General features: G+C 47.6%; 59 protein-coding genes and 2 pseudogenes (2 of these 61 running past the window's edge). 56 read left to right on the plus strand and 5 right to left on the minus strand.

The features are described from left to right. The 10 genes from NST07_RS15305 to NST07_RS15350 form a co-directional block, all read left to right on the plus strand. Positions 1-2591: the 3' portion of a CHASE3 domain-containing protein gene (locus NST07_RS15305; RefSeq protein WP_342481830.1), read on the plus strand. Its footprint begins 157 nt before the window's first position; 2591 of the gene's 2748 nt are visible here — the last part of the coding sequence; the start codon falls outside the window, past its left edge; it ends in the stop codon at positions 2589-2591. 211 nt (positions 2592-2802) lie between these two features. Beyond that, entirely contained in the window at positions 2803-3669 is an 867-nt protein-coding gene (locus NST07_RS15310; protein WP_342481831.1) for a PRD domain-containing protein, read from the plus strand. A gap of 22 nt (positions 3670-3691) precedes the next feature. After that, positions 3692-4210 (plus strand): PTS glucose transporter subunit IIA, encoded by a 519-nt coding sequence (locus NST07_RS15315; protein ID WP_342481832.1) that lies wholly within the window; start codon positions 3692-3694, stop codon positions 4208-4210. Between the two features lie 34 nt (positions 4211-4244). Then, positions 4245-5699: an N-acetylglucosamine-specific PTS transporter subunit IIBC gene (nagE, locus tag NST07_RS15320; RefSeq protein WP_342481833.1), complete on the plus strand. Its 1455-nt coding sequence runs from the start codon at positions 4245-4247 to the stop codon at positions 5697-5699. 113 nt (positions 5700-5812) lie between these two features. Then, positions 5813-6034: a hypothetical protein gene (locus NST07_RS15325; RefSeq protein ID WP_342481834.1), complete on the plus strand. Its 222-nt coding sequence runs from the start codon at positions 5813-5815 to the stop codon at positions 6032-6034. A 345-nt stretch (positions 6035-6379) separates the two neighbouring features. After that, positions 6380-7426, plus strand: coding sequence for a hypothetical protein (locus NST07_RS15330; RefSeq protein WP_342481835.1), 1047 nt, complete (start codon positions 6380-6382; stop codon positions 7424-7426). Positions 7427-7701: 275 nt separating this feature from the next. Continuing rightward, positions 7702-8226, plus strand: a complete 525-nt coding sequence (locus tag NST07_RS15335; protein WP_341092836.1) for a sigma-70 family RNA polymerase sigma factor — start codon at positions 7702-7704, stop codon at positions 8224-8226. 52 nt (positions 8227-8278) lie between these two features. Continuing rightward, positions 8279-9400, plus strand: a complete 1122-nt coding sequence (locus tag NST07_RS15340) for a hypothetical protein (RefSeq protein ID WP_342481836.1) — start codon at positions 8279-8281, stop codon at positions 9398-9400. Further along, entirely contained in the window at positions 9397-10386 is a 990-nt protein-coding gene (locus NST07_RS15345) for an ABC transporter ATP-binding protein (protein ID WP_341092838.1), read from the plus strand. Before NST07_RS15340 ends, NST07_RS15345 begins: the two co-directional genes overlap by 4 nt. After that, positions 10383-11270: an ABC transporter permease subunit gene (locus NST07_RS15350; RefSeq protein ID WP_342481837.1), complete on the plus strand. Its 888-nt coding sequence runs from the start codon at positions 10383-10385 to the stop codon at positions 11268-11270. Before NST07_RS15345 ends, NST07_RS15350 begins: the two co-directional genes overlap by 4 nt. A 95-nt stretch (positions 11271-11365) precedes the next feature. Here the strand turns inward: NST07_RS15350 and NST07_RS15355 are convergent, their stop codons facing one another. Further along, positions 11366-11692 carry a helix-turn-helix domain-containing protein gene (locus NST07_RS15355; protein ID WP_038591312.1) on the minus strand — a complete coding sequence of 109 codons (327 nt, stop codon included), beginning with the start codon at positions 11690-11692 and terminating at the stop codon, positions 11366-11368. Between the two features lie 166 nt (positions 11693-11858). Between NST07_RS15355 and NST07_RS15360 the strand changes: the two genes are divergently transcribed. From NST07_RS15360 to NST07_RS15410, 11 genes are all read left to right on the plus strand, one after another. Then, a complete protein-coding gene (locus tag NST07_RS15360; RefSeq protein WP_342481838.1) occupies positions 11859-12641 on the plus strand; it encodes a GTP cyclohydrolase II in 783 nt (260 codons plus the stop codon). A 165-nt stretch (positions 12642-12806) separates the two neighbouring features. Continuing rightward, positions 12807-13871, plus strand: a complete 1065-nt coding sequence (locus tag NST07_RS15365) for an ABC transporter ATP-binding protein (protein ID WP_340898532.1) — start codon at positions 12807-12809, stop codon at positions 13869-13871. Between the two features lie 70 nt (positions 13872-13941). Then, complete coding sequence (locus tag NST07_RS15370) at positions 13942-14736, plus strand: ABC-2 family transporter protein (RefSeq protein ID WP_341097659.1); 795 nt, start codon at positions 13942-13944, stop codon at positions 14734-14736. A gap of 49 nt (positions 14737-14785) precedes the next feature. After that, the gene (locus NST07_RS15375; protein WP_341097660.1) at positions 14786-15529 is read left to right on the plus strand and encodes an ABC-2 family transporter protein; all 744 of its coding nucleotides are present in this window, start codon (positions 14786-14788) and stop codon (positions 15527-15529) included. A gap of 182 nt (positions 15530-15711) precedes the next feature. Next, on the plus strand, positions 15712-16455 hold the full coding sequence (locus NST07_RS15380; protein ID WP_341092841.1) for an AzlC family ABC transporter permease: 744 nt from the start codon (positions 15712-15714) through the stop codon (positions 16453-16455). Then, a complete protein-coding gene (locus NST07_RS15385; RefSeq protein WP_341092842.1) occupies positions 16452-16766 on the plus strand; it encodes an AzlD domain-containing protein in 315 nt (104 codons plus the stop codon). Before NST07_RS15380 ends, NST07_RS15385 begins: the two co-directional genes overlap by 4 nt. A 29-nt stretch (positions 16767-16795) precedes the next feature. Continuing rightward, positions 16796-18325, plus strand: a complete 1530-nt coding sequence (locus NST07_RS15390) for a PLP-dependent aminotransferase family protein (RefSeq protein WP_342481839.1) — start codon at positions 16796-16798, stop codon at positions 18323-18325. Positions 18326-18407: 82 nt separating this feature from the next. Next, positions 18408-19376: an ROK family protein gene (locus NST07_RS15395; RefSeq protein ID WP_341378457.1), complete on the plus strand. Its 969-nt coding sequence runs from the start codon at positions 18408-18410 to the stop codon at positions 19374-19376. A 72-nt stretch (positions 19377-19448) separates the two neighbouring features. Further along, positions 19449-19601: a hypothetical protein gene (locus tag NST07_RS15400; protein ID WP_341092848.1), complete on the plus strand. Its 153-nt coding sequence runs from the start codon at positions 19449-19451 to the stop codon at positions 19599-19601. Between the two features lie 49 nt (positions 19602-19650). Next, positions 19651-20163 (plus strand): GNAT family N-acetyltransferase, encoded by a 513-nt coding sequence (locus NST07_RS15405; RefSeq protein WP_341092849.1) that lies wholly within the window; start codon positions 19651-19653, stop codon positions 20161-20163. A 71-nt stretch (positions 20164-20234) separates the two neighbouring features. Then, entirely contained in the window at positions 20235-20771 is a 537-nt protein-coding gene (locus NST07_RS15410) for a hypothetical protein (RefSeq protein ID WP_341092850.1), read from the plus strand. Between the two features lie 135 nt (positions 20772-20906). Here the strand turns inward: NST07_RS15410 and NST07_RS15415 are convergent, their stop codons facing one another. Next, positions 20907-21347 carry a DUF4395 domain-containing protein gene (locus NST07_RS15415; RefSeq protein ID WP_341092851.1) on the minus strand — a complete coding sequence of 147 codons (441 nt, stop codon included), beginning with the start codon at positions 21345-21347 and terminating at the stop codon, positions 20907-20909. Positions 21348-21737: 390 nt separating this feature from the next. Here NST07_RS15415 and NST07_RS15420 point away from each other — a divergent pair, with 390 nt between their 5' ends. From NST07_RS15420 to NST07_RS15510, 19 genes and pseudogenes are all read left to right on the plus strand, one after another. Next, on the plus strand, positions 21738-22397 hold the full coding sequence (locus NST07_RS15420) for a response regulator transcription factor (protein WP_342481840.1): 660 nt from the start codon (positions 21738-21740) through the stop codon (positions 22395-22397). Positions 22398-22399: 2 nt separating this feature from the next. After that, the gene (locus NST07_RS15425) at positions 22400-23770 is read left to right on the plus strand and encodes a HAMP domain-containing sensor histidine kinase (protein WP_342481841.1); all 1371 of its coding nucleotides are present in this window, start codon (positions 22400-22402) and stop codon (positions 23768-23770) included. Between the two features lie 60 nt (positions 23771-23830). Further along, complete coding sequence (locus tag NST07_RS15430; RefSeq protein ID WP_341092854.1) at positions 23831-24913, plus strand: hypothetical protein; 1083 nt, start codon at positions 23831-23833, stop codon at positions 24911-24913. A gap of 573 nt (positions 24914-25486) precedes the next feature. Next, the gene (locus NST07_RS15435; protein WP_341378461.1) at positions 25487-26299 is read left to right on the plus strand and encodes an aminoglycoside adenylyltransferase domain-containing protein; all 813 of its coding nucleotides are present in this window, start codon (positions 25487-25489) and stop codon (positions 26297-26299) included. 257 nt (positions 26300-26556) lie between these two features. Continuing rightward, a complete protein-coding gene (locus tag NST07_RS15440; RefSeq protein WP_341378462.1) occupies positions 26557-27012 on the plus strand; it encodes a GNAT family N-acetyltransferase in 456 nt (151 codons plus the stop codon). A 288-nt stretch (positions 27013-27300) separates the two neighbouring features. Further along, entirely contained in the window at positions 27301-27918 is a 618-nt protein-coding gene (locus NST07_RS15445; protein WP_341378463.1) for an RNA-guided endonuclease TnpB family protein, read from the plus strand. After that, complete coding sequence (locus NST07_RS15450) at positions 27834-28295, plus strand: transposase (protein ID WP_342481952.1); 462 nt, start codon at positions 27834-27836, stop codon at positions 28293-28295. The genes NST07_RS15445 and NST07_RS15450 overlap by 85 nt, the downstream gene beginning before the upstream one ends. Positions 28296-28444: 149 nt before the next feature. Then, a complete protein-coding gene (locus NST07_RS15455; RefSeq protein WP_341092857.1) occupies positions 28445-29101 on the plus strand; it encodes a phosphoribulokinase in 657 nt (218 codons plus the stop codon). A gap of 7 nt (positions 29102-29108) precedes the next feature. Beyond that, complete coding sequence (locus NST07_RS15460; RefSeq protein WP_342481842.1) at positions 29109-29477, plus strand: hypothetical protein; 369 nt, start codon at positions 29109-29111, stop codon at positions 29475-29477. Positions 29478-29509: 32 nt separating this feature from the next. Next, positions 29510-29584, plus strand: a pseudogene (locus NST07_RS15465) (chemotaxis protein); the annotation flags it as partial. A 213-nt stretch (positions 29585-29797) separates the two neighbouring features. Continuing rightward, positions 29798-30577, plus strand: coding sequence for a CPBP family intramembrane glutamic endopeptidase (locus tag NST07_RS15470; protein ID WP_341092860.1), 780 nt, complete (start codon positions 29798-29800; stop codon positions 30575-30577). A 31-nt stretch (positions 30578-30608) separates the two neighbouring features. After that, complete coding sequence (locus NST07_RS15475) at positions 30609-31769, plus strand: sensor histidine kinase (RefSeq protein WP_341092861.1); 1161 nt, start codon at positions 30609-30611, stop codon at positions 31767-31769. Continuing rightward, positions 31769-32425: a response regulator transcription factor gene (locus tag NST07_RS15480; protein ID WP_342481843.1), complete on the plus strand. Its 657-nt coding sequence runs from the start codon at positions 31769-31771 to the stop codon at positions 32423-32425. Before NST07_RS15475 ends, NST07_RS15480 begins: the two co-directional genes overlap by 1 nt. 116 nt (positions 32426-32541) lie before the next feature. Next, on the plus strand, positions 32542-33111 hold the full coding sequence (locus tag NST07_RS15485) for a TetR/AcrR family transcriptional regulator (RefSeq protein ID WP_341092863.1): 570 nt from the start codon (positions 32542-32544) through the stop codon (positions 33109-33111). 61 nt (positions 33112-33172) lie between these two features. Further along, positions 33173-34627, plus strand: a complete 1455-nt coding sequence (locus tag NST07_RS15490; RefSeq protein ID WP_341380367.1) for a DHA2 family efflux MFS transporter permease subunit — start codon at positions 33173-33175, stop codon at positions 34625-34627. A 164-nt stretch (positions 34628-34791) separates the two neighbouring features. Further along, on the plus strand, positions 34792-35124 hold the full coding sequence (locus tag NST07_RS15495; protein WP_341092864.1) for a PadR family transcriptional regulator: 333 nt from the start codon (positions 34792-34794) through the stop codon (positions 35122-35124). Further along, positions 35124-36461 carry an FtsW/RodA/SpoVE family cell cycle protein gene (locus tag NST07_RS15500; protein WP_342481844.1) on the plus strand — a complete coding sequence of 446 codons (1338 nt, stop codon included), beginning with the start codon at positions 35124-35126 and terminating at the stop codon, positions 36459-36461. Before NST07_RS15495 ends, NST07_RS15500 begins: the two co-directional genes overlap by 1 nt. Further along, the gene (locus NST07_RS15505) at positions 36458-37399 is read left to right on the plus strand and encodes a hypothetical protein (RefSeq protein WP_341092868.1); all 942 of its coding nucleotides are present in this window, start codon (positions 36458-36460) and stop codon (positions 37397-37399) included. The genes NST07_RS15500 and NST07_RS15505 overlap by 4 nt, the downstream gene beginning before the upstream one ends. 26 nt (positions 37400-37425) lie before the next feature. After that, complete coding sequence (locus NST07_RS15510; protein WP_341092869.1) at positions 37426-38196, plus strand: M15 family metallopeptidase; 771 nt, start codon at positions 37426-37428, stop codon at positions 38194-38196. A gap of 38 nt (positions 38197-38234) precedes the next feature. Here the strand turns inward: NST07_RS15510 and NST07_RS15515 are convergent, their stop codons facing one another. Continuing rightward, entirely contained in the window at positions 38235-39137 is a 903-nt protein-coding gene (locus NST07_RS15515; protein WP_341092871.1) for a DMT family transporter, read from the minus strand. Between the two features lie 126 nt (positions 39138-39263). On the opposite strand from NST07_RS15515, the gene NST07_RS15520 reads away from it, so the two are divergent. The 3 genes from NST07_RS15520 to NST07_RS15530 all read left to right on the plus strand — a co-directional run bounded on the left by NST07_RS15520 (position 39264) and on the right by NST07_RS15530 (position 41816). Further along, positions 39264-40142 carry a LysR family transcriptional regulator gene (locus NST07_RS15520; RefSeq protein WP_341092872.1) on the plus strand — a complete coding sequence of 293 codons (879 nt, stop codon included), beginning with the start codon at positions 39264-39266 and terminating at the stop codon, positions 40140-40142. Positions 40143-40275: 133 nt separating this feature from the next. Continuing rightward, positions 40276-40638 (plus strand): hypothetical protein, encoded by a 363-nt coding sequence (locus NST07_RS15525; RefSeq protein WP_342481845.1) that lies wholly within the window; start codon positions 40276-40278, stop codon positions 40636-40638. Positions 40639-40655: 17 nt separating this feature from the next. After that, a complete protein-coding gene (locus NST07_RS15530; protein WP_341092875.1) occupies positions 40656-41816 on the plus strand; it encodes a Gfo/Idh/MocA family oxidoreductase in 1161 nt (386 codons plus the stop codon). Between the two features lie 36 nt (positions 41817-41852). Here NST07_RS15530 and NST07_RS15535 read toward each other — a convergent pair whose 3' ends face one another. After that, positions 41853-42740, minus strand: a complete 888-nt coding sequence (locus NST07_RS15535; protein WP_341092876.1) for an AraC family transcriptional regulator — start codon at positions 42738-42740, stop codon at positions 41853-41855. Positions 42741-42865: 125 nt separating this feature from the next. On the opposite strand from NST07_RS15535, the gene NST07_RS15540 reads away from it, so the two are divergent. Further along, positions 42866-43753, plus strand: a complete 888-nt coding sequence (locus NST07_RS15540; protein WP_342481846.1) for a sugar phosphate isomerase/epimerase — start codon at positions 42866-42868, stop codon at positions 43751-43753. A 22-nt stretch (positions 43754-43775) separates the two neighbouring features. Further along, complete coding sequence (locus tag NST07_RS15545; RefSeq protein WP_341092878.1) at positions 43776-44822, plus strand: Gfo/Idh/MocA family oxidoreductase; 1047 nt, start codon at positions 43776-43778, stop codon at positions 44820-44822. 150 nt (positions 44823-44972) lie between these two features. On the opposite strand, the gene NST07_RS15550 is transcribed toward NST07_RS15545, so the two are convergent. Beyond that, entirely contained in the window at positions 44973-45179 is a 207-nt protein-coding gene (locus tag NST07_RS15550; RefSeq protein WP_341092879.1) for a DUF1657 domain-containing protein, read from the minus strand. A gap of 207 nt (positions 45180-45386) precedes the next feature. Between NST07_RS15550 and NST07_RS15555 the strand changes: the two genes are divergently transcribed. From NST07_RS15555 to NST07_RS15605, 11 genes and pseudogenes are all read left to right on the plus strand, one after another. Then, positions 45387-46247 carry a DUF421 domain-containing protein gene (locus tag NST07_RS15555; protein ID WP_341092880.1) on the plus strand — a complete coding sequence of 287 codons (861 nt, stop codon included), beginning with the start codon at positions 45387-45389 and terminating at the stop codon, positions 46245-46247. Between the two features lie 1047 nt (positions 46248-47294). After that, positions 47295-48467 (plus strand): annotated as a pseudogene (locus tag NST07_RS15560) (right-handed parallel beta-helix repeat-containing protein); the annotation flags it as partial. A gap of 122 nt (positions 48468-48589) precedes the next feature. Continuing rightward, positions 48590-49573, plus strand: a complete 984-nt coding sequence (locus NST07_RS15565) for an aldo/keto reductase (protein WP_341092881.1) — start codon at positions 48590-48592, stop codon at positions 49571-49573. 145 nt (positions 49574-49718) lie between these two features. Then, complete coding sequence (locus NST07_RS15570) at positions 49719-51167, plus strand: spore germination protein (RefSeq protein WP_341092883.1); 1449 nt, start codon at positions 49719-49721, stop codon at positions 51165-51167. Further along, complete coding sequence (locus NST07_RS15575; RefSeq protein ID WP_341092884.1) at positions 51164-52324, plus strand: Ger(x)C family spore germination protein; 1161 nt, start codon at positions 51164-51166, stop codon at positions 52322-52324. The genes NST07_RS15570 and NST07_RS15575 overlap by 4 nt, the downstream gene beginning before the upstream one ends. Positions 52325-52345: 21 nt before the next feature. Then, the gene (locus NST07_RS15580; protein ID WP_341092886.1) at positions 52346-53437 is read left to right on the plus strand and encodes a GerAB/ArcD/ProY family transporter; all 1092 of its coding nucleotides are present in this window, start codon (positions 52346-52348) and stop codon (positions 53435-53437) included. A 94-nt stretch (positions 53438-53531) separates the two neighbouring features. Further along, positions 53532-54509, plus strand: a complete 978-nt coding sequence (locus tag NST07_RS15585) for an AAA family ATPase (RefSeq protein ID WP_341092888.1) — start codon at positions 53532-53534, stop codon at positions 54507-54509. A 3-nt stretch (positions 54510-54512) separates the two neighbouring features. After that, on the plus strand, positions 54513-55601 hold the full coding sequence (locus tag NST07_RS15590) for a DUF58 domain-containing protein (protein WP_341092889.1): 1089 nt from the start codon (positions 54513-54515) through the stop codon (positions 55599-55601). After that, the gene (locus NST07_RS15595; protein WP_341092890.1) at positions 55598-56923 is read left to right on the plus strand and encodes a hypothetical protein; all 1326 of its coding nucleotides are present in this window, start codon (positions 55598-55600) and stop codon (positions 56921-56923) included. The genes NST07_RS15590 and NST07_RS15595 overlap by 4 nt, the downstream gene beginning before the upstream one ends. A gap of 246 nt (positions 56924-57169) precedes the next feature. Then, positions 57170-57577: a MerR family transcriptional regulator gene (locus NST07_RS15600; protein WP_341092892.1), complete on the plus strand. Its 408-nt coding sequence runs from the start codon at positions 57170-57172 to the stop codon at positions 57575-57577. 88 nt (positions 57578-57665) lie between these two features. Next, positions 57666-57671: the start of an alpha/beta hydrolase gene (locus NST07_RS15605; protein ID WP_341092894.1), read on the plus strand. Its footprint extends 918 nt past the window's final position; 6 of the gene's 924 nt are visible here — the first part of the coding sequence; the start codon lies at positions 57666-57668; its stop codon lies beyond the right edge, outside the window.

The raw sequence follows: 57671 nt of genomic DNA on the forward strand, positions 1-57671 counted from the left end.
AAGTGCACGAGCTTACATATCAAATTGAAAAAAATGTCTTGGATATGGAGACCGGACAAAGGGGATATGCGCTCACCGGAGACAATTCCTACCTGGTTCCATTTAATAGCGGCCTTGCAGCTTGGCAGATCAATCTTGCCAAGCTGAATGGTCTGATTGCAGACAATCCGGACCAGCTGCGGAATTTAGGCGTTATTAAAGAAAATATTCAATTATGGATTGATCTGGCCGGACAGCCAGTAATAGATCTAAAGCGGAATGGTGATGATCAAGCCATAGCTAAGTTTTTTCGTAATGATACCGGCAAATCGGTTATTGACTCGATCCGCTCGCAGTCCGACTATTTCCGGGATAACGAGCGGAAGCTAACCAATGAACGGATTTCGAATTTGAAGGAGAGCAATAGCAGACTTCTGATAACCATGTATATTCTATGGACACTGGTTGCGCTGCTAACGCTCTTGATTACGTATTTAATCTCTGCAAGTATTGTTAATCCGCTGCAGCATGTGATCCGGGCGATTAATGGGATCGCTGGAGGCGGCAGTATGTCTGAGCGGATAAAGGTAAAGACCATGGATGAAATCTATGATCTTGGTGAAGCTACAAATAGTCTGCTGGATACTGTGCAGCTGGAACAGTGGAGCAGTGAGCAGCAGACTGCCATGTCCGTAATTCTGCAGGAAGCTACAGATATTTATTTGTTATGCAGGTCTTTTATGAATAAACTGGCAACAACCCTTGAGATGCAATACGGTGCCATTTATGTTATGGATCATAAGGAACGTTATAAATGTATGTATTCCTATGCCGGTGCGGAGAAAACAGAATTCCCGTTTGCAGAAGATTCGATCTTACCCGGTGTGGGTCTTGTGGGACAATGTGCAGTAGATAAACGTATTAAAATAGTTGAAGATTTGCCGGAGAATTATATCAGCATTAATTCTGCCCTGGGCAGAACGGCTCCCCGCTTCGCAGTCATTGCACCGATTATATTTGAGAATAAAACTGTGGCTGTTTTAGAAGTAGCCTCATTGACCCAATGGGCATCGTATCACCATGAGCTTTTGTCCAAGCTTCTGGACATGATGGCGGTTTCTGTGAATTCAGTGATGACCCGTATGGAAATCCAGAAGCTCTATCATGATTCTCAGGTTATGAATGAAGAGCTGCAAGTTCAATCGGAAGAATTGCAGGTGCAATCTGAGGAATTGCAGGTGCAGACCGAAGAATTGCAAAATCAAACGAATGAATTGCTCACGGTCAACCGGGAACTGGAGAATCAGAAGGCCGTTGCAGAGAATGCCGCAGTGGAACTGGAAAGATATAATGAGCAGCTGGAGTTAAGCTCCCGCTATAAATCGGAATTTCTGGCGAATATGTCGCATGAGCTGCGTACTCCGCTGAATAGTATGCTTATCCTATCCCAACTGCTGGCCGAGAACCGCAATAACAACTTAAACGAGGAAGAACAAGGCTATGCTTCGGTCATTCACAATTCCGGCACTGATTTGCTGGTCATGATCAACGATATTCTCGATCTGTCCAAGGTTGAAGCCGGCAAAATGATGGTGGAAATGGATGCGGTCAATCTTACGGAGCTGCCTACATTGCTAAAGGGGTATTTTGGTAAAACCGCCGAACAACAGAGATTGGAGTTTTCTGTGAACATCGGTGGAGAGGTACCAGATCTTTTTTATACCGACGAAATGCGGCTGCATCAAATTCTGCGCAATCTGCTCTCCAATGCCTTTAAGTTTACGGAGGAAGGTTCCGTGCAAGTTGACATTACCAGGGTTGAAGCCTATTCTGACCCGCAGTATAACCCAACTGAGCCAGTTTTGGCTTTCTCCGTCAAGGATACGGGAATCGGGATTTCGGAAGAGCATCGTGAGCTGATTTTTGAAGCTTTCATGCAGGCAGACGGTTCAACTGTACGCAAATTTGGGGGAACCGGATTAGGTCTGTCAATCTCCCTGCAGCTGGCCAGATTACTGGGCGGGTATATTTCACTGCAGAGCGAGCTTGGGCAAGGCAGTACCTTTACACTATTTCTTCCTTGCCGTTGCCTTGAAGCTGACATGGAGGATGGACTTCAGCCGCCGGGCTCCTGGTCAACCGTTGCGGCGGCACGGGAGCGTGAAGTCACTCAAAAGCCTGAGAAGGCCACTATAACTGTGGACACAAGTTTGTTTGAGAAACAATATGAGATGCTTCAAGGCAGGACTGTGCTGATTGTTGATGATGATCTTCGTAATATTTATGCCCTTAAGCAAGGGCTGGAGCCTTATCAGATGAATATCCTGACGGCACAGTCAGGCTTTGAGTGTTTACAGATTGTCAGGGAACAGGCAAATGTGGATATCGTACTGCTCGATATTATGATGCCGAATCTGGATGGTTATGATACTCTGTCTATCATCCGTGAAGAACTCCTGCTTCCGGATCTGCCGATTATTGCAATTTCAGCTAAAACTATGAAAGAGGACCGTGAGAAGTGCCTGGCGGCGGGCGCAACTGATTTCATAAGTAAACCCGTAGTAATGAAAGACGTGATTACCCGAATGTGCCGATGGATTACAGTTGAATAAGCTTAGGCTTATGAGTTTGCTTGACTTTTGAAAAATTACCATTGACGGCGATATGAACTATGATTTATGATAGGCTCATAAATGATCATTTATATGTAGTTGGCGTGTTACCGTAAAGGGCATGAGCCAAGGATTGTCTTCATTCATTTGAGACGGTTCTTGGCTTTTTTTGTTGCCTGTAGCTTGAATATTAGGGGGAGGAGGGGAGAACTTGTCACGGGAAATCGAACAATTTCAAGTGCAGCGTGTGATTGGGAATAACGTTGTAATGGTCCAGGGAGAAAAGAATGGCAAGGAGTATGTCATTATTGGCAAAGGCATCGGCTTTGCGGTGAAGGATGCCGGTGTGATTGAAAGCAACGATCACCGGATCGAAAAGCTGTTTCGCCTGGAAGACCGGGAAGAATGGAGCCAGTATCAAATACTGCTTGAGGACATTGATCCTAAAATAATGAAAATCACCGATGAGATTATCGGAGATATCACCTGTCAGTTTCCCGGCAAGTTAAACGACAAGATTTATTTGGCGCTCCCGAGTCACATCCAGTTTACCATCTACCGTCTGAGGGGCGGGATGGATATTATTAATCCTTTTTTACAGGAAACCAAAATGACTTTCCCGAAGGAATTTGAGATCGCTTACAAAGCGGCAGAAAAAATCAGTGAAGAGTTTAAAATACAGATTCCTGAGGATGAAGTAGGGTTCCTCACCTATCATGTATACTCTGCTGTGAGCAATGTTCCGGTTGGACAGCTGGTGAAAGCCTCCAATATCGTGAATGAATTGATTGAGATGATCCGGGAGGAACGGAAAATTACCTTTGAGCACGGCAGTATGAACCATGTCCGGCTGATGATTCATCTGCGTTTTTCACTGGAACGGATACTGCAGGGATCCTTAATAGATAATCCCTTCGTGAAGCACATTAAGAAGGAGTATAAAGCGGAATATAAGCTGGCGCAGAAGCTCGGGAAAGTAATGCAAAGTAAACTTGAGGCAGAAGTTCCGGAAGAGGAAATATGCTTCCTGGCGATGCACTTGCACCGGCTATTCCAAACTTTAGAGAAGAACAAATAGCAGCTTGTGAGGAGTGGCGCGGATGTTTTCCAAATGGAAATCCAAAAAAGAAGAGCAGCATACTGGACAGTTCATAGAAATTACAGCACCTATCAGCGGGCAGGCGGTTCCACTGAGCCAGGTTCCCGATGATACCTTTGCCGGCGGACACATGGGCAGCGGAATTGCAATTGAACCTGCTGAGGGGAGGCTGAAGGCTCCGTTTGACGGTAAGATTGCCCATATCGTGAAATCCAATCACGCATTGATTCTTGAGCATCCGTCCGGATTACAGCTGCTGCTACATATCGGAATCGACACGGTCAGCCTGAAAGGCAACGGATTTGTCAGCCATGTTGCTACCGGAGACAGCGTAAAGGCAGGGCAGACCTTGATTGAATTTGATCTTAAGGCTATACAGGCGGCAGGACTTGCAACAATCTCGCCGGTAATCGTAACGAGTATGGAGGAACATCTACCGGAAGTAAAGTGCCTCTATGGTGCAGTCACAGCGGGTACGAATATCGTTCTACGGGTGGCTTCAAAGCACTGGCATACTTGAGCAGAACCAATCATGAAACCAAGGGGATGATATTATGTTAGCTTTTTTACAAAAGTTAGGTAAGTCTCTGATGCTTCCGGTCGCAACATTGCCGGCAGCAGGGATTCTGCAAGGGTTAGCTTTGATTAATTACGAAAAAGATTGGCATCTGGGGGCTAATGTAGGCGGATTCCTAAATCAATATGTTGCTCCATTCCTGAATGCCGGTGCGGGCGCCATATTCAGCAATCTCGCTTTAATATTTGCCATCGGTGTGGCTATAGGATTCGCCGGAGACGCTGTAGCGGCATTGTCTGCACTTATTTCATATCTGGTTCTCACCAAAGTTCTGGAAATAGTACCCTTGCAGTTCTCATTTATCAACGACAACGTTGTGCTGAATATGGGAGTGCTCGGAGGGATCTTCGCCGGTGCATGGGCGGCCTTCCTCTATAAAAAGTACCACAATATCAAGATGCCGGACTGGCTGGGATTCTTCGCAGGCAAACGTTTTGTTCCGATCGTGACTGCCGGTTCCATGATGGTGCTTGCCATATTCGTAGGTATGATCTGGAGTCCAATACAGGATGTAATCAGCGATTTCGGGAACTGGGTTGTGGGTCTCGGCGCGGTGGGCGCATTTATCTTCGGTACAGCCAACCGCTTGCTGATCCCTATCGGATTACACCATGTACTCAACACCATTGCTTGGTTTCAAATTGGTGACTTTACCAATGCAGCCGGTGAATTGGTACACGGGGACTTGACACGTTTCTTCGCCGGAGACAAAACCGCAGGGATGTTCATGACCGGGTTCTTCCCGATTATGATGTTCGCTCTGCCTGGTGCAGCCTTTGCTTTTATCCATACTGCAAAACCGGAGAAACGGAAACTGGTTGCCTCTATCTTTATTGGTTCAGCGATTGCTTCCTTTTTAACAGGTATTACTGAACCGCTTGAGTTTTCCTTCATGTTCGTTGCTCCGCTCTTATATCTGGTGCATGCCATTTTGACAGGATTATCAATGGCCCTGATGTACATCCTTGATGTTAAGATGGGCTTCGGGTTCTCTGCCGGTTTGATTGATTCCTTGCTGCACCTGAAGCTTACTACTAATGCATGGATGCTAATCCCGGTAGGACTTGCGTTCTTCGCCTTCTATTATGTGCTCTTCCGCTTCATTATTGTGAAATTTAAGCTGAAGACGCCTGGACGGGAAGATGAAACCGAGGATGAAATTGTAGAAGTGTCCGTTGGCGGGGCTTCTGCAGCGGTTTCTTCCCAAGCCGCAAAAATTCTGGAAAACATCGGCGGACCGTCTAACATCCGGAATATTGATGCCTGCATTACACGGCTGCGGTTGATCGTAAACGACGATAAGGCGGTAAAAGATGCTGCACTTAAACAGCTTGGCGCTTCCGGGGTCATGAGACTTGGTCAAGGTGCGGTACAAATCGTATTTGGACCAAAATCGGAACAGATTAAGGATGATATAAAGAAGCTGATGTAATAAATATCATGTGCGGGCATCTCTGATGTCCGCATTTTTTATGCTGCACCTCTTGCATTTTACATAATGCCGAGTATTATACTTGGTATAATATAATTAAGGAGTCGGTACACATGTCAGTGGATGATTATGAGCGGGAAAGAGCGGAGAATGTCCGGGAACTCTGGAACCGGTTTGATCATATAAACCTGATGCTGTTGGAATTGTTCAACAAGTTGAGGGAACACGAGGATGCTGAGAACAGTAACCGGTGGAAAGAGAAGATTTGGGAGCTCAAGATGGAGCGGATTACACTGGCTAAGCAAATTCAGGAGAGATATATTAAGATCAGATAACAGATGAATTGATACCTTCACGCATCATCGTTATACACATGGTCATCATTTCATCGCAGTCATGCATTTTCTTCACCTGTCCATATCCATGTCCATCATGTTCATTTCAGTCATCTTCTCCATGCACATCTCATAGTGTTCAAGGGGGGGATATCCTCTACTGATTACTTTCATGTGATGATGATTGTGAAAAATATTACAATCAATATGCTGTATTGGCGCATACCAATGATAGGTTAAATGCTTCTTTTGCAAACTATGGTGCATCGTCGTTTGAAGGTATTTGTTAGCTAATTTTAAGACAAATGCCTAATTTTATTATTTTAAGTGTGAAGGATGGTTTCAATGGGTCTGAAAAAAATGTCAGCGATGATATATATAATTACATCTATTCTTACTTCGTGCAGTTCTGAAAATTCAAAGATTATAAAAATACCGATGCTGGTGTATAAACAAAATGACTCTGTTAAGAAAGAGGCGATTTTAGGGTCCTGGGATATCAATCAATCCAAGATAAATTTAGACAAAAGTATGTATACATTTACTTCAGGACTCGGAGAACCTCTAATTTGGTACGAAAAAACTTTATTTTTACAAAAAAATGTAAGTATACTCAACAAATTCGACGTAAACTATAAATTGGAGTTTGGTGACATTATTTCCACAGGGACTAAACAGTCTTACTTTTTTAATGATTTTACTTGCTTAGGTGAAATTTCTGATGAAAAGTTTGAATATATCCTAAATTTTAATAATAAAGAATATAAAGTTGACTTAAAGAATAATGACAATTTTAAAAATAAAAGCGTCTTCCTGGCAAATGGAGAAACATTAAAAAATGGAAAGATCATTCGATTGGTGTTTTCTGCCTTTTACCAGGATAAGCAAGAAAGTGAAATAATACTCTTAGATTATGTTCTCAATAAAGATGAATTTAAAGTGAAGAGTTTTTCCATTGATAAATTACCTTCCGGCGATAATACAATTTCCCCAAGCGATTCGATTCTTGATGAAAATAAACTTTATATTTATAAAAATAAAAAAATAGGTTTTATTGATTTAGAGAAAGAGGAGTTTATTGAGTTAAGTAAAATTTCAGAAGATATACATTCATTTATGACTGCGAAATTTAAAAATCCACATGTCGAGCGGAAAGTTGTGCCCGTTGGGAAAATTGAAGACACTTTAATCTTTATAGATACCACACTATATATCGATGATAAAACATCAGGCATGCTAGTATATGCTTATTCGCAGGAAGACCCGATTGGTAAAATTTTAATTGAAGGACAGACAATACATCTTTTTGATAAAAATAATATTGAAGTTTCTTCAAGTAAGTTTCCCTACATCCCTATTAATGGACGAAGTTTTTCCTTTCCAAATTCATAGTTAATCAGATCGGAACAAGCGAGTGGTGGATCAAGTCTAGTGAATGAGGAGCCGCAGGGTGGGAGCACGTTTACTTTCTCGAATTACTATATTTTTCTAGTCTAACCAACACTTTTTTATGTGGGTGGTTACTAGAAGATACCGGCAGTCCCTTTTTTTATAAAAAAGGGGCTGCTTTTTTTGTTTATGGTAAGATGTTTTTGACGTTCTCTGATACAAAAAAGCTCCAGGCTTCGTCTTACTTATAGCTGCAGCTGATAAGGAGGATTAAAACAATGGATATTCCGGAATCTGATATATTCAAAGCTCTATTTTATGAACACTATCCTGTGGTACGGCGCAAACTTGCTGCTTTGGTACGTGATGAGACGGCAGCGGACGATTTAGCCCAGGATGTATTTTTAAGACTTTACCGCAATCCGCCGGATGACCCCGGAGCGCTCGGTGCCTGGCTGCATAGAGTGCTTACCCGGATCGGATATGATTATTTGAATAAAGTAGCCAGAGAACGGCGGCTGCAAAATAAGCAGGAGCTCCTCTTCGATATTGGGGCCTCGCCTCCTACAGGTGAAGAGGTGGTGCTCGCCAAGCTGGACCAGGAGGATGTCAGGACCTGGCTGGAAAGCCTGCCGGACAGAGACAGACAGGCGCTGTTGCTGAGGTATTCGGGTTACAGCTACGCAGAGATCGCCGGAGAACTCGGTGTAAAGCCGCCGGTTGTCGGAACACTGCTAAGCAGGGCCACAACGAAGCTAAGGCAGCACGCGGTAGAGACGCTCCCACAGACGACTAGACCGTGAGGACAGCGGCGTTTGGAATTTTGCTTCATATATTACTTAGGAGGAACGAACAATGACTAATCCTATAAAACATGAATCAGATCAGCTGAACATGGATGAAGCTTGGGCCAGGCTGCAAGATAGCATTGCGCAGGAACCGGTAAATCCGGTATGGGCAGCATGGGGCCAACAATCAACGACAAACAATGATCCCTTAATAAATGCTGCTTCTACAGCAGGTACAGCCGGCAGTAGGGATGCAATGACGCAGATAACAGGGCAGGCTGATTCTGCTACGGAAGGCAAGAAAACGGGAAGACGGACCCGGCGGCCTCAGATGAACCGCCGGCGGAAGTGGGCGGCAACAGCGGCCAGTGTAGCTATCTTCGCTGCTATTCTCGCCACTCCGGTAGGAAGCACGGCTATGGCAGCAATCCTGAACCAATTCCGGATGCAGGAACCAACAGTTGTGAATGAAAGCGATCTGCGGAATATCTTCAATCAGATTGCCGAGGGGGGAACTGTCGGCGAAGCTGCCAGTAAATTCGGAGCGGTCTCGAGTTCGTCCGGAACCATCGATGGAGCGGTGCCTATTAATGATTTGCAGAAAACGCTGGGGTACAGCGCAGTCAGCGGGGAAGGCTTTGACCAAGTCAAGTCTGCTTGGATTAGTCCTTCCCAGGAGATGACCCTTATGCTGAACGTCGACGCAGTTAACGAAGCGTTGCTGCGCCTGGGATCAGATCAATTGCTACCGGAATCTATAGATGGCAAGCCGATAACTCTGGCTATTCCTGAGATCGTCCGCTACGATTTATCCACGGACAATCAGCATTGGGCGAGCTTTACTCAGATGAATACGCCAGTAGTGACGGTAGATCCGTCTATCGACATAGAAGAAGCCGTAAAGGCTGTCCTTGACTTTCCGCTTCTCCCGGATCATCTGAAATCCAGTTTGCAGCAAAGCCGGATTCTATCTGGCGACATTCCATTGCCGCTGATTAAGGGGCAGTTCTCAGAAGAAATCACTATTGACGGGACACCGGTTATTTTTAATAAAAACGAATATAGCAGTGGAGCGCAATATAGTGCGACTTGGGTGAAGAACGGCCAGTTGTTTGAATTCTCCGGAGGAGAAGTGTATTCGGACAAAGATAAGTTTATGACGAAACTGCAGGAGCTGATCACATCATGAGCATTCCCGCAATAGAAGCCAACTCGTTGACCAAAGAATACAGCAACGGGCGTGGTTGCCGGGATGTAACGATTCGTGTGGGGAAAGGGGAAGCCTTTGGCTTCCTCGGCCCCAACGGTGCCGGGAAAAGCACCTTTGTGAAGATGCTGGTTGGACTTATCCATCCTACAGGCGGAAGCGCCTCTTTGTTAGGACATAAAATTGGTACGATGGAAGCCAAGATGAAGATCGGTTATCTGCCGGAGCTGTACCGCTATCAGGAATGGCTGACCGGGGAAGAGGTCGTGCGGCTCCATGCCAGATTATGCCGGATTGATAAAACTGTGGCCGATCAAAGAATTCCTCAGCTGCTTAATGAGGTGGGGATTGGACAACGCGGACGGGACAGGGTCAAGCATTACTCCAAGGGCATGCAGCAGCGGCTGGGACTGGCTTGCGCGCTGGTGAACGAGCCGGAGATCGTTTTCCTGGATGAACCTTCATCTGCGCTCGACCCGATTGGACGCATGGAAGTCAGGGGTATTCTGGAGCGCTTGAAGGAGCGCGGGATCACTATTTTTCTCAACTCTCATCTGCTTGAGGATGTTGAGGTGCTGTGCGACCGGATGGCACTGCTGAATAACGGTCTTATCCTGCGGCACGGCACAGTGTCAGAAATATTAAATAAGCGAACGAGCTGGCATTTTAAAGTGGGCGGCTTTTCGCCTTTTTTGCTGTCCTGGCTGAATGATTTTACCGGACTGTCCATCAACATCTCTTCGGGTGAAGACAAGCAGGAACGGGACTCCTTGCAGGGAACGGCTCCTGACAGTGGAATTGTATGGCTGGAAGCAGAGCTGGAAAGTGAAGAGCAGGTGGGCTGGCTGAATGCGGTTTTTATAGAACAGGGTTTGACTTTATATGAAGTGAAACGTAAAAAAGAGCGTCTGGAGGAATGGTTTATGGATGCGGTATCCGGACTGAGTCACAGGGGGGAGCGGGAATGAGAATTATACTCGGGATGACCTGGAAGGAAATGCTCCGCAAAAGGGTGATGATGCTGACCCTGGTGATGACAGTGATCTTCCTGTTTGCTTTCTGGTTTGTGGCCGGCACTATCGGAGGAGATCGACGTTTTGGCGGCGGGTCCGGGATCATGAATGGCAGTATTCTTATTGAACGGTTTACGAATGGGGCATTTATACTGACGTTAGGGTTTTTCTTCGGATCGTTTGTCATCGCTTTTCTGGCGATCTTCAGCTCCTTCTCGGCCATTGCCGGGGAAGCGGAGCAGGGAGTGATGCAGGCGATGCTGCCCAGACCGATTCCACGCTGGAAATGGTATCTCGGCCGCTGGCTTGGCTATGTCACGCTGGGGTTACTCTACGCACTGATACTTTTCGCGGCTATTCTATTCATTACGAATGCCCATGCCGCAATACCTAGAGATATGGCAGCCTTGGTTAAAGCCTTCCTGATTTTTGCTTCAAGTGTTCCGCTGTTGATCACATTGTCGATGCTGGGCTCGGGATTTTTTTCCGCGCTCGGGAACGGGGTATTTATGACGATGCTTTACGGTGCGGGCTTTCTGGGAGGCATGATTGATAAGGTGAGCTCATCGCTGGGCCTGGAAGGCGATGCGCTTCATATGCTAAACAATATGACAGGCTTCATGTCAATGCTCATGCCGGTTGATGGTTTGCAGCGCAAAATGACGGCAGTGCTGTTCAGTCTGGACGATCTTGGCGGTATGGTCTCGTTCAGTGGCAGCGCTTTTTCACTTCTTAATTTGAACTCAGTTCCCTCGAATTCATTTGTGGTCTACGCTGCGGTTTATACTGCTGCTCTTTTCACAATCGGCTTGCTGCGGTTTCAGCGGAAAGATTTATAAATACGGTGTTCCAGAAAATATGAACAACAATAAGCGCCCTTTTTATTCCGGCTGCCGGAACAAAAAAGGGCGCTATTGATGCTGCGGACCCCATATCATTTGGTTGCGCCGATCTCAATCCACTCTGTAGACCAGTTGCTGATTTCTCCAAGAATAGGAGCCAGGGCAGTGCCTTTGTCCGTCAGCGAATATTCAATGCGTACAGGCATTTCAGGATAAACTGTACGCGTGATAATGCCCTCATTTTCCATTTCCTTCAAGCGGTCAGACAAAACCTTTCCGCTGAGATTGGACAAGCAGCTCTCGATTTCACCAAACCGGCGAGGGCCATTCATTAATACAAATACGATCAGTGCAACCCAACGTTTGCTAAGCACATCTACTGCTTTTTCAAAGCGTGGACACATCTCGAAGTCATTCATTAAGATCACCTCTGCATTCATTATATCATAAACTTACAATAAGTAATCATAATTATTTAAATATATATTATAACTTGACGAAGTTATATTACAATGATAAACTAACTTACAAATAGTTACTCGAAGTTAAAATTAAAAATATTTAAAACTTTAGGACGGTGCACTTATGATTAAACTTGATATCCTTTCTATATTGCAGAATAAGATCAAACGGATAACGATGGATGATTCCACTAATATACTGGTCGGACCGATTACGCTGCCGGTGAATCTCGATGGAGAAACAGTCACTTTTAAATGGTACAGCTGGTTGAAATCGGATGACGTTGAATTGCAGGGCGGGGATTCTATAGAAGCAACTGAATTATTGATTTCCCGTTTGTCTTCCATGAATCTTGCTGATAGTCAGCAGTCCAGTGTACTCGTTTACGGTGATTTCGAAGACTCGGACGAAGCTTTGATCCGCATGCACAGCATCTGCCATACCGGCGATATTTTCGGCAGCAAACGCTGTGATTGCGGCTTCCAGCTGCGCCAGTCGATGAAGATGATTGCCCAGCACGGCTCCGGTGCATTGTTCTACCTGGCCAATCATGAAGGACGAGGCATTGGTCTGTTCAGCAAGGCAATGGCCTATATTCTTCAGGAAGAAGGTTATGATACTGTGGAAGCCAATCTGGAGCTTGGCTTTGCCGATGATTCCAGAGACTATAAGGATGCCATCAGCGTACTGCAGCATCTGCGCAGCAAACCGGTGACACTGATTACGAACAACCCTAAGAAGATGGACGCCTTGAAGGCTGCCGGCATGAACACGGTGAAAAGAATTCCGCTATGGGGTGACGTTTCCGTATTCAATGAGAAGTACCTGCGCACAAAGGTAACGCGGTCCGGCCACTTGGAAGCTGTGAAAAGTAACGATTTCTTTGAAGGCAGAGTCGCCAAATAATGCTGTTATCCAGCTACATTCCTGATTTCCCCGCAGAAACGGATGCCGTTTGTAAATGGACGGTATAACCGTTTCTGCTTATTTTATGATAAACGGGTAGTGCTTTTGTAATCCGTGCATTATAATGGGGTACTGAACCCAATCTTTAGCTTAGCGAGGTACAATATGAACGCCATTCAAGTGCAGGACTTACGCAAAACGTTTAAAGTCCAAAAGAACCGCGAGGGCCTCAAAGGGGCCTTCGCTGATTTGTTTAAGAGGGAATACTCCGAAGTGACGGCAGTGAAGGACATTTCGTTCACGATTCCTCAAGGTGAAATCTGCGGATATATCGGTGAGAACGGTGCAGGCAAATCGACCACGATTAAAATGCTCACCGGCATTCTCGTTCCGACCGCTGGCAGCCTGACTGTAGGCGGGTTTGTTCCGTATGCTGAACGTGAGAAATTTGTGCAGAACATCGGGGTAGTCTTCGGGCAGCGCAGCCAGTTGTGGTGGGATATCGGCGTGATCGAGTCTTTTCAGCTGCTGCGCAAGGTATACCGGGTCTCCGAACAAGATTTCAAAAAGCGGCTCGATGAGCTAGTGGAGCGTCTGGAGCTGCAGGATCTGCTGAACCGGCCGGTCCGCAAGCTTAGTCTCGGCCAGCGGATGCGCTGCGAGCTTGTGGCAGCATTGCTCCATAACCCCTCGATTCTGTTCCTGGATGAACCGACCATTGGTCTCGACATTGTCGTGAAATCGGAGATCCGCGAGTTTCTGAAGGACATGAACCGGGAGCATGGAACAACCATTCTGCTGACTACTCATGATCTGCAGGACATTGAAGCGCTCTGTTCACGGGTCATTATGCTCGATGATGGGCGGATTATTTATGACGGCGGTCTGGAGGACTTGAAACAGCGCTGGGGAACCGGGCGTGAGGTGGTATTCCAATTTGGCACAGCTACAAAGCTCAGCCGGATTATGCAATGGACGGAAGGCATGCCGGTGACCTGGACGGCCGAGAACGACCTCGCCGCCAAAGTCTGGATTCCGCTGGAGCTGAATGTATCGGATGTGCTGGGACGCGTGGTAGGCCAGGCGGACATAACAGACATCAAGATTATCGAAACCAACACGGACGATATTGTCCGCAGCATTTATCAGTCCGGATCGGCGGAGAAACCGGAAGAGATGATCGCGGCTTTGCAGGAAGAGAAAGAGGTCATACATGTCGGACAAGCTTAACGCCGCTGTTTCCAGCTCCGCGGGTGGCTCCTCTTCCTCTGGAGGACAGCCGGAAAATGGACGCAGACTTCTGCTGGGCGCTTATTTTGATTTTATCCGCATCCGCTTTCTAACCATGCTCGCTTACCGTGTTAACTATTATTCAGGGATTCTAATCTATACGCTTAATATTGGGGTGAACTATTTCACCTGGAAGGCCATTTATGGGAACGGGGAGTCACTTGGCGGGTTTACAGGAGCGCAGATGACCACCTATGTGGCCGTCTCGTGGATGGCGCGCGCCTTTTATTTCAACAACCTGGACCGGGAGATCTCCACGGATATCCGTGACGGCAGCATCGCCATCCAGTTCATTCGTCCTTATAACTACGTATTGGTCAAAATGATGCAGGGACTCGGCGAAGGGTTATTCCGCTTCATGATGCTGATGATTCCGGGGATGGTCATCGCCATTCTGTTATTTCCGGTGCAATTGCCGACAGAGCCTTCGGCCTGGGCCGGCTTTCTGGTCATGCTCTTCTTCAGCTTCCTGATCAGTTCACAGATTAACGTTATCACAGGGCTGTCCGCTTTCTTCGTGGAGAACAATGAAGGCATGATGCGCATGAAGCGGGTCATTGTAGACCTGTTCTCCGGCCTGATTATCCCGATCAGCTTGTTCCCGGACTGGCTGTCCGGTGTGCTGAAGGTTCTGCCCTTCCAAGCCATTACCTACCTTCCGGGTTCCGTATTTACGGGCCGGGTACAGGGTGTGGGCATATGGAATGTGCTCGGTGTCCAGGTGTTCTGGTTCCTGGTGCTGCTGATTCCAATTGTCTGGCTATACCACGCGGCTCGTCAGCGGCTGTTCGTGCAGGGAGGGTGAGGAAGGTTTGTATTATCTGGGATTGTTAATCGAATATTTGAAAAATTATATGAAGACCCGGTTGACCTACCGCGCCGATTTCTGGGTGGAGGTCATTTCGGATCTGCTGTTTCAAGCGACTAATTTTATTTTTATCCTTGTGATCTTTATGCATACCGACAGCCTGGGCGGCTGGAATCAAAATGAAGTGGTGTTCGTATACGGCTTCTTTATGGTCCCGTACGGCGTCTTCAGCTGCTTCGTGAACATGTGGGGCTTCAGTGAGCGCTATATTGTCAAAGGCGAAATGGACCGGATTCTGACCCGGCCGGCGCATAACCTATTTCAGATCTTTCTGGAGAATGTAGACCCGCCAGCCCTGTTTGGTTCGATCATTGGACTGATTATTATGGCAATCAGCGGCGCGAACCTCGGACTGCCGTTCGAGTGGTGGACGATACCGGCAATGATCCTCCTTACGCTTAGTGCGGTAGCCATCTATACGGGGATTTACACCACGCTGACTTCATTGTCATTCTATTCCGATGCCCCGACCGGCATTCTGCCGCTGATGTACAATATTCAGAGCTATGGCCGTTATCCGGTCACAATCTACAACCGGGCTATTCAGGTACTGCTCACCTGGGTAATTCCGTTCGCCTTCGTCGGTATTTATCCGGCGGCGCTCTTTCTGGAACGGGATGAGATGCGAGGAATGGCGCTGCTGACTCCTGTAGTCGGTGCGGTATTCCTTTGCCTTGGCCTTGTTTCTTGGAACTACGGGGTTAAACGGTATAAGGGAGCAGGCTCCTAAAGCAGCTTATCAGCTATAAAATAGTATCAGCAAGGCAGACAGGAGGAAAGACACCCTGTCTGCCCTTTTTTTGCCTCAATAGAATTGGTATGGTGGATAGAATGCAAAGTGGTTATTTCCCGGTACAGACCGAACAGGTAAGCTGGCTGTGTGGTTTAAATGCGCTAAGGGAGTGATCAAACATGGGTGTCGTTGGAGCCGAGTTTAAAAAAGGGTGTTTGGATTCTTTGCCGATTGTCGCCGGTTTTATTCCTGCCTGTTTTACTTTTGGGCTGGTCGGCAAGGGACTTGGTCTTGGAAGTCTGGAGGTTTTTCTGATGTCGGCACTGATGTATGCGGGCACAAGCCAATTTGCTGGCGTCAAGCTGCTTGCGGCAGGGACGGCGGCGCCTCTTATATTGCTGCTGACCTTGGTTATTAATTTAAGATACCTGATGATCAGTTTGTCCTTTTCAGGGTCGGTCAGACGAAACCTCAGTACTGCGGTGAAGGCGTGGATCGGCTTCAGTCTAACAGAAGAGGTCTATGCGGTAAGTATGCTAAGCGATAAGCAGAGTTTAGGGCAGGAAGCAGCGGACGGGCAAACACCGGAGTTGCCGCTGCATTATCTTCTTGGCCTGCAAATTCCTCCATATGCTGCGAATCTTGTGTCCACAGCGGCTGGTATATCCCTTGCAGCCTATATTCCGGCCGCTTTTTTACCCGCGCTGAACACCTCGCTATATGCTTTATTGATTGCATTAATTGTTCCTCAGCTGCGGGGCAACAGGCGCAATCTGGTGATTTGCCTGTGCTCGGCGTTGTTCTCCTGGCTTCTGCAGCCCTACCTTGGGAGTTCCGCTGTGCTTGCCGCCATGCTGGCAGGAATGGCTGCCGGCCTTCTCATTCCAGTTCGGGTTAACAGGGCTGTGGAGGAGGCCGCATGAACATTGCCGTGATTGTTGGCATGGCGCTGATCACCTTTTTGCTGCGATTCACGCCGCTGCTGCTTACCCGTGATTTCCTTCCGAAAACCGGTAAAATCAAGATGATGCTGGATCATTTGCCGCTGGCTGTACTGAGTGCCTTAACGGTGCCGGGAATCTTCCAGGTAGATCCTAAAGCTCCGCTGATCGGTATCGCTTCCGGCGCTGCCGCTGTTATACTGGTCTTAGTCCGTAAAATACCGCTGCTGCTTGTTGTTCTGGGTGCGGTAACAGCGGCAGTTATAGTAAAGGTGATATCATTAAATTTCTGATAAATGATGAAAATGTGGAGGGGTGACCGATGAAGCATGAGCTGCTGATCACGCTGGACAGAGATAGGGCAGTACCTTTAAACCGGCAGATCTATGAGCAGATTCGGACAGCTATCCATTCCGGAGCTTTAAGTGGAGGCGATCCTTTGCCGCCAACGAGAATGCTGGCTAAGCAGTTATCCCTCTCACGAAGCGTGGTTCTGCAGGCATATGAGCTGCTTCAAGCGGAAGGCTACCTGGAAATGCGCAAAGGTGCGGGAACGTTCGTTACGGGTCTGCAGTCTGAGCACGGTTCATCAGGCGATGACCCTGCCATGGAAATGACAGTGCAGGAGGACCGGCAAGTTCACTTAAAGAATGAACTGGACCTCTCTTTGCTTATACCTGATCCAATCATGGATCATGCAGGCCCTGGTGCCGTGTTTTGTGATTTCCGCCATGGTGTGCCTGCCTGGGATGCCTTTCCCATGGACAGCTGGCAGAAAGCGCTCATGAACGCCTGCCGCAGCGCCACACCTCAGACACTGGGCTATGGACCTGCGGAAGGCTCATTTTCCTTGCGCCAGGAAATTGCCCGGCTGCTGCGTTCAACACGTTCCATTCCCGTGACTGCTGAGCAAATTGTGATTACAGCGGGGGCAACGCAGGCTTTGGATATTTTGGCGAGGTTATGTTTGAGCAAAGGCGACGGCGTGATTATGGAAGATCCCACCCACCATACGATACGCGAAATATTCAGGTTCTCCGGCGCTGAGATTATACCGGTAACGGTGGATGAGGAAGGCATAACCGTTGAAGACTTCGACAAACGTGTTCTTCAAGCGGCTGAAACAGGTCAGGGCAAGGTTCCAAAGCTGATTTATGTCACGCCATCCCATCAGTTCCCGCTCGGGGCAACGATGTCATTAAGCCGCAGGATTCAGCTTCTGAGATGGGCAAAGTCGCATGACGCATTAATTATTGAAGATGATTACGACAGCGAATACAGATACGATGGTCCGAAGCTGTCAGCACTTGCCGGTCTGGATTCCGGCAGCAGGGTGGCCTACATCGGCAGCTTCAGCAAAATCCTGTTTCCGGCGCTCCGCATAGGCTATATTATCCTGCCCCCATCCATGATCCCGGGATTTCTGGCGGTCAAATGGCTTGCCGACCGGATGTCTCCTGCTCTGGATCAGGAAGCGCTGGCTGAATTTTTGAAGTCTGGACAATATGCCCGTCATGTTGCCCGAATGAATAAGCTCTACGCCGGGCGCAGAAGTTGTTTGCTTCACAGTCTGAAGAAGGAGTTTGGCCCGCGGGTGTGTACGTTTGGTGAAGAGGCAGGCCTGCATGTGCTGGTTGAGCTGGATTCACCGGCAAATGAAAATGATATAGCGGCAGCTGCGCTTCGGTATGGCGTACGTATCTATCCAGCCTCTTCATACTTCGTGGGCTCCAAGCCGCAGAAGCCCGTATTTCTGCTGGGCTACTCCAATCTTACGGAAAGCCAGCTGGAGAGCGGGGTGCAGGCGATCCGCAGGGCGGAAGCCGATGCGAAGACAATGGGCTTGCACTGATATGGCACTTGTAGGGTTTTGAAAAAGTTGAAAGATCATCACTAACATAAAAATGAAATTGGCGGAATTGAGGAGGTACTGGATGAAATCATATATCCTTGGGGTAGATTTGGGTGGAACGAATATCAAAGCAGGACTGTTTGATACCGATTTTACAGTAATCCGGGAATTGTCAACGGCTACTGAAGCCGCGAAAGGACCGGCATTTGTGCTCGAACGGATCCGAAATGCGGTTCATCTGCTGACGGAGGAGCATGGAGTTGCTTTGGAGCAGATCCAATGCATGGGAATGGGTGTCCCCGGTTTGCTTGATCCGGAAGAGGGACTGTCCATCTTCTCTCCCAATTTTACGGATTGGGAAAACATACATATTGTAAATGAAATGAAAAAGTTCTTCAGCTTTCCTGTATTTATCGATAACGATGTGCGAGCCAACCTGTACGGTGAATGGCAGTTTGGCGCAGGCAGAGGGTATAGAAATCAGGTGTTGCTTACGCTAGGAACGGGACTAGGTTCAGGAATCATCGCTCAGGACACGGTGCTTTACGGTACTACCTTCAGTGCCGGGGAAATCGGGCATATGAACATGTACAGGAACGGTCGCCCTTGCCGCTGCGGAAGCTCCGGCTGTCTTGGGAGGTACGTGTCCGCTGTAGGCATGGTCAACACTTTTAAGGAAAAGCTGGGTGAAGGCAGAACCAGCATCATTCAGACGTGGACAACCGGTAATAATGATGCCATAACCGCTCTGATGATCTCTGAGGCGTATGATCTTGAGGACAGCCTGGCTGTCGAGGTGATGCATGAGACAGGGGTTTTGCTTGGGTTTGGACTGGCCAATGTCATTAATCTGCTGAACCCGGACGTGGTCATTATCGGCGGGGGAATGGCGGCGGCAGGGGACAGGCTGCTGCGCAGCGCCCGGGAAACGGTAAATGCGCATGCACTGAAACTGGCGGGCGGCAAATGCAGGATTGTTCAGGCTCAGCTTGGCAGCAGGGCCGGAACGCTGGGGGCTGCATACTACGCGTATAAGAAGGTTCAGGAATGAAGCTTAAATCTATCACACTGGAGTATTGATAAAATCGAAAATGATATCGAACAGCCGCTTTCCGCTCCAGAAATGGACTATGTAATCCGATTTGAGGAGCCTGTTAAGTTTGCCCAAGCACTGCCGGAAAGTGAAGATCCAACGGAACAGCCCATCTCGTCTGTTTATACATCTATTCCCGATACTCATATCTATAAACAGATTAATGGACAGCAGAGTGAATAGCAAACACTGAAAAAAAGCAGCATTCTGCTTGAATGGAGGAAGACATGCCATGAGTTTACCTGTACAGATCCGTCCTATGACCCAAGAAGACATAGAGATGATCTATGAAGGTTTATTTGATCACGATATCAGTAAACCACTAGAGTATATCAAAAGCTGCTGGGAAGAAAACCGTAGTAAAGAAAGAGTGACGCTCCTGGTGTTTCTTGAGAGTAAGCTTGCAGGCTGGGGCCATGTGGTGCTTCACCCGCAGTACCCATACTTTAGAGAGCACGGAATCCCTGAAATCCAGAACTTTGACATTATCCCCCCGCTCCGCAAGCTGGGCATAGGAAGTCTGCTTATCGAGGCGCTGGAAAAAGAGGCATTTATGCAGTCGGACACGATAGGTATAGGCTTCGGGTTGTATGCTGACTATGGCACTGCACAAAGAATGTACATCAAGCGCGGCTTTGTCCCCGACGGCAGAGGGATAATGTATAACGATATGCCCGTAGTTCCAGGAAGCCAAATTTGTGTGGACGATGACCTGACGCTCTTTTTAATCAAAACCAAATCATAAAACATTTAATTCCGATCAAAATAGCGCATGCTATGCTATATAGAGCGGACAGAACAAGCAGGAGGGCGAAAATGAAACGAGAGATCCAGCATGTACCCTATGGCTATGAACCACCGGCCAGCGAACGCAAAGGAACGCTAGTTTTCTATGATTCCTTTGAGCATATAAGTGATCAGGAGCTGGCTGAGGCAGCCCGGACGGCTACGGAGCGCAAATTCACCAAGCTGGTGCTGTATCCGTTGCATGAAGAAACAGTAAGGCGGATGACGAAGGAGCCTGTACAGGCTTATTATAAGCGGGAAGACCGTTTGCATGAGTGGAGAAGAGAACAGGGACTTTCATTTATCACTGTGGAAACACTGGAGGGAAAACGGAAGAAATATACGCCGCTCGATTCTGCGCTCCGTCATATTAGCGACGTGTATCCTTCGCCGTATTTCCTGTATCTGACACCAGAGATGGCTAATTTGTTTGCTTCTTATTCCTCCTTTGAGGAGTGGATCGTGAAGCTTCGGCTTATTCTGAGCGAAACTCCATCTACTGTTCATCCAAGGCTTGAGAAATTTCGCCATCGCTGGGATGATGCGGGCGACGAAGAGAGGAAATAACCTGTGGCAGGAGTTGGCCAGCACATTCAATGCCAGTCTCAAGCAGCAGTGAAGACCCAGGTCTCATTGCTGCTTGTTTTGTTGTTGCCGGTAACAATGTCTGCTGCGGCTGCTGTCATTACACGCTATACAGCGTTATTGAGTGCTTCCCTGTTTGCGTCTGTAGTTGTACATTCTCCACTGGTAATGGATAAAGCAGCCAATGCAGAATCCAAGAATAGCGACAGTTGCTGCGACCGCTACCAATGCGGTGAAGCTATATGCGGCAATATTCCAGCCTGCCAGGAAGCTGATCAGACCAGCGGCAAGACAGAAGACGGCTATACTTTGATTAAATTGCTGCTGCTCCCAATCTTCGTGCACATAAGCAGAGCGTTCTTTCTTGAGGAAATTTACCCCAACCTTCATCACGGGATTGTATCCGAACAGTAAACCGGACAAGCCGGCGGCTAGGGGAATCGCAAGTATCCAATGTTGTCCTGTAAGCCAGGTTAATAGTACGGAGATCACGATAACTGCCTGGTTGGTTTTGACCAATGGTCTGGGGATTCCTTTGGATTTGATATCTTTGCCCATCTAAATCACACCTTTCGCATTGGAATTTATTAAATTATAGCGGATCCCTCTGCCACTAGCAATCAGAAAAGACTTTTTTAATCTCAAAATTTCCATCCTTTAGTTTTTTTTGTCTGCCAGTTACCTTCTGCAAAAAAAAGACTTAAACGTGACTTCCAGCGCCAAACCGAAAGAGTCATGAAGAATTCTGAAATCTGGTATGTTAAAGTGTAAATAGTTAACAACACAGGAAAGAAGGGTTGAATATGATCTATATTGTGCTGGTCGACTGAGGCTTTATCGATACGGATTGTAAAGAATTCGCGCTAAATTTGTAAGCTGATGCTAGCGGATGAAGTCTATGCGAACAGAAATTTTCGCTATTTTAGGAATCAGGAGGATATTCAGTGGATGGCCCATATACTAGTGGTTGAAGATGAACAGCCGATCAGCGATTTGATTACCATGAACCTTAAGCTGGTCGGACACACATATTCCAAAGTTTATACCGGTTCAGAGGTTTCAGGAATTCTAGAACAGGAGCGAACGGATCTTATTCTGCTTGATGTGATGCTTCCCGGTATGGACGGGTTTGAAGTGATGCAGCAGATTGCCCACTTGCGGATTCCGGTAATTCTGATTACGGCCAAAAATGCATTGGCAGACCGCATCAAAGGGTTCGAGTTAGGTGCGGATGATTATATTATTAAACCCTTTGAAATCCTTGAGCTGCTGGCCCGTATCAATGTCGTTCTGCGCAGGAATGAACAAACTGCCTCTGCTTTTATTTGCGATGAGGTGGAGGTCCGGTTTCCGGAACGTCAGGTCCGGGTAGACCAGTTGCCGGTGGATTTGACCACCCGGGAATTTGAGCTGCTCGAAGTATTGATCCGCAACCGGAATATAGCCCTCTCGAGGGAAAAACTGCTTGAATTGGCCTGGGGTTATGATTTTGCCGGCGACACCCGCACCGTGGATGTCCATATCCGTCAGCTGCGCAAAAAACTAGGCTGGGAAGAACGAATCAAAACCGTATTCAAGCTGGGCTACCGCCTGGAAGTTCAGGTCTAGCCATGCGGTTCTGGCATAAGATTCTCCTCTCCGTCCTCGTGCTCTTCATAGCAGCCCTCGATGTAAGTGTAATTATGGTGATGAAAAAAAGCTGGCAGCTGAACATGGCCAGCGAGACCAAGCGGGCGGCCAGCGAGCAGCTGCTGATTGCCAATAATATATACGAGAATCTTGATTCTATCCTGGCACGGGGCATCACCCTCACCCCTGTCTTGCTGCTCAGTGTGGCTGAGTCATATGGTGAACACTACCGTACACAAGGAATTGGCTTGGAGCTGCGGGAGAACGGACGGCTAATCTACCCGAATACGGGCAGAAAGGACGGTATGCAGGATGAACATACCATCCGGTTATCCATGCCGCTTCCTGCTCCTTACCAGCATTTGGAGCTTGCCTATAAGCGCGACATCAGCGGGCTGTATGCCCAGCAGCAGGAGCTGAACCGCTTCTTTGTAATGATTAACTGGATTGTAGGTCCGGTGCTGGCGCTGCTGCTCTATCTCCTTATCCGCCAACTGACCAAGCCGCTCAAGCAGCTGTCGGAGACGACCAAGACGATTGCCGAAGGTGATTATTCAAACCGTGTGGAGCTGCATAGCAGAGATGAATTCGGGGAACTGGCCTTCAATTTCAACCGGATGGCTTCGGTGGTGGAGCAGCGGATGACTGATCTCTCCGACATGGCCGAGGATAAACAGCGGATGGTCGATAATCTTGCCCATGAACTGCGTACACCGCTGACCAGTATGCAGGGATTCGCTGAATTTCTCACTTCGGCGAACATTGGCCAGGAAGAACAGATAAAGGCCGGCCGCTATATTTGGAGTGAAACGGTCAGGCTGAAGAACCTTGCCTTTAAGCTGCTTGATTTGTCAGTCCTCCGGCACCAGCCTCTGGTGCAGTCAGAGGTGGATGTTTCCGGACTGTTCGAGGCGGTAGTGCAGACGGAACAGCAAAAATTAACAGAGAACGGAATACTGTTACAGATTGACAGCTCCATCCCCACCGTGTGGGGAGATGCGGATCTGCTGGCATCCTTTCTGGTGAATTTGATCGAAAATGCCATGCATGCTTCAAAGCCAGGCTGCCAGATCCGCTTGCTAGCCTATAATCAGAACGGGGAAGCTGTGCTGGAAGTGCGTGACAGCGGAAGCGGGATGACGGCGGAACAGAGCAAGCGTGCCTTCGAGCCGTTCTATCGGGCAGACCCGGCACGTTCACGGACCTATGGCAATGCCGGTCTCGGGCTCTCCTTGTGCCGCCAAATTGCCGAGGCGCATCAAGCCAGAGTTGAGCTGCAGTCTGTTCTTGGTGAAGGGACAAGCATCCGCATCTTTTTACAACTCCATAACAACTGTCCTCCTACTCCATAACATCTTGGGATTAAGGTATAGACAGATTTAACATCTTTGATCCCAATGGAGGTAATACAATTGAGCAAGAACAAAGTGTCCGCTACGTTAGCTGTTATCCTATTCTCAGCAGCCGTGCTCGCAGTTAGTGCGACTCTCGTCCCAAGCTTTGTGAACTCCGCAGTCGTCGCCAAGAACAGTCCGGAAATTCAGGGTAGTGCCCAGCTGGCTTTAACCGGAAGCACCGTCCCTGTGCTGAAAGTGGAGGCACCGGCGCCGGTGTCCACTGTGAAAGAAGACCTGCTTAAGCAGATGACTGAGGCGCAAATCCAGCAGATCTATGACTTCATAGACAAGCCGGGCGATCCTCATACTTCAGGCCGGGAAATGACCGAATCAGAAGGGAAACGCAGACTGGTTCTGGATGACCAGTATGTGTATGATGGGCTCCGCCCCAAACAGCAGCTGCCGTTAAAGCCGGGGCAGGCAGAAATGTATCTGGATTTGGAGACCAATACATACACATACCCGGAGCGGAGTTTGACCGATGAAGAGCTGCTGCAGCTGATTGACTGGGCCTATCGGGTCAATTACATCTCGTCCAAACGAACTGTGACGGCGCCCCCCCTGCCGCAGGAATTCAGCAAGGCTGAAGCGCAGGCGCTGGCGGCTGAAAGTGTGCGCAAGCTGTTTGATGCCGATATTTCCAAGCTGCAAACGACAGTTATTCTAGATGAACTAAGACTGGACAAACATCCAACCTGGAGCGTTCATTGGTCTCCTTATAAGTGGCAAACCCTGCGAGGGCAAGGCAAGGAATTTTGGCAATATCACGTTATAATTGATGCGAAAACCGGGGTCGTGATGGATACGACAGCAATTAATGTGGCACTGAAAAGAACTCCCATCGACAAAGCCGCCGCCAGTGCCATTCAAAAGGATGCCAGCTGGATTCACAAAGCCACCCAGGTCGTTACGGACAAGCAGGGGGAAACCAGAACTATCGTCAAAGCATATCTGACTGATACCGAGGTTAACAACAAACGCGGGATGGTAGCAGTAAAACTGTTGTTGGAAGACGGAAGCAGCTATACAGCGGAATTCCGCTATCCGAATCAGGCCCTGCGCTGCCTTCTCTATGACGCTGCCGACAAGGCCGATTAAGCAGGAACCGTTTCAAAAAATCGATTACAAAGTTCCAAATAACGAGAAAACAAACTTTTCAGCCCTTTCGCTTCCCTGCAGGAAGCCGGAAGGGCATTATTCGTTCCGGGTGTCAGAAGAAAATCGAGTTTTATATAGAATTACACAAAAACCTGAAACCATTTCTAAACATATAGGATTAGCTACTGTTAAACTATAAGAGATGGCTGAAGTAGCAATAAAGGTATCTATGGGTATGACCGGTTGAGCTAGCCGCGAACGATAGTTCAGTGAACAACGAGCAGTGATGTAACCGATCGGCTCATTGATGATTTGATTAAAAGTCGGACTATAAAAGACGATGGGATATTGACCCAAACGAACCTGAGGTATTCATTCGGTGGCTTAGGAACACGTGGATAAATTGATTGTTGAACTAACGTAGAAATTATACCATCATAATTCCAAGAACAGGCTGCCGCGGATCCATACGGCAGCCTTTGCTAACTATAGAACAGAAGATAGGGTTCCAATATGGTGGTATTATAGTATTGGCAAAAACTAAAAATAGAAATTCAAAATGGAGCGATCTTAATGTTGATCCAATCTTTTGAAGACGAAACACTTGAGCGAACCTTGTCCATATTTGTCGATGATATCCGAGCCATTCTTAATAGAAAGTTGCGAAGCATTTACCTTTACGGTTCGGCCATTCACAATGATTTATCCCCGGGATACGGGGATTTGGATTTTCTCGTTGTAATTGGTGAGGACCTTAGCCAAAATGAAATCGAACTTTTAAACAAACAAAGATCCATTTACAGATCATCCCTTCTTAGAAGATCCGTCGATAGACAGGTCCCCAACCTCTACACCGATATGCTTGAGGGTGCCTTTCTTACGATTAGTATGCTGAGTGGGGAAAAGGGCAGCGGCTTGTGGTGGGGAACAAAGCGTGAATCCGTCTGGACGGAAAATCAATTAGACCTGTTCACCCTGTACACGATCAAGGAGCAGAGTATCTTGTTGTATGGTAAGTCCCATCTAGACAATGTGCCATCGTACTCGAAGGAAGAGTTCATTAGCTTTTTTAAAGAATATGCCAAGTGCATGCGGAAGTTTGGCAAGGGAAATAGCCTACATTCCGTTGACTGGCTCCTGTTAGCTTCCAAATTTATAGCTTGGTGGCAGGAAGGTGTCATCCTGTCTAAAAGCCAGGCAGCAGATTGGGGGCTATTACATCTTAGTGGCGGATGGAAAGAGAATTTGAAGCGATGTAAGAAGCTAAGGAAGGATCCATCCATGGTAACATGTCTAGAGTATTCCGAATGGCTGAGTAATTTGGAGCCAGCCATAATAGAAGCATCACATGATCTGGACAGAACTCTCGAAACAACTATTCACTAAAGTTAAAATCTTTATAGTCTATAAAAAGAAAGTTAATAATAACTTTTCCGTTAACAGGGAACGAAAGCTTACGCAGGTTAGTAGATTAAAACCTCCCTTTAGAAGCAAACATAGATGTAATAGCTTCTAAGGGGGGAGCGGAATAGTTGCTCATCTGACGGGGGCTACAGTGAAAGAAGCTGCAACGTTGGGGGGATTGTTGAATAAGGTATACCATTGTAATATAGTAATTTAACAGTGAGATATTGGAGGTCCTTATGGAATTCAAAACTGCAAATGTAAACCATCTTCCTGCAATTGTCCGTTTATTAGCAGATGATGAATTGGGGGCTACCCGTGAGCGTTTTGAACACCCACTGCCCAAAGCATACAGTGATGCTTTTGCAAAGATTGAACAGCAGATTGGTAACTCCATAATCGTTGCTTTGGATAACAACGAAGTTATTGGTTGTCTTCAGCTTACAATTATTCCGGGGATTGCAAGATTAGGAACGACACGCGGTCAAATTGAAGGTGTTCGTATTGACAGTGATTATCGTGGAACAGGAGTTGGAGAGTCCTTATTTCGTTATGCTATTAATGAGGCTAGAGCAATGGGTTGCGGGATAATTCAACTGACAACTGATAAAAAACGTAAAGATGCCCATCGGTTCTATGAACGACTTGGATTTGTTGCTAGCCATGAGGGTATGAAACTTTTACTAAGTAATTAGTCATTGAACTATCGGGAAACGATAACTCAAAAAGACAAGAGGGCATATAACACTTTGATGGAAAGGGAATCAGGAAATTTAACCATAATTGATGCATGGAACAATTGGTATTATAAAATATGGTTCACGGTGTGCATTTAAGCGCGCAGCGTCGCATGTTATAATAGTTTTATCTTCAAAAGCCGAAAAGACTCCGACCTCTAGGCGGAGATGAATCGGCGGTTTTCAACTATTCAGCGAACATATGTGCTATATTGTGAGAAAATACTACAAAAGGGGGTGTCGCACATGATCGTTCATCAAGCCTATAAATACCGCATCTACCCGAATACCGAGCAACAGCAACTCATTCGTCGAATGTTTGGCTGTTGCCGCTTTGTATTCAATCATTTCCTGGAAGAGTGGAACCAAACCTATGCCGAGACAGGCAAAGGCTTGTCCTATCAGACCTGTGCGACACAGCTCCCCGTCCTAAAAACACAATATGACTGGCTCAAAGAAGTCGATAGCATTGCTTTACAGTCTGCCGTTCGGCATGTGGCAGATAGCTTTGACCGCTTTTTCAAAAAGCAAAATCAAGCGCCTCGCTTCAAAAGCCGGAAGCATCCAGTACAAAGCTACACCACGAAATTCACGAACGGAAATATCGCCATTGAAGGCAACCGATTGAAGCTTCCTAAGCTCGGCTGGATGCGTTTCGCCAACTCCCGGAAGCTGGAGGGTCGCATACTGTCCGCTACGGTACGGCAAAACGCCAGCGATAAGTATTTTGTCAAGCAGATGCACATATCGGCATTGACTTGGGGCTTAAGGAATACGCTGTGTGCTCAAGCGGGGAGCATTTTGCCAACCCCAGGTTTTACCGTCAATACGAGAAAAAGCTTGCGCTGTGGCAGCGGCGTTTGACGAGACGCACACCAGGGGGCTCCAACTGGAAGAAAGCCAAGCAACACATTGCCCGTATTCACGAACACACTGCAAATTCCCGGAACGATTTTCTCCACAAGATGACAACGAAGCTGATCCGTGAGTGCCAAACGATCAGCATCGAACATCTGCGTGTGGCGAAAATGATTCAAAATCCCAAACTCTCCAAGTCCATCGCAGATGCGTCCTGGGGCGAATGGATGCGTCAGCTGACGTATAAAGCATCCTGGTATGGACGAACCCATCCACCCCTCCAAGCGTCAGCTAAGTGGTGGAGATTCAATTCGTCGCATTATGTCGCATTATTATATGTAATATATCGATCAGGGTGCATTAAAACTAGCTCGGAAAGTTAAAAAAAAGATGACCGCATAACCCAAAAAAGCGTAGTGTTGAAACCAACAACTCTGCGCTTTTTTTGTGCAAATTACCTACTTTTGTATGGAAACTGCTTTATAATTAAAAAATAATGAACATCAATTAATAGAATAAAATGGGGGTAAATATGGATCAGGTATTACATAAGATAGCCAATTTGATTAACGGTGAGGTTAAAAGAGTCATCATTGGGATTTCGGGTCATGGTGCATCTGGAAAGACAACGTTTGCCCATAATTTTTTAAAGCTTCTGGAACATGATGATGTGAATTATATTAATACTGACCCCTATATTATCAGCTCTCAGCTTAGGAAATACACTTTTATCGACTATGAATATAACAATGAACATCATCATGAAAAAATGACTGCTTGTCACCATGCTGCTCATAATATATTCGCTTTAGAGAGAGACATTCATATGTTAAGAGATGGTTTAGATTTTTATACGATAGGCACGAATTATACAAAGAGTACGTTAATATCTTCACACAACAAAATAAATATAGTGGAAGGCATGAGTGTAGCCTTTACAGACCCAAATTTGTATGACCTGAAAGTTTACTTATATACGGATGGAGAAACCGAGTTGATGAGAAGGAGTATACGTGATGTTTCTGAAAGAGGAACAGATATTAATTATTTAAGAAAATCTCATGAAGAGCGTAGAATTCAATATGATTTATTTATGCACCCGTATCATCAAAAATTTGATGTAGTTTTAAAAAATTCCAATCAAGAGTATATTCTTGAAAAAGGCTGTTTTAATTTAAAATGGAAATAAAGAGAGATTGGAAATTGAGATTATATGGAAAGTCGACATAAATAATGCATGCTACAAATGGGTGAAAAGAGGTACTGATAACAAGGAGGTCACTATGAAAAAACCATTATTTCGAGCACTAATTGTAGGACTAATATTTGTATTTGTTTATTATGCTATTCAATTTATTCAAGGGGTGTATCTTACAATGAACTCTGTTCCAGATATTGTAGATAAGTACAAATCGCTTGATTATCTACAACGTGAAATCGCATTTGGAAATGCATATAGTCCAATGTGGAGAATGATAGAAGTCACTGTTTTGATGCTACTTGGAATAGTTGTTTATTATATAGGGAAGTTATTGAGAAGGACTAGCCCTAAGAGGCGTAAGTAAGTACATTGCAACTAATAAGGGGTATAAACAGGATGAGCAAAGGTAGAATCGTATTTTTAAACGGTGTTACGAGTTCTGGGAAAACATCTATAGTAGATGCATTACAGTTAAAATCGCACAGTAAGCACATCATTTTAAGACCCTCTTTCCTTCGGGATTGAGGTTTTTTTTTGCTAATAACTGAACGACGAAAGCACCGTCCAATTGTGGGGAGAACTTCCTTCTTTCGGATGGTTTATGACGATCGTCACTTATCATATGACGGTCTTCTTAAATATATTTACTACGGGAAATAAATTAGTCAAGAAGGAGCGGGAAGGTTGAATAACGAAATAGAAATCAAGCAGTATAGTGTTGGAAAAATATTGGGTTTATGGGCTTTAGTCACGTTGCCAATGTTCTTTATTCGATTCGGACTGATGCCGTTTCTGGTGCCAATCGTCAGTTTTCATCCGCTTATTGTCTTTTGGATGCTTATGATTGTCGGCATGATCTGGCAGTTTGTACTATCTGTCATCATCTTGAAAAAAGAACTGGGCAGTTTAAGCTGGGAGAAGCTGAAAAAAAGACTGTGGCTGAATCATCCGGTTCATCCGAAAAAATTTAAAGTTTACAAAGTCGCTTATACATTTACGCTTCCAATCATCCTATACGCTTTTTTCTTTGAAAACTCAGGTATGTTCCAGTTTGTAGGAGAAGCGCTCAACCGGATTTTCCCGTTTATGGCTCCTCAGGAGTATACAAAGATACAAAATCTGATGGCTCCTGAATTTGTCGGTGCCTGGTATCTGCTCGGTATTGCGCTTGTCAGTTGTTTGTTTAATTATTTACTGGGAGAAGAGTTGTTCTTCCGTGGCATTCTGCTGCCGCAGATGAAGGGAGCCTTTGGAAGATGGGATTGGGCCATGAACGGCGTTTTGTTCGCTTTTTACCACCTGCATAAAATAACAGATATCCCTATGATTCTCATCGGATCGATTTTTTTCGGCTTTTTAAATGTCAGATATCGCAGCTTTTGGCCATCCGTCATTATTCATGGGGTGGAAGCCATACCAGTGCTTGTAGGCGTTATTGCGGCCATTCTAGGAATCATGCTGTGAAGTGAGCGATTTCTAAAGGATGTGTGGTTTCATGAATATTTCAACAGTTCATACCCTAAGCAATACGAAAGTATCGAGATTATTTTTCTATGGACTGGCATGCTCTTACGTGGTCCTGCTATTGCTTTACTTTGTTTTATCTCTATATAAAGGCTTTGCGGTGGTTACGATCCTGATCGCGCTTTATTTCTTAAGACACTCGAAACGAGTGTTAAATCATCCCGAGTATCATCCCATTGTAGCCATATCCCCGATTGTCGAAATCGTTCTCCTCTTTCTTCTATTCCTGGGAAGCAGAACAGAAATCGAGAGTATCGTATTTGTTCTCTTTATTGCGGATCTTCTCTTGAACTACAAGTCGTGGTACGCTTTTCCGTTTGCCTATGGCGGATATTTAGCCTACATTTTTTTGTGGTCACCAGGCGGAGAAGATTTATGGCGGAATATGTTCCATATATTGAGCTATTCGTTTTTGGTAATACCAATCTGGAGCACCAAGCTGCTGCTCAATCAAAGGGATATGAACCTTCGATTAAACGAATCGTTGATCCAGGAAGCTAAAACGAGAGAAGAGGTGGCCGCATTAAAAGAGAGAACGAGGATTGCGGAAGAGGTTCATGATACGGTGGGACACACGTTAACTACAGCGATCGTCGCCCTTGAGGGAGCCCAACTGCTCTTCGATAGAAAACCGGAGGAATCTCTTCGGAAGATCCTCATCGCACGCGAGCAGCTGAAGCAAGGGCTCGGTAATATCCGTCAGGTTGTCAAAACATTAAAAGCAAAGGAAGGGACTATTGGCGACTTGGGGCTTAAGGAAGGAATACAGAAGATCATGACCGATACGGAGAAGCAGACGGGCGTTCAATTTATTTTGCATTACGAGGAGGTCACCCATCTAATCTCTATTCAGAAGTATGTTATGATCAACTTCATAAAGGAATCGATCACCAATGCGCTAAAACATGGCAAAGCAAGTGCAATGGAGATCTCTGTCCTTGAGCAGCAAGATACGATTCATATTAGGGTAAAGGACAATGGAATCGGCAGCGATTCATTCATATATGGGTTTGGTCTGAAAACGATGGAAGAAAGAATTGAGGCCATTGGAGGTCAATTAACTGTGCAAAGTGAGCCTATGAAGGGATTTGCACTCCATGTCCGGATGCCTGTTGCAAGGGGGGACGGTTAATGGATTGCGATCGCAAAATCAGCGTCATGCTTGTGGATGATCATAAAATTATGCTTGAAGGTCTGGAAACTTTGCTTTCGATAAGATCGGAGATAGAGATCGTTGGGACGGCTCAAACCGGCGAAGAAGCGCTTGAACGGCTTCACTCGGTTGTTCCGGATGTCATCCTGATGGACATCCGTATGCCGGGTATGGGAGGCGTAAAGGCAACCGAAGCCATTAAGGAGCTTCACCCGCATGTGATCATACTCATCTTAACGACCTTCGACGATGATGAGTATATTATAGAGGCTTTATGCAACGGAGCTTCCGGTTATTTGCTTAAAGACATTGATGGAGAAAAGCTTGTTCAATCCATCGATGAAGCGCTTTCCGGAAATGTGCTGCTTACTGGTAAAGTGGCAAAAAAGCTTGCTCTCACGATCCGCAATAAGAACAGGGGGTTTGAAAAAGCAGGTAAGGAACTTGAGCTAACGCAAAAAGAACTTGACCTTGCAAGGCTGCTTATTGAAGGGTATAACTCAAAGGAAATTGCCGGAAAATTATTTTTGACTCAAGGAACGGTAAAGAACTATTTAAGTGACATTTATTCCAAGATCGGTACCAATGACCGGGCTAAAGCAGTCTTGTTATTAAAAAGATATTTATCAACATGAGAGAGTGGAGGCACCGTAAAGTTTAATTTTAAAATAATTTCGCGTTGACATTTAGGCCTCTTCCGTGGTTTTATTATGTAGACCGATTGTTATAAAAGTAAAAGGAAGTGTAGAGCTTGTCGAACAAGCACAATGCACGAGAGGCGATTGTGAACACCGCTTCAAGGTTGTTTTTCACCCAAGGCTATCATGCCACCGGGCTAAGTCAGATCATTAAAGACAGCGAATCGCCGAAGGGATCGCTATATTATTATTTTCCCCATGGCAAAGAGGAGCTGGCCTTGACCTGCATTAACCGGACCAGTGAGATCGTTGCTAAGCAGCTGCGTCATTATGTGGAGAATGGCAAAAGTGCGGCAATCGCGATTCAAGATTTTATTCTGGAAATGGCTGCTGCTGCTGAGAGCTCAACCTTTAAAGGTGTTGTTCCGTTCAGCTTCTGGCTATCTGTAGAAACCTCCTGCGTCAGCGAGGAGCTGCGGACGGCATGCCAAGCCGTATTTAACGACTGGCAGGACGTCGTCATGCAACGGCTGCTTGCTGAGGGTAAAGATCAACAAATGGCAGCCGATAAAGCTTCCGTTGTGATCTCATTGTTTGAAGGTGCACTGCACCAGACGTTGACACACCGCAATACACAGCCGCTGCTTGCTGCTGCTAGAGCTATACCAGCCATACTGGATTGACAAGAAAGCATATAGAGAGAAAACTATACATTTTCAGGAGGATACAAGAGTGGAAGCAACGATGCAAGGAAAGAAGCAAACCCCAGAAAGAAAGTTCAAGACAATTCCGATCCTCGTGTCCTTATTGCTCGCCGGATTTATCGGCATGTTCAGTGAGACTGCGTTGAACGTGGCGTTGACGGATTTAATGCAGGTTCTGAATATCACACCTACAACGGCCCAATGGCTGACAACAGCTTACTTGCTGACACTCGGAATTCTCGTTCCGATTTCAGGCCTGCTGCTGCAATGGTTCACAACAAGACAGTTGTTTATCGCTGCAGTAAGCTTCTCAATTCTGGGAACCTTCCTGGCTGCCATTTCGCCAAGTTTTGAGTTTCTGCTTACGGCACGCGTCGTTCAAGCGATGGGAACTGCACTGCTCCTGCCGCTGATGTTCAATACGATTCTGCTCATCATCCCTGCCGAGAAAAGAGGGGGCGCGATGGGATTGATAGGACTCGTGATCATGGTTGCTCCAGCAATCGGCCCAACCATTGCCGGACTATTGATTGAGAGCTTAAGCTGGCACTGGATTTTCTGGCTGTCGCTGCCGTTCCTGGTTGCTGCACTGATCTTCGGAATTCTGTTTATGCAGAACGTTTCTGAAGTGACGAAGCCGAAAATTGATGCACTTTCCATTCTGCTGTCTTCGTTAGGTTTTGGAGGCATTGTCTACGGATTCAGCAGTGCCGGTGAAGAAGCGGGCTGGGGAAGCCCGAAAGTTATTATTGCCATCGCTATCGGTGTAGTAGCACTCGTGCTGTTCGCTGTTCGCCAATTAACGATGAAGCAGCCGATGATTAATCTGCGTGCATTCAAATATCCTATGTTTACAGTCGGCGTGCTTATGGTCTTCATCTGTATGATGGTTATCCTTTCATCCATGCTGATTCTTCCGATGTATCTGCAGCAAGGCCAAGGTTATACTGCCTTTAAAGCCGGCCTGCTCCTGCTTCCTGGCGGAATTATTAATGGTCTGATGTCGCCGATCATGGGACGCTTGTTCGATAAATATGGACCTAAGTGGCTCGTGATTCCAGGGTTGGTCCTTGTAGCGGTATCCCTGTGGTTCTTCTCCAGTATCACTCCAACATCCACCGTTGTGTTCGTTATCGTGCTTCATAGTGCGCTGATGATCGGGATTTCGATGATTATGATGCCTGCCCAGACGAACGGGATTAACCAGCTGCCGCTGCAATATTATCCCGATGGAACTGCCATTATGAATACACTTCAGCAGGTAGCCGGTGCAATCGGTACTGCCTTGGCAGTCAGCATCATGACCGCTGGCTCGAAGAGCTTCATGAAGACCGTAACTAATCCAGCCGATCCTATCAATATTGTTCCGGCATTTACACATGGGGTTCAGAACGCCTTTATCTTCGGAATGATTATGGCTATTGTTGGACTGGTTGTCGCCTTCTTCCTGAAACGTGTCATTGTACAGCACAAAGCACAAGGCATGATGCACTAATAAGAACATTTACAGTTTTAGAAGCACATCCGCAGCGCGGGTGTGCTTTTTCCATATGCTGGACGTTATTTGTAAAATAAAGTATAGTATACATAGAATAACGATGTATTGAGAAACGGTGTCAGACTTTGGTCTATTTGAATCCTGAAGGGAGTGTTAACAAAATGAAAGTCAGCAAAGAAATGCTGAAGGGCAGCACAGGGACATTGATACTAACGCTGCTGCTGGACAAGCCGCAGTACGGATATGAACTGATCAGGGAGCTGGAGCAACGTTCGGAAGGTGTGTTTTCTTTAAAAGAAGGCACACTGTATCCCATTCTCCATGCGATGGAAAGTGAGCGCTGGGTAGAGTCTTACTGGGTGGAGGTTGAGGGGCGGAAGCGCAAATATTACCGGATATTGAAGGAAGGCGCGGAGGAGCTGAAGGAGAAACAGTCCGAGTGGCGCTTATTTAAAAAAGCGGTGGATACTGTACTTGGGGAGGGTGGAGCATAGTGGAGTCGAAAAGTGGGCTGGAGCAGTATTTGGACAACGTATGCGGTGAAGTCAAAGCCAAGAAAATGCATGCCGAGATCCGCAGCGAGCTTAGCGGTCATTTGGAGGATCTAATGCTTGAGCAGGAAAGTCTTGGTGCATCCCAAGCAGAAGCAGAAGTTTTGGCGATTGCGCAAATGGGTGATCCAAAAGCTGTGGGAAAGGATCTTCATCATATTCATAAACCAAAAACTCCATGGGGTTTGCTGGGAGCTTTGCTGTTGTTCTCTGTGATTGGATTGCTGGGGATGAGCTCATTGGAAGCAAGCTTTATGAACAACCCGAGAGTTCCTGCAAGCTTTCTGCCGAAGCAATTTAGCTTTATGTTGATCGGGATTGCTTTAATGACTGCCTGCTATTTCATCAATTTCCGCAGGCTTCAAAAGCTGTCCTGGCTGCTGTACATCTTTTCAATAGCAGGGATAATCGCAAGTTTGAAATGGGGCCTCTATGTGAACGGGAGCCGGACTTATTTTTTGGTTTTTGGGGGAATCGTGCTCAACCTGGTCTCCTATAGTCCATATATTGTGCTGGTTGCGCTGGCAGGCATCTTCTCAAAATTTAAAGCGGATGGCAAGCTGGGAACTAAGCGGAATTTGCTCCCGGAGTTAGTTGTTCTCCTTGGACCGGCGGCGGCCTACATCATTGCTGGCCCCATACCAGTGTTGTTGCTGTATTTGGCCTGTTCTCTGATATTGTATACTTGGCTTTCCGGGGCCTGGTTGCGTTCGACGTTGATCGGTGGTTTTTTTCTAGCGGCGGGCCTCCGGTATGCGTGGAATAATCAACAGATGAGAGACCGGATTCTGGGTGCAATCAATTACAATATCAATCCGGAGTCCAGTGGTTTTGTCTATCAGACCCTGAATGAGGTAATTGCATCAGCAGGCTGGAGCGGACATGGCTTCGGTGCTGAATTCGAGAGGCTGTCCTATGCATATTCAGATATGCTTCCTGCTTATCTGGTATACTGCTTCGGCTGGGGCGGCGGGCTGGTGCTGCTGGGTATAACTCTTTGGTTTTTAATCAAGCTCTTCTCTTCAATTCAGGCAGTGAAAGATGATTATGGCAAGAGTGTTATTATTGCTCTATCACTCATACTTGCTATGGGACTGTTCTACGGTCTGCTGGTGCTAAGCGGCAAAATAATTCTGACCAGCATTCCATTTCCGTTCATGAGCTATGGCGGCCATGTTCTCATTGAATATGCGGCGCTTGGACTGCTTATGGGCATCTACCGGCGCAAGGATATCACTCCTGCTGAACATGAATCACGTACTATACGGGGGGCATTATGACACAGAAGAGCCAATTCGGTTCACATTGGAATAGAAAGATCCTGCTCAGCTTATCCATTCTTCTGGGTGCGGCGGCAGGATACTCAGCATTCGTAGCTCAGCCTGCTTACGCCGCTGGTACACAGCAATCCGCAGCCGTTTACAAACAATTCCAGACGTATGTACAGCAGTCTTCCACACTCGCTAAGGCGCGCAGCTATCTCATCAATCATATTGACGAAGCCGGGCTTTGGTATGCTACCCAAATGACTTTGCAGTTAGAAAATGCGCAGAAAGCAGAATTGCCAAAATATAGGGGGAAGTTAGAAGCGGAGGCCGTTCGGCAGGCGATTGACGCAGCAGTTCGGAAAAATGGACTTACCTATGCCTCCTTGCTAAACAACATTAAAGATCCCAAGATACGTGCAGTACTAATTGAAGGACGAGATAACGGGTATATAATCAGAACCAGTGAAGGCATGTACTATCCGGCAATGAATTATGAAAGCTATAAGGCATTTAAGCCTTATATAAAGACTGACATAGGAACATATTTAGATATGATGGCAGCAGAATCGAACAGGCCTAGTCTCAAGGAGGCTGCAATCATAATTAGCTGGAATGAGCTTTTGGCGAGGACACTTGTAATGGAAGAATTCGTTAGCAGGTATCCGCTCTCTGACAGGCTTGAAGCGGTCAAACTTGCACTGTGGAGTAAAAAAGTAAATCTGTTCATTGGCTCCGGCAATTCACCTGCGTATGATTATATCGAGGAGGGGGGGCCGGTTATTATTAACTCTGAACTCCGGCAAGCTTATGAAGCTGCAATTCTGACCGGCAGCGGAGACAGCGAACTTCTCAGAACCATAGAGGAGCTGCTTGCACTGCTCGACCGCAATAACAATGAGTTTACTCCTGATGTTCAAAAGTTTATCAATACGTACTTGGACCCGAACTAGGGGAAGGAAGGAGCTCTATCTAAATTATGAAGCAGCATAGGACAGGCAAAAGGCTGACGGTGATCATGCTCTTACTGATCTTGGGGATGACCTCAGGCAACACCGAAAGCTCTGCAACAGCGGCAGGTGAACCCGGACAGAAGGCAGGCGCATCAGCACAGCAAGTTAGCACCCAGAAGAAGAAGAACCTGCCCAATGGTTTTGTTTATCTGGATGAGATCATTCCAACCGCACAATATGAAATTCGTTATTATAGCTGTAATAATTTTACCGGTACACGGATTGACGGGTACAAAGCTCCTCTGGCGATCTTCTCGAAAACGGCGGCGACGGCATTGAAGAAGGTTAGTGACGATTTGGAGCGAAAAGGATACATTCTTAGAATATATGACGCTTACCGCCCGCAAAAAGCAGTTAATCATTTTGTCCGCTGGTCGCAGGATGCCGGAGACATTAAGATGAAGCTGCAGTATTATCCGAAGCTGGACAAACAAAATCTCTTCAAGCTTGGTTTTATCGCCAAAAAGTCGGGACATTCCAGAGGCAGCACGGTTGATCTGTCTCTCGCCGACAAAAAAACGGGTGCCCTGGTCGATATGGGCAGCCCGTATGATTTTTTCGGCGAGATCTCCTATTATAATACTTCACTGGTCAGCGCCGAGCAGCATGCCAACCGCAAGCTTTTGAAAGAGGCTATGGTGAAGCATGGGTTTAAGCCGTACAGCAAAGAGTGGTGGCATTTTACGCTGATTAAAGAGCCTTTTCCGAAACAGTACTTTACCTTTAATGTAGAATAACAAGCATGCTACGCAAAGCCTCCATAGCCATGACTGTTTCACAAATCCGCCCTGCGTTTTCCCGGCATTCGGTTCATGCTGGCGTTCAGCGGCATTTTTCCCAGCAGTTCGGAGGCGACGATCCCCAGCAGCACTAGCGCTGCCCCGGTGTAACCTTGCATGGACAGCTGTTCCCCGGCAAACCAGAAGCCGAAAAAGGCAGCAAACACAGGCTCGAGGGAGAAGATCAGGCCGGTACGTGTCGGGGTAGTGTACTTCTGGGCTACCGGCTGTAAGATAAAGCCGCAGGCGCTGCAGAGAATGCCAAGCGCAAGAATGGCAATCCAGCCTGGCATGGAAGACGGCAATGACGGTGTCTCGAAGACAGCAGACAGCACAAGGGCGTACCCACCGGCAAAACCTAACTGCAAAATGCCGATATTCAAGGAGTCGCAGGTTTTTACCGCTTTTCCTGTGACCAGGATCTGTACAGCATAAAATACTGCTGACAGGATGCACAGCAGGTCACCCGGCTGCACATGCAGCGAGGAATTTAAGGTCAGGAGCCCGATCCCCGAAATGGCCAGCACAGCGCCAAAGATCTGCGGGGGAGCGACTCTTTTTTTGAAAACAAGTACATCAATCAGTGGAACAAAAATAACGGTCAAAGCGACCAGAAATCCGGCATTGGAGGTAGTAGTCGTCTTCAGTCCGAAGGTGATGCAGGTGAATACGACCAGCAGCAGGAATCCGAGCAGTGCTCCATATTTCAGGGTTCTAAGGTCTATTCTGCGTAGACGCTTGTGAAACAAAATGGCCGCCAGCACAAAAGCAAGTCCGAAACGCAGTGCAATCAGATTAAATTCCCCCAGTGTATCCAGTCCCATCTTCATGAAGATGTAGGAGGAACCCCAGAACATCGTTACTACAATGAGCATTAGCTCAGCCTTAAGCGGCTTCATCTCGTCATCATCCTTCTTTACGTCAAGTGATTATAGTATAATATGGCTTATTACATAAGGTAACTGAATGTTTATCATAGGAAGCATGAGAAAAATTCATGAAAGTTAAGAAGGGGGACGGAGTCCTTGAGCATCACTAAATATGAGGTGTTTCTGAAGGTTGTGGAGCTGGGCAGCCTGACTAAAGCTGCTGATGTTCTGGGCTTTACCCAGTCCGGGATCAGTCATACCATCAGCAGTCTAGAGATGGAATTCGGCTTTTCGCTGCTGGTAAGAAACCGCTCAGGGGTCAAATTAACAGTCAACGGTGAGCAGGTAGTGCAGCCTATCCGTGAAATTCTGAAATGGAATGAGCAGTTGAAGCAGCAGGTTGCCGACATTCACGGGCTGGAAACGGGGACGATTACGATTGGCACGTTTACCAGTGTGTCTGTGCATTGGCTGCCGGGGATGATTAAAGAGTTCCGCAAGGAATACCCATATATTGAATTCAAGCTGATGGAGGGCGGCTATCTGGAGATTGAGCAGTGGATTGAGGCTGGAGTCGTCGACTGCGGTTTTATTTCACTCCCCACCCGGGATAAATTTGAGGTGTTTCCCCTGAAACAGGACCGGATGCTGGCCATTCTCTCCCAAGAACATCCCTTGAGCAAAGCACCATATATGCCGCTTGCGCAAATGGCCTATGAGGATTTCATTATCCAGAAGGCCGGATCGGATTATGATGCCAGACGTGTATTTGAGCGGGCGGGAATCCAGCCGAATATCAAATTCACGGCCGGAGATGATTATGCCATCATTGCAATGGTGGAAAATGGTCTCGGCATCAGTGTTCTCCCTGAAATGGTCATCTCGCGCCAGAATCATAATGTAGCTATGCTGGAGCTGGAGGAGCGCAGTTTTCGTTCGCTTGGTATTGCCGTTCATTCTATGAAGTATGCATCACCGGCAACCCGGCGTTTTTTGAAGCATGTACAGGTTTGGCTGAAAGATTATCCGGAGTAACTCAATTGGCTGGAGGTTGAAATGGAAGCAAACTTTGATAGACTGCGCACGCAAGCAATGAACATTGTCGCAATTCCCCAGCATTACCGTTTGGTGATGGAAGACAGCACGCCAACGCGGGATGCTCCAACCGTTGGATGAGCACAGGCTTGCCCCGCTTCTAACACCCGAGGTAGCCTTAGAAATCTATAAGCGTTATATGGATGTCAAGCTTAAATGGATTAAGGATTCTAATGCGGAGCGGCCGGTATACCGGCTGATTTACGAACTTGTTACTATTTCACGGTCTGAGCCTTCTTCTGGATTCGTCAACCGTAAATTGAGATACATTGATGCCCGAAGCGGCGAACTGATTTGGGGGAAGTATTTAAAGGGCGAAAGGAATTTCAGGTTGACGAATGTGAAACGGCATGAAAGAATGTACGCGTGTACATTAAGCGGTTACAAAGTCATTTGCCACGGAATTCGTCGTTCGTGCTTCATCAAAGAAAAGTGAACCTAAGGAGGAATAAGATGAAACAGCTTCGCATCGGAATGATTGGCTACAAGTTTATGGGCAAAGCCCACAGCAACGCCTACCGCAGCCTTCCCATGTTTTTTCCGCAGACACTGAGACCTGAGATGTCTATGATATGCGGGAGGAATACCGCTGCGGTGCAAGAAGCAGCTTTACAGCTCGGCTGGTCTGATAGTGTGACCGACTGGAAAGAGCTCATCTCCCGCGAGGATATTGATCTCATTGATATCAACGCGCCCAGCAATGCCCATAAGGAAATTGCTCTGGCGGCAGCCAAAGCAGGCAAGCATATTTTCTGCGAAAAGCCGCTGGCGCTGAATCTTGCGGATTCCCGTGAAATGCTGGAGGCTGCGACGGATGCGGGCATCATTCATATGGTGGGCTTCAATTACCGGTTCTCACCGGCAGTCAGGCTGGCGAAGCGGCTGATAGAGAGCGGAAGACTCGGGAAGATCTATCATTTCCGTGCCTGGTTTCTGCAGGACTGGATTATAGATCCGGATTTCCCGCTGGTGTGGAGATTGCAGAAGGAGATTGCCGGTTCCGGCTCGCATGGCGATCTTGGAGCACACTTAATTGATCTTGCCCATTTCCTGGTCGGCGATATGCAGGAAGTAATCGGAATGAGCGAGACCTTTATCAAAGAGCGTCCGCTAGCCGCTGAGATGACCGGCCTAAGTGCGAAGGCAAGCAAAGATGCCCCCAAAGGAGAAGTGACCGTTGACGATGCGACACTGTTTCTGGCCCGGTTTGTAAGTGGTGCTTTGGGCAGCTTTGAAGCTACCCGTTTTGCTGCGGGTCACCGCTCGACCAATTCCTTTGAGATTAACGGCAGTCTGGGCAGCGTGAAATTCGATTTCGAACGGATGAATGAGCTGGAGGTGTACTTAACCTCGGACGACGAGGATGTACAGGGCTTCCGGCGTGTGCTTGCCACCGATCCGGCCCATGATTATGCCGAAGCCTGGTGGCCGCCGGGCCATACCATCGGGTTCGAGCATACGTTTATCCACGAGATGCTGGAGCTCTCCACCGCCATTGCGGAAGGACGCCAGCCGGAGCCAAACTTCCATGACGGAGTAAAATGTCAGGCTGTTCTGGAAGCTGTTGAACGTTCTATTGAACAGAGACGCTGGGTGGAAATATCCGAAATGTAATTATCAATAAAACATCATTATAGATGTAGGAGAGAACTATTTGCGCGCCCCGGAAGGAGTAATCCCTTTGTATTGCTTGTAGAGCTTGGTGAAATAATTGGGGTTGTCGCAGCCCACTCTCCCGGCAATTTCTGTCACACTCAAATCCGAATCCAGCAGCAGACGTTCAGCTTCATGGATCCGGCTTAAGTTCACATAGTCGATAAAGGTGCGTCCGGTCAGCTTTTTGAAGGTTTTGCAGAAGTGATAAGGATTCAGATTGACAAACTTTGCAGCCCATTCAATCGAGATCTTCTCATCAAAATGAGCTTCCAGATACTCCAGCAGCGGTTTAAATCGTTCGCGGTTAATGGAATGGCGCTCGCTCTGATGCCTTTCTGACAATTGCTGCGGCGGAAAGCTGCGCGACAGCAGGGTAAAGAACAAATGCAATTGGTTCTTCACGACCAGTTGAAAAGCAGGGCCTTTACTGCGCACCTCGGCAATGATGGCTTGCAGCAGGGGATAATAACAGAAGCAAGCCGGGTTCAGATCGGCGGGTTTGACCGGAAACTGAAAACGGTTATTCAAATAGGGTGCTACGAATTGCTCATGCTGGGAGTCCTGGTTTCTGTCTTTGAACAGTGAAGCATGGAACACGATGGATACGTAAGAAATATCTCCGCTGTATAAACTGTAACCGACATGCAAACCGCCTGAAGGAACAATAATCACATCACCCGGCCCGGCTTCATAAGGTTTGCTGTCCACATGAAAGATCGCATGGCCTTCCTGCATCACAATGATTTCGAAATGCTCATGCCAATGCAAGAAAAGGATATTCTGTTCCACTTTTGCCTCCCGGCACTCATTAAAAAAAAGGCGGAACGGATAGGTTTTCTCTTCGAGCTGAGGGTATTCCTTAAGCTCCTTTGGATAAGTCATGACTTCTTTCAACTCCCCCAATATTGAGCTATATTAACACAAGATAAGACGAGAATTCTCACCAAATGAGCTATATACTTGATTTGCTGAACTTAATATAAACCAATATTGGAGTGGTACACAAGATGGAAGATACTATGAGAATTGGAACACTGGTTGGTGGGGGAGATGCTGTAAGAGTAATTCCACAAATTATTGGACACGGATTTGAATCCTTCAGTCTTACCTTTTGGCAGACCACCGGAGAGACGAATCTGACAGAAACCGCGGCGCGTGTGCGGGAACTGGCTGCTGAGCATGATTTTGTCATCTCCTCAGTCGGCATATTCGGCAACCCGCTAACCGGTTCCGGCGATAATGCGGATACCCTGGCCAGCTGGGAACGTTTGATTGATCATGCCCATCTCTTCGGCACCGGTATGGTATCCGGGTTCACAGGACGTCTGACAGGGCAGTCAATAGATGAATCAATACCTAAATTCACGCAGGTCTTCGGGGAACTTTCCAAGAGAGCGGCTGACCGGGGGGTTCGAATAGCATTTGAGAACTGCTCGATGGGCGGCAATTGGGACTCCGGAGACTGGAATATTGCGCATAATCCTACAGCCTGGGAAAAGATGTTCAACGCGGTTCCGGCAGATAACCTCGGTTTGGAGTGGGAGCCCTGCCACCAGATGGTCGCCCTGATTGATCCGCTCCCGCAGCTGCGCAAGTGGACGGATAAAATATTCCATGTCCATGGGAAGGATGCTACAATCGCCTGGGACATTGTCAAGGAATACGGCATTCATGGTCCGAAGCCTTATGTATGGCACCGGACCCCGGGTTTTGGAGACACGAACTGGGCTGATGTGATCACGATATTGCGCCAAGCCGGTTACAAAGGTACCATCGACATTGAAGGCTGGCATGACCCGGTATATCGTGATGAGCTGGAGATGACCGGACAAGTTCATGCTCTGAACTATTTGAAACACTGCCGCGGCGGTAGCTTTGTACCCAATCCGGTCTAATACAGAAAGCAGGGAACTACCAATGAGAGCAAAATACCGTGTAGCGATTGCCGGTTGCGGAGGAATGGCCAATGAATGGATCAGCTATGCGTTGAAACGCCCGGAGGTCGAAATCGTTGCCCTAGTAGATATCCAGCTGGAGTCGGCACAGGCTATGGCCGGGAAATATGGGCTTTCCACTCCGGCCTTTACGGAGATACGGCAGGCCATTATAGAAACGGGTGCCAACCTTGTGTTTGACGTCACAGTTCCGTCCAGTCATTATTCTATCGCAAGTACATCACTTGAACTGGAATGTGACGTGTTCAGCGAGAAGCCCTTGGCTGAAACGATAGAGGAGTGTAATGAGATTGTCGCGTTGTCGGAACGTACCGGACGAACACATGCTGTCATGCAGAACCGCAGGTACGATCCGCGCATCCGCTCGCTGCGCGGGCTAATCGAAGCAGGTACGGTCGGCCGGACGGGTTATATCGGAGCGAGTTTCTTTCTCGCACCCCATTTCGGCGGTTTCCGCGAGGTGATGAGCAGTCCGCTCCTGCTGGACATGGCCATCCACACCTTCGATCAGGCCCGTTTCATCAGCGGAGCTGATCCGGTTACAGTGTACTGCCAGGAATTTAATCCACCCGGCTCCTGGTATGAAGGCCAAGCCGCCGCTATTTGCATCTTCGAAATGTCGGATGGCTCTGTATTTTGCTACCAAGGGTCCTGGTGTGCGGAAGGTGCACCCACCTCTTGGGAAGCGTCGTGGCGGATTCAGGGGGAGAAAGGGGTTATTCTCTGGGATGGTGCAGGCATGCCATATGCTGAAGTAATCGCAGGTGGTGACCAGTCCGGCAAGTTCATCCGTGACTATGAGCAGGTTGAAGCACAGGCCGTTTCGATGGATGAGACCTTCCATCATGGCTGTCTGGAAGAGATGTTCCTTTCGCTCTCCGAGCAGCGTCCTGCTGAAACAGACTGCAGGGATAACCGCTACAGCATGGCGATGGTATTCGGCGCCCTTGAGAGTGCCAAGACCGGCCGCAAGCTTGAAATTGCTGAGGTCATGAACCGTTCTGCGTAGCAAATGCAGCTTGGGTAGAAGCAGGTGGCAAAGTTGTGCGAACCTGAACACGCCTGTTGTCGCACAAGTGTTCACGTAAATAAAGCAGCCGTATCCGCAGACATGTCTGCAAATACGGCTGCTTTTTGTTTATTGAGTAAAGATTACATCCTAGAAGCCTTTGTATTGAGGCTCCTCTTGTTCCAATTCGGTTACTCGTCCTTCAACCTGCTGCACAATTTGCTGCGTCTGTTCCGCCGCACTTGTGAACAAAGTTTTAGCCTGCTCGTTTTGAGTCTCCATCGCGAATTGCTCCAGACTCGCTTGCGCGCTTTTCAGCGATGACAGGCAAGTCTTCACTTGTGAAGATACAGTCATTAGATATTGCCTCCTCTTAGGTAGTTAGCAAACTGAACGAGTCATAGTATCCACAGGTTAAGGTGCAGAAATACAGGAAAAAAATAGTAATTTAAAGCATTGGTCTTTTGGATTAAATAAGAAATTATTTCTTGGTTAGGTCTGCGCCTTTTAACAAATAATGAGCGTGTTGACATGCGGTGATTCTAAACTTAGGAGGTAGTAATCATGCCGGAATGGCTTGAGGTGATTTGGCGGACAATTTTCGCGGTGGTTGTGCTCTTCTTTTTGACAAAGCTGCTGGGGAAGAGACAAGTTTCGCAGCTGTCTTTTTTCGAATATATCACTGGAATTACAGTAGGTAGCTTGGCGGCTTACATATCCCTCGATACCGATAAAACATGGCATTTGGGATTAATTGCGCTGATCGTCTGGGTGGCATTCTCCCTTGGTATCGAGTTTCTGCAAATCAAGAGCAAGAAGGCCAGGGATTTCATTGACTTCAAGTCAACTGTGCTAATCAAAGACGGCAAAATTCTGGAAGGAAATATGAAAAAAGAGCGTTTAACAACTGACGAATTGCTGGAGGAGCTGCGGAAGAAGGATGTCTTCAAATTGGCAGATGTTGAATTTGCGATCATGGAATCGGATGGAGCAATTAACGTCCTGCTTACCCGGGAGAATCAGGCGCTGACACCAAAAGATATGGGCATTAAAGTGGCTCCTGAAAAGGAATCACAAGCCGTCATTATGGACGGCAAGATCTTGGATGAACCTTTGGACACGTTGAATCTGTCCCGTGGCTGGCTGCAGGGCCAGCTTGAAAAGCAGGGTTTAACCGCTGAAAATGTATACCTCGGCCAGGTGGATTCCTATGGCGAACTTACCGTGGATCTATATGCGGACAAGGTACAGGTGCCCAAGCCGCAGGATAAACCCCAGCTATACGCACTGCTGAAGAAATGTGAAGCCGATCTGGAACTGTTCAGCCTTTCCACCAACAATAAGGAAGCCAAACAGATGTACGAAGAGTGCTCCGGCAAGCTGCAGACACTGCTGCAAAGTTTGAAACCTTATATCCAAAGCTGAATAGTTTAAGTCCATATAGCCCTACAAGACGAGCAGGCCAACAAAAACGAATGTTTTTTGTTGGCTTTTCATATGCTCAGCAATGTACACCGTGGATGATTATCCCGGTGTTCAATATATCACATAACTGTAATAATCAGGGGTGATGCTATGCCGGGATAGATACTGTGCTGATTTGAAGAAGCGGAAACAGGGATGAATTCGTAAATACCGCAACAGGTACTGAAAGAATATACCCTATTGGAGGTAAATGTTAACGTGAAAATAAAAAAACGATTTGCATTCTCTGCAATGATTGCGCTTTCGGCTATGCTGGTTCTCGCAGGGGTGGGTGGAAGTATTCCATCTGTTCAAGCGGCAAGCATCTTCAGTGATGATTTTGAATCCGGCAATGCCGGCAGCTGGACCCATACGTCAGGCTCATGGACAGTGGTGCAGGAAGGAAGCTCTCATGTCTATTATCAATCGGGCAATACGGAAGGGCGCTCCTCGGCGGGAAACAGTAGCTGGACTGACTACAGCGTGCAGGCAGATGTTAAAATTGACAACTTTAACGGCACAAACCGCACTTATCTCTGCGGCCGTTATACAGATGGCAATAATTATTACGCGGCTTCGCTATCCAACAGCAATGGAGGTACGCTGGAAATCCGAAAGAAGGTCGGCGGCTCCAGCACTACACTTGCCACTAAAACGGACTTTCCTGTCACTGCCGGTACAGTGTACACGGTTAAGCTAGAGCTAAGCGAAAGCACGATCAACTTTTATGTGAATAATGTCTTGCAACTGAATGCACACGATAACAACTTGACTTCCGGCGGTATCGGACTGGTCGCTTATAAAACAGCAGCCAAGTTCGACAATGTAGTTGTTTCTACTATGGATTCCACGACACCAACTCCTTCACCTACCGCAACTGCAACCGTGGCACCGACGGCTACGGCCAGTCCTACTCCAGCACCATCGGCTACTCCGACAGTTGTACCCACAGCAACAGCAACCGTTACACCAACACCAACCGTGGCACCAACAACGGCACCCACTCCGGCAACGGGTTCACTGTATGTCTCACCGAATGGAGCGGCCGGAAATGCCGGAACCATCGGCAGTCCTACGACCCTGGCTTCAGCTATTACCAGAGTAGCCCCGGGAGAGACTATCTATCTGCGCGGGGGAACCTATACTTTTTCCGCTCCAGTGACAATTGAACGGGAGAACAGCGGAAGCACCAGTTTGCGCAAAAATATTGTGGCTTACGGAAACGAAAAACCAGTGCTTGATTTCTTCGCCGAATCCTTTGGGTCTACTGAACGCGGACTGCAGATTTATGGCCATTATTGGAAGGTAAAGGGGCTTGAGATCAAAGGTGCCGGAGATAACGGGATCTTCATTGGCGGCAATTATAATATCATTGAGAATGTAGAAATGCACCATAACCGGGATTCAGGGCTGCAGATTAGCCGCTATTCCTCCTCACTCTCCAATATGAGCGACTGGCCCAGCTATAACCAGATCATCGGAGTATACTCCCACGACAATTTCGACCCGGACAACGGGGAGGATGCTGATGGTTTTGCCGCCAAGCTGACGATTGGACCGGGCAACGTCTTTGACAAGTGTATTGCCGCATGGAATACAGATGACGGCTGGGATTTATATACCAAATCGGAAACAGGCCCGATTGGCGTAGTGACGATCAAGAACAGCATTGCCTACAAAAATGGCCAAACCTCAGATGGAAGCAGCACGGCAAACAGTGACGGCAACGGATTCAAGCTGGGCGGGGAGAAAATTTCTGTGAATCATATTGTGCAGAACAGCATCGCCTTCCAGAATAAAAAACATGGTTTCACCTACAATAGCAATCCGGGCTCCATTCAGCTTACTGGCAATACCTCTTGGAGCAATGGGCAAAGCAATTTTGCTTTTGACACAGGGACACACCAGTTTACCAATAATCTGAGCTTTGCCGGCGGCTCCAGTGACAAAACCAGCGGTACAGATGTTCTCAGCACCAATGTCTGGTGGAAGAGCAATGCCAGCACGAATGCCAAGGGACTGGCCGCGAGCAGTACCGACTTCGCCAGCTTGACTCCTTCAGTCGTCAGAAATGCGGATGGTTCCTTCACACTCGGCAACTTCCTGAAACTGGCCAGCGGCAGTGACCTCATTGGCTCGGGCACACCAAGCGGCACGAATATCGGAGCTACGCTGCAGTAATCTTTATAGCAAGGAGGGTAAACCGGACTGGATGGAAGAGCGTTTTTATTTCTCGGTTAACGGCGCTATACTATAGTGGAATGGCTATTATTACATTTGGTATAGAGAGGAAGTTGTTGATCTTGGAATATGTGAAACTGGGATCTACCGGTCTGGATGTCTCGCGGGTTTGCCTCGGCTGCATGAGTTATGGCATTCCTGAACGCGGGTCGCATGCCTGGACACTGAATGAGCGGGAGTGTCGTCCGTTTATCCAAAAGGCGCTGGAGCTGGGCATTAATTTCTTTGATACTGCCAATGTATATTCGGACGGAACCAGTGAGGAGATACTTGGGCGGGCGCTGAAGGATTTTGCCTCCCGCGATGAAGTGGTCATTGCCACCAAGGTGCACGGCAGAATGCGGCCGGGACCCAATGGCGGCGGGTTGTCACGCAAAGCGATACTTAGTGAAATTGACCACAGTCTTAAGCGGCTGGGAACGGATTATGTGGACTTGTATCAAATCCACCGCTGGGATAACCAGACGCCTATCGAAGAGACGATGGAGGCCCTGCATGATGTTGTGAAGGCGGGGAAAGCCCGTTATATCGGAGCTTCCTCCATGTATGCCTGGCAGTTTCTCAAGGCGCTGTACGTTGCAGAGCAGCATGGCTGGACCCGTTTTGTCAGCATGCAGAATTATGTGAATCTGCTGTACCGTGAGGAGGAACGGGAAATGCTGCCGCTTTGTGAAGCGGAAGGCATCGGCGTGATTCCCTGGAGTCCGTTGGCCCGCGGCCGCCTTACAAGGGACTGGGAAGAATCGAGCCCCCGTTCCGAGCGCGATGAATTCGCCAAGCAGCTTTATTCACAAATGGAAGAGGCGGACCGGATTGTCGCACTTCGGGTGAAGGAAATCGCCGAGGAACGGGCTGTCCCGCGTGCTCAGGTGGCCTTGGCTTGGGTGCTCCAGAAGAAACCTGTGGCCGCTCCGATTGTCGGAGCCACCAAGATGGCGCACCTGGAGGATGCTGCAGCAGCGGTGTCCCTTCGTCTGACCCCGGAAGAAGTCCGCAGACTGGAAGAACCGTATATCCCGCATCCGGTAATCGGGGGATTGAACTGAATCTTTACCCATGATGCATTAACCTTAAGAGCCTGCTGGTGAGCAGGCTCTTTGTGCTGCGAGCGGAAAGGGAATAGATGCATAACTTCATGAACTATTGGAAAACTAAGTATGATTCTCTAAAGATCAGAGGAGGTGAAGCGAGATGACAGCCAGCATACTGGAGAATATAAAAGAGCAGCTTACAGGATGCAGCGATGCCGTATACCAGTCTATTATCGTATATGGTCATACCTGCATGCTGGTCTATATTCCGTCCATTGTAGATACACTGAGCCTGCAGGAGTTTGTGTCATCACCGCTCAAATCCGAAGCGAATTCCGAACCGGATTGGCCGAATTTTCTGGAACGGCTCGACCGGGGATCTGCTTTTGCCATTCCTTATATTAAGGTATTTGACTCCGATCGGGCGGTAGAGCTGATAGTCAGCGGCAATCCGGTCCTCTGTATCGAAGGGCTGCCCTATTTATATTATTTCGAGATTGCCCACTATCAGAAACGTTCCGTATCGGAATCACAGAACGAGCTGGTTGTCATCGGCCCCCAGGAGGCCTTCATCGAAGATATTGACACCAATTTATCGCTGCTGCGCCACAAGATTAAACATGCCGATCTAAAGACCAAACATTTCTCTATCGGCAAATATACAAAAACCGATGTGTATGTGGTGTATATCGAAGGCCTGTATAAGCCTGAGCTTCTGGCTTCAATAGAAGATACGTTACGCAAAATGTCGATCGACGGTGTACTTGGCATCAGTTATTTGGCAGAGCATATGAAACAGGGGAGCTTCTCGCCTTTTCCCGTGTTCCAGTATACAGAACGCCCTGACTCAGTGGCAGCCTCTTTAATGGAAGGGCGGGTGGGACTGCTGCAGGATGGGACTCCATCCGCTCTGCTGACACCGGTAACTTTGTTCTCACTGCTGCAATCCTCCGAGGATTATTACCAAAGCTTTTATGCTGGCAGCTGGATCCGGCTGGTCCGCTTCTTTTTTTCTATTATATCCATGCTGCTGCCTGCGTTGTATGTTGCGATTACAACCTTTCATTCGCAGATCATTCCTTCTGATCTTTTGATAACCATTGCCGCGGCAAGAGAAAACATCCCTTTCTCTGCCTTGACCGAAGCGCTGATCATGGAGCTGACCTTTGAAGCACTTAGAGAAGCAGGAACCCGGATTCCTAAGCCAGTAGGGCAGACGGTATCCATCATTGGCGGTATCGTAATTGGGCAGGCTGCGGTTCAAGCGGGTATTGTTTCTGCACCGATGGTTATTGTCGTTTCCATTACCGGGATTGCTTCTTATATCATTCCCCATTTGGAGCTGGGTTTGACTTTCAGATTACTGCGTTTTGTGCTCCTGATCCTGGGTGGAACGATGGGGTTATTGGGCGTATTTGTGGCTGCTTTTATGATTTACGGCCATTTGGCCAACCTTAAATCCTTTGGAACTCCTTATTTGCAGCCGGTCGCTCCACTTGTATTACAGGATTGGAAGGATACACTGCTTCGTGTTCCAACCCCGTTCATGAATAAGCGCAGCACATCCTTTACAGACAGGAAGAATCAAAGGAGACAGAAGCGGCAATGAAACTTATAAAGCAAGCCGTCATTATCCTAATGCTGCTGAATCTGACTGGCTGCTGGTCTAAGGTGGAGCTCGATGAATTGACTTTTATTTATGGATTATATATTGATGTTGGCAAAGAACCCGGAACAGTTGAGGTATCCATCAGCTCACCTCTACCCAATAGGCTGATGTCAGGTACGCAAGCAGGGAGCGGAACCGGAGACGGCAAAGCCTACACTTTGGTCTCAAAGACCGCGCGTACTATTCAGGATGCGACTATCATGATTCAAAAAGATCTTTCACGCCATTTGGAGATCTCCCATATCAAAATTGTCGTCTTGGGAAAGGAATATGCCCAGCAGGGAATCGGGAAGGTGCTGGAATGGTTCGAAAGAAAACCTGAATTTCCCCTGGACACATATATCATGGCTGCTCCCGGGAAAGCCAAAGATATTTTTAAGTTAACTCCTGTGTTCGAACAGAATCCCGACCAGGTGCTGATGAATATTGCGAATGAGAATATCCTGTTCAGTACAAGCGTTAAGGATTGCCTGTTAGCTGAAGCCTCAGATATGGGGTATGCGATGAATTATCTGTCATTCGGTAAGAAAGAAGAAACAAGCGAGCAAGGGAAAACGGAGTATTGGGCAGGTGTGCAAGGGGTTATGCTGTTCCAGGACGCTAAAATGAAGGGGATTCTGGATGTAAAGCAGAGCAGGGCTTTGGCATGGGGGGCGGGACGTCTGGCCGGAAGATTGGAGCTGCCTGAATATACGATAACCTGGGATGAGGAAGGTAAGGGTTCCGCCAGCGCTATATTCCAAAGCAACTCCGCCTCAAGAACTGTGAAAATGACAAGCGAAGGCCCTGTCTTTCAAATAAAGGTGAAAGGGAGAGCAAGTATTACTTTTCTTGAAGACTCCGAGGGGCGTAGTGCTAATGATCTTAGTCCCTTAATAAAAAGAAAACTGCAGGAGTGGATTGTAAAAGAAATTTCGAATTCGGTCCGGTCTGTTCAAGAGGCACAGGTTGACGTTCTACAGCTTGGAATGGTGGTGGAATGGAAATATCCGAAGGCGTGGAATAAGCTCCGTGAACGCTGGACTGATTATTACGCTAATGCTGAGATTAAGGTAACGGCTGACTTCACAATCGAAGATTTTGGTTCGGAGAGATAAATGAATTTCCAAGGAGACGTTATGACTACATCCAAATGGCAGATGTTCCGCTTTACAGTTGTCTTTCTAGGCTCACAGAGCTCGATGTTTTTGATTCCGGGTTTACTCTCAACCTCAGGCTTCCAGGGCTGGATTCCGATTATTGCAGGCTGTGGGCTCGGAATCATTCCGCTTTTTTGTACGGTTCAGGTGGGGATGCTTAAACCCGGAGAGGTGTGGGTCGATTTTGGCAAGGAGATTATGGGCAAATGGCTGCATGGGGTAATGGTTCTTCTGCTGCTGATCTGGTGTGTTTATTATGTCTCCTTTGATATTGAAAATTTCGTATTGTTCTTCGGTGCAAATTATTTGCGCGGGACACCACCGCTGTTTATTCAGATTGTAATTGGGCTGGTGATTATGTATACGGCATACCTAGGTTTTTCGACGATGGCCTACATGACCGACGGGATATTTCTGATCTTTCTTTTATCCACCGCTTTTAGCTATTATTTGTTTCTGTCCAACGCTGATTTCTCGATGCTTCCTGCTTTGTTTCATTACCCTGATCCAGGCGTTGCCTTCAAGGATTCAATTATGACAACGTCCTGGTACGGAGAATGGGTGGTGTTATTGTTTATTGCCCCGGATATCCAAATCAGCAACAAAATGCTGAAACGGTTGATTGCTGCGGGAATTGCGGTGATGTTGACCGTACTCATTATCTGGGTGATGACCATACTGAATTTTGGCCCGCATTTTGGCAAGGAGCTTCAATTTCCTTATTTGCAATTGATCCGCAGTACTTCACATGATGATTTAAAGGGCAATTCGGACCCGCTGCTCATCGGGCTTTGGTCTGCTTCGATGTTTATACACAGCGCTTTTTTGATATATGTAGCGCATAAATGTGCTTTGTACTTGACCAAGCAGAAAGCAAAAAAAGTGATGATCCCTTTCCTGACGATCGGTTCGATCACAATTGCCTATCTGTATTCGCTCAATGTCACTCAATTCAACAAGAATTACAATGCCTTTGGCACTGTGATTATTTGGCTGATTGTGGAATGCATCCCCGTGTATTACTTCATTGTTGCTTTCATCCGCTCCAAGATAAGTACGGCGTCCACATAACCGCAGGAGACTTATCTATTATAAATTGGAGGCGCTTTCTGGTATGATTAGGAATTAATACATACCACTAAAGCGATGGGATGGTGCCTGATTTATGAATCTTCAAGAAGCAACTCAATTAATAGAATCGATAAGAGTCAATCTGGCTAAAGTAATTGTCGGCAAAGAGGAAGGTGTGAACCTTCTGCTGACAGCATTGCTCGCCAATGGACATGTGCTGCTGGAGGATGTTCCGGGCACAGGCAAAACGCTGCTCGCCAAAACACTGGCCCGCTCGCTGGACTGTACGTTCAAGCGGATTCAGTTCACTCCGGACTTATTGCCCTCTGACTTAAGCGGCATCAACTACTATAATCAGAAGACCGGGGAGTTTCAATTCCGTCCGGGCCCGGTATTCGCCGGCATTCTCTTGGCCGATGAGATCAACCGGGCCACGCCGCGGACCCAGTCCAGCCTGCTGGAATGCATGGAGGAGCGGCAGATTACGATCGATGGTGTGACCCATGAGCTGGAAGCGCCGTTTCTCGTCATTGCTACACAGAATCCGGTTGACAGTCAGGGAACTTTCCCGCTGCCGGAAGCGCAGCTTGACCGATTTCTGATGCGGATCATGACCGGCTATCCAACCTTTGAGCAAGGGGTTCATATTCTACAGCGGTTCCGCCAGAACAATCCGCTTGATCACACGACTGCGGTAGCAACCGCCCGGCAGATTCAAGAGATTCAGCAGCTTACGGCTGCAGTGAATGTCAGTGACGATTTGCTGGCTTATATGATCCGGATCGTCGAAGCGACCCGCACTGCACCGGGGGTTAAGCTGGGAGCCAGCCCGCGGGCTGGCTTCGCCTTGCTGCGTGCTTCCCAGGGGTATGCATTGATTCAAGGCAGGAATTATGTGATTCCGGATGATATCAAGGCAGTGGCAGTTCCCGTCCTTGCCCACCGGCTGGTGCTGCAGCGCGGCCCGGGGTCCCGGGAGGGGCAAGCGGTAGAGCTGGTGCTCCAGAAGCTGCGCGAAGTGGAGGTGCCGGCAGAGCCGCTCCCGGCTACAAGCGGCGGAAGGGTGGAGTAAGAGATGGCACTGCCCTGGTTCATCCTCAGCACACTCCTGATGCTGCTGTTGATTTCTGCTGTCTATCAGCGGCATGCGCTGAAGAAAGTCAGCTACACCCGCTATTTCTCGGCCAAAACCGCTTATGAAGGAGAGCAGGTGGAGATGGTTGAGGAGATAGCCAACAATAAGCTGCTCCCATTGCCCTGGCTGCGGCTGGAGTCCAGCATAGCCCGGGGTCTGGAGTTCGGCAGCCAGGAGAATCTCGGTGTCAGCAGCGGGGAGATTTATCAGAACCACGTAAGTATGTTTTTTCTGAGGTCTTACCGCCATATCAAACGTCGCCATCAAGTCCGTTGTCAGCAAAGAGGCTTGTTCAAGCTGGAAAGCGTCACGATGACCACCGGAGACCTCTTTGGCATGAGCCGGAACAGCAAGGCGTTTTCCCTGCAATTGGAACTGCTGGTTTATCCGGAGATTATAGACCTTTATGAGCTACCTCTGCCGATACACAGCTGGCTGGGAGAACTGCCGGTCAAAAGATGGATTATTGAAGATCCTTTTCTGACGGCCGGAACCCGAGAGTACAGTCCAGGGGATTCGCTTGCGTCTATTAACTGGAAGGCAACGGCCAGAACCGGGCATATGCAGGTGCATCAAAAAGATTACACCGCCGATTCCCGGCTGTTCCTCTGTCTGAATGTTGAGATCAGTGACTCCATGTGGAGAACCGTTACAGATAAGGAACGAATTGAGCTGGGAATCCGTTATGCAGCGACGATAGCAGAATATGCAGTAGGGCACGGGATCGACACCGGGCTGCTTAGCAACGGGAGAATGGACGGTGGAGGTGAACGGGAGCCGGTGACTGCAGACCCGATGGGCCAACTTGAGGATGTACTGGGGCTCTTGGCCCGGCTGAACCTGGACAGGACGCTGCCTATGTCAAGACTACTGGAGTTAGTAGCTGAAGAAGGGCATAAAGATAATGATTATCTGATTATTACCTGTCACCGGGGCCCAGAGCTTGAGCTGGCAGCTGAGCAGTTAAGACTGCTGGGAAATGGAGTGGAATGGCTCGACATTCCGGATGAGGGGAGAGAGTATGCATGAACACTGCTAGAGGTCCCCGAATGAAAGTGTCTATGACTTTATGGCTGGCTTGTCTCATAGAATGGCTTCTATTTCTTCCGGTATGGGTTCTGCTTCAAAGCTACCAGCAGTCCGGGCAGGCTGTCCTTCCATGGATGTACATTCTGCCTCTCCTGGCGCTGGCCGGGGTGCTGCTGCGGCATTTATGCAACCGGAAGTGGAAGCAGCTGCTTTCCGCTCTTCTACTGGGGGTGGCGTCAGGATTTTTATTCGGTGAATTGTCCATTTTTGCACTTCCTTTTATTGCTTGCAGCGTGTTGTTTGCTTATCTGGGGATGACTGCCGCTTCCCGGAATAACCGGAATGGAATGTACATTGCCGGAATTGCCGTTTATTTTACAGCTACAATCATCAATACCCGGATTCCTGTACTTGAGTCCAACCTGTCCTTGTTAACCTGGTGTGGAAGTCTGTGTCTGGTATTAGTACTGTTGGATACGAATACCAGCTTTCTTCGCTACAGCTCTTTTGCCGGTGAATCTGCGCGCCTGCCTGCAGGGATAAGACGGCATAACCGGATGTTTGTCTTGCTGTTTATTGTCGTGGCCGGCTTGCTTGCGGCAGGCGGGGGCAAAGCTGTAGGCATGCTTCTATGGAATACAGTCCGGATGTTTTTGAACTGGATCATCGCCTTGTTTAACGGAACAGAGGAGCCGATTCAGCCTGAAGCTGCTCCTCCGGCGCAGCCACTAGAGCTGCCTCCGGCCGAGACTCATGAACCGGGTTTGCTGGCAATGATCTTCGAAGTCTTGTTTTATGCCATTGGAGCGGCGGCAATTCTAGCTTTGCTTTATTATGGCTTGCGTTGGCTTTACAGAAATACAGGCGGAGTGCTGCGCAGAGCACTGGATGCCCTGCTGTCCATGCTGCGGAGAGAAACGCCGCAGGAGCATCATGCCTTTCAGGATGAAGAAGAGAGCATCTTCGCCTGGGGAAAGACTGTGCAAGGCATTCGGGATTACTGGAGCAGCCGGTTGAAGCTGCGTAGACACAGTGACCGCTGGGAAGGAATGGATGGAGGCCGTGAGCGGGTACGCTGGATGTATCGCCGTTGGCTTAACGGCAATCGGAACGAAGGATATGAAGTGAAAGGATTTCTTACTCCACAAGAGACGGGAGCGGATGTGGAGGAATGGACTGGTGGGAAGAACCGCCGCCGTAATGGAGACAGCAATACCCCGGCAGTTCCGGAAGGTTTGCTTAGGCTTTACAATCAGGCGAGATACGGAGAGGAGGAGCCGCAGGCAGCTGAAGTTTCAGCTTTGAAGGACCGGCTGAAATAAATCTCATATATAGATTGAACTTGAGAATTACATGTAGGGAAAAGTGGCGGAGGGGAATTTTGGAACTGCAGGAGCGACAGCGTCCGCCTTTAGGTTTGGATTTCTACCGCGATTCGCGGTTATTTCAGGAAATCCAAACCTAACAGCGGCCGGAAGTCCAAACATTCTCTGTAGTCACGGTCATTCCCAAAATAGAAGAATTATAAGTTCAGTCTATATAGTTGGATACGGAGAGGAGTGGAGAGGATGGCCCGATATTTGCGCGGGGAGCTGGCAAAAGAGGCTAACGTGAATATTGAAACGCTTAGATATTATGAGAAGCACGGGTTGCTTCCGGCACCACAGCGGACGGCATCCGGTTACCGGCAATATACGCAAGAGACATTGAATCGAATCGTCTTTATCCAGAATGCCAAGTCTTGCGGGTTTACGCTGAGAGAGATCAAGAAGGCACTGGTGAAGTCGGCAGACGGAAGTATCGGGATCGCTGATTTTATCGCAGTTATTGAGCAGAAAGTCATTAGCATTGACCTCGAAATATCAAAGCGGGAAAAGACGAAGGCGCTGTTAGGCGATCTGAAGAGCAACCTCGAATCTGCCGAGAGACATCCGGGGGTGCAGGAAACCTTGCATATTCTTAAGATGGAGCCATAAAGAACCTAGAATACAGATTGCCTCTTGACTGCGTACCATACTACAGGGTTTACAATCCAGACAAAACCTTGTAGGAGGAATGAATAGGATGCAG

Source organism: Paenibacillus sp. FSL L8-0340 (assembly GCF_038593145.1).
Taxonomy (GTDB): domain Bacteria; phylum Bacillota; class Bacilli; order Paenibacillales; family Paenibacillaceae; genus Paenibacillus_AQ.

Coding starts and splice junctions, on each gene's coding strand:
- NST07_RS15315 (WP_342481832.1), top strand. CDS start 3,692: ATGTTTTCCAAATGGAAATCCAAAAAAGAAGAGCAGCATACTGGACAG.
- nagE (WP_342481833.1), top strand. CDS start 4,245: ATGTTAGCTTTTTTACAAAAGTTAGGTAAGTCTCTGATGCTTCCGGTC.
- NST07_RS15325 (WP_342481834.1), top strand. CDS start 5,813: ATGTCAGTGGATGATTATGAGCGGGAAAGAGCGGAGAATGTCCGGGAA.
- NST07_RS15330 (WP_342481835.1), top strand. CDS start 6,380: ATGGGTCTGAAAAAAATGTCAGCGATGATATATATAATTACATCTATT.
- NST07_RS15335 (WP_341092836.1), top strand. CDS start 7,702: ATGGATATTCCGGAATCTGATATATTCAAAGCTCTATTTTATGAACAC.
- NST07_RS15340 (WP_342481836.1), top strand. CDS start 8,279: ATGACTAATCCTATAAAACATGAATCAGATCAGCTGAACATGGATGAA.
- NST07_RS15345 (WP_341092838.1), top strand. CDS start 9,397: ATGAGCATTCCCGCAATAGAAGCCAACTCGTTGACCAAAGAATACAGC.
- NST07_RS15350 (WP_342481837.1), top strand. CDS start 10,383: ATGAGAATTATACTCGGGATGACCTGGAAGGAAATGCTCCGCAAAAGG.
- NST07_RS15355 (WP_038591312.1), bottom strand. CDS start 11,692: ATGAATGACTTCGAGATGTGTCCACGCTTTGAAAAAGCAGTAGATGTG.
- NST07_RS15360 (WP_342481838.1), top strand. CDS start 11,859: ATGATTAAACTTGATATCCTTTCTATATTGCAGAATAAGATCAAACGG.
- NST07_RS15365 (WP_340898532.1), top strand. CDS start 12,807: ATGAACGCCATTCAAGTGCAGGACTTACGCAAAACGTTTAAAGTCCAA.
- NST07_RS15375 (WP_341097660.1), top strand. CDS start 14,786: ATGAAGACCCGGTTGACCTACCGCGCCGATTTCTGGGTGGAGGTCATT.
- NST07_RS15380 (WP_341092841.1), top strand. CDS start 15,712: ATGGGTGTCGTTGGAGCCGAGTTTAAAAAAGGGTGTTTGGATTCTTTG.
- NST07_RS15385 (WP_341092842.1), top strand. CDS start 16,452: ATGAACATTGCCGTGATTGTTGGCATGGCGCTGATCACCTTTTTGCTG.
- NST07_RS15390 (WP_342481839.1), top strand. CDS start 16,796: ATGAAGCATGAGCTGCTGATCACGCTGGACAGAGATAGGGCAGTACCT.
- NST07_RS15395 (WP_341378457.1), top strand. CDS start 18,408: ATGAAATCATATATCCTTGGGGTAGATTTGGGTGGAACGAATATCAAA.
- NST07_RS15400 (WP_341092848.1), top strand. CDS start 19,449: ATGGACTATGTAATCCGATTTGAGGAGCCTGTTAAGTTTGCCCAAGCA.
- NST07_RS15405 (WP_341092849.1), top strand. CDS start 19,651: ATGAGTTTACCTGTACAGATCCGTCCTATGACCCAAGAAGACATAGAG.
- NST07_RS15410 (WP_341092850.1), top strand. CDS start 20,235: ATGAAACGAGAGATCCAGCATGTACCCTATGGCTATGAACCACCGGCC.
- NST07_RS15415 (WP_341092851.1), bottom strand. CDS start 21,347: ATGGGCAAAGATATCAAATCCAAAGGAATCCCCAGACCATTGGTCAAA.
- NST07_RS15420 (WP_342481840.1), top strand. CDS start 21,738: ATGGCCCATATACTAGTGGTTGAAGATGAACAGCCGATCAGCGATTTG.
- NST07_RS15425 (WP_342481841.1), top strand. CDS start 22,400: ATGCGGTTCTGGCATAAGATTCTCCTCTCCGTCCTCGTGCTCTTCATA.
- NST07_RS15435 (WP_341378461.1), top strand. CDS start 25,487: ATGTTGATCCAATCTTTTGAAGACGAAACACTTGAGCGAACCTTGTCC.
- NST07_RS15440 (WP_341378462.1), top strand. CDS start 26,557: ATGGAATTCAAAACTGCAAATGTAAACCATCTTCCTGCAATTGTCCGT.
- NST07_RS15445 (WP_341378463.1), top strand. CDS start 27,301: ATGATCGTTCATCAAGCCTATAAATACCGCATCTACCCGAATACCGAG.
- NST07_RS15455 (WP_341092857.1), top strand. CDS start 28,445: ATGGATCAGGTATTACATAAGATAGCCAATTTGATTAACGGTGAGGTT.
- NST07_RS15475 (WP_341092861.1), top strand. CDS start 30,609: ATGAATATTTCAACAGTTCATACCCTAAGCAATACGAAAGTATCGAGA.
- NST07_RS15480 (WP_342481843.1), top strand. CDS start 31,769: ATGGATTGCGATCGCAAAATCAGCGTCATGCTTGTGGATGATCATAAA.
- NST07_RS15490 (WP_341380367.1), top strand. CDS start 33,173: ATGCAAGGAAAGAAGCAAACCCCAGAAAGAAAGTTCAAGACAATTCCG.
- NST07_RS15495 (WP_341092864.1), top strand. CDS start 34,792: ATGAAAGTCAGCAAAGAAATGCTGAAGGGCAGCACAGGGACATTGATA.
- NST07_RS15505 (WP_341092868.1), top strand. CDS start 36,458: ATGACACAGAAGAGCCAATTCGGTTCACATTGGAATAGAAAGATCCTG.
- NST07_RS15510 (WP_341092869.1), top strand. CDS start 37,426: ATGAAGCAGCATAGGACAGGCAAAAGGCTGACGGTGATCATGCTCTTA.
- NST07_RS15515 (WP_341092871.1), bottom strand. CDS start 39,137: ATGAAGCCGCTTAAGGCTGAGCTAATGCTCATTGTAGTAACGATGTTC.
- NST07_RS15530 (WP_341092875.1), top strand. CDS start 40,656: ATGAAACAGCTTCGCATCGGAATGATTGGCTACAAGTTTATGGGCAAA.
- NST07_RS15535 (WP_341092876.1), bottom strand. CDS start 42,740: ATGACTTATCCAAAGGAGCTTAAGGAATACCCTCAGCTCGAAGAGAAA.
- NST07_RS15540 (WP_342481846.1), top strand. CDS start 42,866: ATGGAAGATACTATGAGAATTGGAACACTGGTTGGTGGGGGAGATGCT.
- NST07_RS15545 (WP_341092878.1), top strand. CDS start 43,776: ATGAGAGCAAAATACCGTGTAGCGATTGCCGGTTGCGGAGGAATGGCC.
- NST07_RS15550 (WP_341092879.1), bottom strand. CDS start 45,179: ATGACTGTATCTTCACAAGTGAAGACTTGCCTGTCATCGCTGAAAAGC.
- NST07_RS15555 (WP_341092880.1), top strand. CDS start 45,387: ATGCCGGAATGGCTTGAGGTGATTTGGCGGACAATTTTCGCGGTGGTT.
- NST07_RS15570 (WP_341092883.1), top strand. CDS start 49,719: ATGACAGCCAGCATACTGGAGAATATAAAAGAGCAGCTTACAGGATGC.
- NST07_RS15575 (WP_341092884.1), top strand. CDS start 51,164: ATGAAACTTATAAAGCAAGCCGTCATTATCCTAATGCTGCTGAATCTG.
- NST07_RS15580 (WP_341092886.1), top strand. CDS start 52,346: ATGACTACATCCAAATGGCAGATGTTCCGCTTTACAGTTGTCTTTCTA.
- NST07_RS15585 (WP_341092888.1), top strand. CDS start 53,532: ATGAATCTTCAAGAAGCAACTCAATTAATAGAATCGATAAGAGTCAAT.
- NST07_RS15590 (WP_341092889.1), top strand. CDS start 54,513: ATGGCACTGCCCTGGTTCATCCTCAGCACACTCCTGATGCTGCTGTTG.
- NST07_RS15595 (WP_341092890.1), top strand. CDS start 55,598: ATGAACACTGCTAGAGGTCCCCGAATGAAAGTGTCTATGACTTTATGG.
- NST07_RS15600 (WP_341092892.1), top strand. CDS start 57,170: ATGGCCCGATATTTGCGCGGGGAGCTGGCAAAAGAGGCTAACGTGAAT.